Raw genomic sequence first — 57,671 nt, forward strand, 5'->3', positions numbered from 1 at the left:
TACTGATTTAATGTCATTGAACAAAAATGATTTATACAAACTTATAAATAGCAGATACCCAGTATATATTTCTATAGATAAAGATGTTTTAAGTGAGGATATTGTTAATACATCTTGGGATCAAGGTGATATGAATTTTGATTTTCTCAAAAGAATTCTTCATAGTATTATTCTAAAGTACGATATCATTGGTGTTGACGTGTGCGGAGATACGGACCCAAATAATATAGAAAATATAAGAAGTAATGATAAGGTTAATGAAAGATTACTAAAATTTTTGTTAGATGAAGATTATAATGAGTAGATTAGCAATCATTATAAAGAAGTTAGAATAGCATTTTATTAAAAAAGGAAGTTCGAATATGAACTTCCTTTAATTTTAGTTGTATAAATTAAAATAAATTTTAAACATTCTAATTTTCACATTATTTAGCTTTATAAGATTTTATCATCCAAAGAGCCTTTTCATATTCTCCTATAAATCCAGCCATTAAATCAATAGAACCTTGATCATTAGCATCTTCTGCTAAAGCTAGTATAGATCTTGATTGACCAAGCATACTTAAGAAGTCAGCTTCTAATATATTTATTGATTCTTCAGCAGATAAACCTTTGCTATCTAATTCTTGTATAGTAGCAAGATTTAAGTATTCTTTCATTGAAGCTGCGGGTCTATGACCCAAAATAAGAATTCTTTCAGCAACCTCATCTAATGATTTAGCCATTGCTTCATAATATCCTTCAAATACACTGTGTAATTGGAAGAAAGCATTACCTTCTATATTCCAATGTAAGTTGTGAATTTTAACATATAATAAATTAAGATTTGCAAGGTAGTCGTTAAGTGATTTTACTACTCCTTCAATTTTTTCATTTTCTAGACCTATATAATTTTTACTCATAAATATTACCTCCAACATTTTATATTAATTTCAAATTTGTAATGATTACAATATTATAATAACTCTAAATCCAAGGAATGTCAATACTATTTCCAAAATTTAATAAAAAAACATAGTTCACATATTAGTTAGATGTGAACTATGTTTTATATTACTTTTATAAAACTATTTAATTTGTATTTCTACATTTTTTACAGATACCCTTAAAATAAAGAGATTGTTCATGGATATCAAAGTCCTTTAAAGAATCTATATTTAGGCTATCTAAATCAATTTTTATATCGTAAAGAGTATGGCAGGACTCACATTTAAAGTGGCCATGTTTCTTTACATCCAATATTTGATACCTAAGTTCATTTTCATCAATTATAATAGCTTCTACAATTTTCTTTTCAATAAAAATGTTTAAAGTATTATATACAGTTGTTTTTGATAATGTTGGAATTTCATCTATTAAAACAGAATATATTTCATTCACACTTGGATGTTCTTTACTATTATATAAATTTTCAAAGATTCTTTTTCTTTGATAGGATGGACTGATTCCATGATCTCTTAGATATTTTTCAATATTATCAACGAGTGGCATAAGTATCCCTCCTGTAATTATTATTTTTTATTAATTATATAATTTTAGCATAGTTTAAAAAAGTAATCTATAAAAATATAATTAATACTATATTATATTATTGATTTTTTATAATATGGTGAAATTTTTAATTAAAGTGAAAGATAATGATATAATTAGTATAATAAAAAATAGAAGATATATTATTAAGCTATAATTAGTAAAAATAAAATTTATTGAAAGGTAACGTATATATAATGATAGGAACTATTACTAACACAGGAGCCATACTTGCAGGAAGTATTATAGGCTTTGTAGTGAAAAAAGGAATTAATGAAAAATATAAGGGAGCTCTATTTACGGCTATGGGATTAGCTGCAACTGGTCTTGGAATTAATTCAATTGTATCAAATATGCCAAATAGTAAGTATCCAGTATTGTTTATTTTAAGTCTTGCAATTGGAAGTTTGATAGGTACGATTATTAATCTTGAAGGAAGATTTAATAATTTATCTAGTAAGTACACTTCTAGCAATTTGGGACAAGGATTATCTACAGCAATTTTACTATTTTGTATTGGGACATTATCTATATTAGGACCTATGGAAAGTGCATTAAATGGAGATAATACATATTTATTTACAAATGCTACTTTAGATTTTGTAACATCTATAGTTTTAGCATCTACTTATGGAATTGGAATTGCAATTTCAGCAGTTGTACTATTTTTATGGCAGGGATTTATATATGTGTCTGCAGGATTATTATCTGGATTTTTAATCCCTGAACTTCTAACTGAAATATCAATTATAGGAGGATTTTTAATCGCAAGCTCAGGTTTATCCATACTAAATATTAAGGATTGTAAAACATTGAATATGCTTCCTTCATTACTTATTCCAGTTCTTTGGTTTATTATTAAAGGGATTTTTGGACTTTAAATTAAATAAGAAGTAATATCAAATCAAGGTGGATATATTAAAGTTAAATCTAGCACTAAAGGTTCTACTTTTTCTATATTTTTACCTAATAAATATTATTTAAAATAGAAGAGGGGTGTTAATATTAACAGTAAAGAAGTTAAAAATAATGTAGATAGTAATGATTTAGATCTTGATGTAATGATGGAAAAGTTAAAAGCGTTAGGTTCTGAATCAATTAAAAAAGTATTAATTAAACATGGAATACAAGAGCCATTCTTTGGCACTAAGATAGGTGATCTTAAAAAGCTAGTTAAGTATGTTAAGAAAAATGATGAGCTAGCAAAGGAATTATATAATACAGGTAACTATGATGCTATGTATTTAGCAGGCTTATCAATAAATCCTAAAAGTATGAGTAAAGATGAACTAAAGGGATGGTTAGATAAAGCATATTGTACATCTATTGCTACATCTATAGTTTCTAATATAGCAGCAGAAAGTGATTTTGCATTAGAGCTTGCAAGAGAGTGGATACAGCAAGATAACGAGATTGCTCAGTGCTGTGGATGGAGTGTAATTTCAAATTATATATCAATTACTGAAGATGAATTAATTGATATGGAAGAAATAAAAGAACTCTTAAACAGCATTGAAGCCAATATTCATAGTAATAAAAATATGGTTAGGTATAGTATGAATTCTTTTGTAATAAGTGTAGGAACATATATAAAGAAACTAAATGAAAGGGCCCTAGAAGTGGCTAAGAACATAGGAAAGGTTCAAGTTGAGTTAGCAACCAAGGGGTGTAAGGTTCCAGTAGCAGAGGAGTATATAGAAAAGATAATTTCTATGAATAGAGTAGGTAAGAAGAGAAAAACTTGTATTTGTTAATTAAATATAGATAGTTAATTATAATTTTTAAGGATAATTATTGTATGAAAATACAGTGATTGTCCTTATTTATTTTTCGGGAAATATATAAAACATGTATATTAAGTACCAAAATCTGTACATCATGCAAAGTATATTGTGGGAGGAAATTAAGGGATATATAATAAAATCAACCTAGGGATAAATAATAATGATAAGGGAATGAATAATTATGGAGGTTATTACAATGAAAAATAAAAGAACAAAATTACAAAGGGTTATAGACTTTATTTCAATGGTCATAGCAGTAGCTATTATTACAAGCACTATTTTAAGTTACAGTGAATTACCAGAGACTGTTCCTATTTATTTGAGACTAGATGGTAGTTTTGAGTCTTTTGTTGCAAATAAATATGCAATATTTGTTTATATTGGAATAGGGAGTGTAATGTTTTTAATTACATCAGTCCTATCAATGTATCCAAGAATTATAGTTGAGAAGCTTAAAATGACAAAAGTTGAAATTACAAATGAAAATAGAGATAGACAATATAGCCTAGCAAAAACTTTTATAAAGATATTAGGATTAGAATTTATAATTTTATTTGGATATATGCAATACTCTGTTACACAAGCAACTATAAATAATGTAAATACAATAGGGGCATCATATTTAGTAGGACTAGCTATAATAATTTTTTCTATTATAGGATATTCAATAAAAAGTACTAAGATGAAATAATAAATGGTTATGAAAACATTGTCATAAATTTGAGTGAATTATATAATATTCATGAACAATAATGATTATGGAGATAAGTAATGATTAAAATTGCAATTTGTGATGATGACAAAAATATAGTAGAGGACATAAGAAAATATATTGAAAGTTATAAAGGTGCTTCCTTTGAGATAAGTTTATTTCATAGTGGGGAAGCCCTTATAGAGAATAAAGAGAGATTTAATCTAATATTCCTTGATATTGAGATGAATGGAGTAGATGGAATAGAGGCAGCAAGAAAGATAAGAGAGTATGATAAGTTTGTTAAGATAATTTATGTTACAAGCTATACTGATTATTTAAATTTAGCATTTAGTGTCCATGCTTTTGGGTATTTAAATAAGCCAATAAGTGAAAAAGAAATACATAGTCAACTATCTGAGGTAATAAGTTATTTTAAGGAAGAAGAGATTGAGGAAAAGTTAGAATTTATAACTACTGATGGAGTAGTAAGATTAGCACCTAAGGAAATATATTATTTTGAGTATATTGATAGAAGGGTAGTTATAAAAACAAAGGATTGTAGTTACTCAATAAAAGGTAAGATAACAGAAATAGCAAGGGATATGAAAAATTATGATTTTATTATGCCCCATCAAAGCTTTACAGTGAATTTGTTTTATGTAAAGTCAATAAAAGGTTATGACATTTTTATGATGGATGGAAGTCTTATTCCATTATCTCAGAAAAAATCAACTGAATTTAGAGATGAATTTAATATATTCTTAGAAAAACGCATTTTAAGTTAAAGGAAGAGAGGGTTTAGGTTTGTATATCTTTCCTGAAACAATACTAATAGGTATGAGCTATTTACTTTCTTTTTTATCAAGTTATATAGTATTTGACTTTATGAGCAAGATAGATAGAAATAAGTTTTATAAAAGAAAAGTTTATATAGCATCTTATATTATCTTTACTTTGGCACTTATAATTCTTTATGGAATTACAGGAAGTGAAGTGCTTAATGTTATATTTAGTTTAATATTAACTGTTATTGTAGGACACTTTTTATATAATGACCAAAAGGTTTATATTTTATATTATAGTTTGCTTATAGTTGTATTAACTATATTTCAGATTGTTATAAGCTATATATTTAATTTGATTTATATTATGGGGATAATTAATTTTTATGATATAAATGCATTGTCATTAGCAATATCAATAGTAATACAATTTGCTAGTTTAATAGCTTCAAGGTTATTTGTTAATTGGTACAAGCAAAAGAGTATAACAAATTTTACAAAAGTACAGTTTTTCAATTTTTTAGTTCTACCAATATTCAGCATATTGTATATTGTTACTTTAATGATGTATATGGAGACTTTCGTTTCTACTACTGATAATCTATTATTAATATTTAATATAACCTCTATCATATTTCTAAATATATTTATTACAAATATTTTTCAAGAAATATCTAAGAAGAATGAAATGAAAAATAAGATTAATCTTTATGAAAATCAAGCCAATATGGAATATGAATATTACAATTCCCTTGAAGAAAAGTATAAGGAATCTAGGAAGGTTATTCATGATATAAAAAATCATATACAAACTATTGAGAACTTATATAAAGATAATGAATTCGATAAGGCTGAGCTATATAAGGGTGATTTATATAAAATGTTCAATAAATTGGAACAAAAGTATTATACCTATAATAAAGTTTTGAATATTATTTTAAATGATAAATGTGAAAAAGCTAAAAGATATGGAATTACTATCGATTGTAAAATAGGAGATGTAAACTTAGAAAAGATAAGAGATATTGATGTAACTACTATATTTTCAAATCTTTTAGATAATGCAATTGATGAAGTAAAAGAATTTAAGCAAGATAAAGAGATATTTGTTAAGGTAGATAAGTTCAATGAATTTATAGTTATCAATGTAACTAATAAGTTAAAGTCTAAAATTGTAAAGATAGATTCTGAGTTAAAAACTACAAAAAAGAATCATGAAGGCTTAGGATTACAAAATGTAAAAATGGCAATTGAAAAATATGAAGGAACTTTAAGAATTGATTTTGATGATAATCATTTTAAAGTTAATATAGTTATTCCAACTAACTAAGGGTGAGGAGGATTTATGAAGAATATTATTAGCATTTTATTAACATTAATTTGTGGATTATTTTTAATTGGCTGTGGACCAAAAACCTTAAGTGAGAATTATAATGAAGATGTGTTAAGAGAGGCCTCCCAAGTAATAATAGATCAGTTAAATAATGAAGAATATAATGAAATAGTTGATAATGCTGGAGAGACAATTAAAAATGATGAAAGTGCAGAAGTTATAGAAAATGCATATGACAGCATAAAAAAATCAGCAGGTGGATTTGATTCAATAGATAAAATGTCCTTCCAAGAAAAGAATGGATATGCAGTTGTTGTATCAATTGCAAAGTTTGAAAAAAGAGATGTTCAATTTATTTTTTCCTTTGATAAAGAAATTAAGTTAGTAGAGATATTTATGAAATAGAAACTAATAATTTATTTACTCCTTTATAAGTGGTAAAATAAGTAATAATAAATAAGGGGGGTAATAAATGATAGTAGATATTACTCAAGTAACTAAAATAGGTAAGGAATATAGAGGTGGTTCTGAACCTTTAAAGGTTAAGAAAGTAACTAGAGAAAGTAAAAGTGGTAGTTCATATATTACTACTAATTTTTCTTGTGATGTTCATAATATGGGAACCCATATAGATGTAATGTCAGCAGATGCCTATATAAGTGAAGATAGGCTAATAGCTGAAGGAATAAAGTTTGATGTATCTCATATAACAGATAGAGAAGTTACATTAGAAGACTTAGATTTATCTATAGTCAAGGAAGGAGTCTATGTTTTCTTCCAAACAAACTGGGATAAGTATTTAGAAGATGATGAAAAATATAATAATCATCCTGATATTTCTTTTAGTGTAATAGAATATTTATCTAGTAAAAAGGTTAATATGATAGGAATAGATGCTTTAGGCTTAGGAAAAGGAAGACTACATGGAGAAATAGATAGGTTTTTAGGAAAAGAAGGTAAGTACTCTATAGAGAATCTTACAAACCTAGATAAGATACCTGAGTCTAACTTTAAGGTGTATTGCTTGCCAATAAAAGTAGAAGGTATAGATGCATGGCCAGCAAGATTATTAGTAGAATTTTAATTCTTATATAAGTTGATTGTGTAATTACCTAACTGAAATAATCTACTTTTAAAGGAACTTAATAAAATGTAGTAACTTTATTATAACCTATATACTTAAATAGTAAGATAAAATTGGTATATAAAAATAATTGACAATATAGTAGTTCTTAGAATATATTAAAGAAGATAGATTTCAAAAAGAAGTGAGGGAAGTTTGTGAGTGTTTAGTATCAAATAGTTAACTTAATATTGATTCCAAAAAGACAGGGGTTTATAACCTTTATTTGTTGTGGAATTAATTGAACTATATTGATACAAGTCCGCGAATGAAATTACAAGGGGTATAGTATACCTTTCTTTATGATTGAATTTTTAGCTGTGGAAGTATCCGCAGCTTTTTATATTTTTAAGGGTTTTAAACTATGAAATCTATCTAGATTTCGTGACTTGTATGTATCTAATGCAAGAAAGGAAAATAAAAATGGATAAAACAACATTAGAAAAATTAAATTATTATGAGCTAAAAGAAATAGTCAAGGGATATTGTATAAGTGGTTTAGGAAAGTCATTGATAGATAAGCTTGAGCCAAGTAGTAATATAAAGATTGTAAATAAAAGATTAGATGAAACTTCAGAAGGAAGAAGGCTTTTAGAAGCTTCATATCATATACCTTTAAGTGGAATATTTAATATATCTCCTCATATTGAGAAAATAGAAAAAGGTTCATCCTTAGATCCTGAAGATTTAACTATGATATCTGATTTCTTAAGAGGATGTAATAAGATAAAAATATTTATGAAAGATAAGGAAGGTTATGCTCCTACATTAAGTAGTTATGGAGAGAGTATTACAGAATTAAGTTATATAGAAGAAGAAATAAATAGGTGTATAAGAGGTTCTGTAGTAGATTCAAATGCTAGTAAAGAGCTTAAAAAAGTAAGAAGACTTATAGATGAATGTGAAGGTAAAATAAGAGAAAGATTAGATAAATTTTTAAAAAATAGTGATAATAAAAAGTATATCCAAGAGTTCTTTATAAGTAAGAGAAATGGAAGATATACTATTCCAATAAAATCATCTTATAAAAATTATGTTAAGGGAGTAATTATAGAATCTTCATCTAAGGGGACTACAGTTTTTATGGAACCTGATGTAGTATCAAGATATACTTCTGAATTAGCTAATTTAAAAATAGAAGAAAGCATTGAAGAATATAAGATACTTGGAATGCTTACTGAAATGATTAATGAAAGAATAAGAGATTTAAAAATAAATATAGAAGTAATAGCTGAGTATGATATGATTTGGGCTAAGGCTAAGTATAGTAATGAGATATCAGGAATAAAGCCTAAGTTAAATGATCATGGATATATCAAAATAGTAAAAGGTAAATATCCACTGCTTAAGAATGCTGTACCTCTTGATTTTGAAATTGGAGAGGATTATAGAACATTAATTATTACTGGCCCGAATGCTGGGGGAAAGACTGTAGTATTAAAAACAGTAGGCATTATAACCTTAGCTGTACAATCAGGATTTCATATAGAAGCTAAAGAGGGAACTGAAATTTCAGTATTTAATAATCTTTTTGTGGATATAGGAGATAATCAAAGTATAGAAAATGCCCTAAGTACATTTTCTTCACATGTAAAGAACTTAGCAGAAATTATTAAACAAAGTACAAAATCGACTTTATTACTATTTGATGAAATAGGAAGTGGAACAGAGCCTAATGAAGGGGCAGCACTTGCTATAGCAATATTAGAAGAGTTATACCATAAGGGATGTATTACAATAGCAACTACTCATTATGGTGAAATTAAAAATTTCTCTGAGGGTCATCCTGATTTTGAAAATGCAGCTATGGAATTTAAAAAAGATACACTTGAGCCATTATATAAACTTCATATTGGTAAAACTGGCGATAGTAATGCCTTATATATTTCAAAGAAGATGGGAATTTCAGATTCCATAATAGAAAGAACAAGAAAATATATAGAAACTAAAGACTATAATTATGATCTAATTAGGTCTAGTAAAGTGATAAAGAAAAGAGAAGAAGATGTAGAAGCTGTTGAAGCAAGATATAACTATTCCGTTGGAGATAGGATTATTCTTTTAGACAAAAATGATAGTGCCATAGTATATAAAGAAATAGATGATTTAAATAATCTAGTTGTCTTTTACAAAAATGATTTTATTGAAGTTAATTATAAAAGAGTAAAATTAGATGTTAAAGCTAGTGAATTATATCCAGAAGGTTATGATTTAAATCAGCTATTTACAAGCTATAAGGAAAGAAAATTAGAGCATGATATAAGTCGTGGATCTAAAAAGGCATTAAAGAAAATAAGAAAAAATTCCATATAAAATAATATTAAAGAAGAGTACCCTTATAAATTAAGGATACTCTTTTTTATTTACCCACGAAGTGAAATGATTTAAGGGCTAGTATTTATGCCATCTTTTCTAGTAACTTAGTATTATGTCTAACCAACCTTTTGATGTGACCTTACAGATTGTATTGTAGAGGCTAAAACTATTGATATTAAGCATAAAGCTCCAATAATTATAAATGTAGGTTTGAATCCTCCAGTTAATGATCCTATAAATGATCCTGAGATTGCGCCTAAACCAAATCCTTGATATATAATTCCATAATTTTTAGTTTGATTTTTAGTACCAAAGAAGTCACCTACTATAGCAGGGAATACTGTAATGTTTCCTCCAAAGCAAAATGCAATTGAAGCAACAGAAGCAAAGAAGATTGCAAAATTTAAATGTACAAAGCTTAATGCAAATACTGAAATAGTTGTAACTGAAAGGGATAGAATTATAACTTTTAATCTACCCATTTTATCTGATAAAGCACCTAATACAATTCTTCCAGCAGTATTAAATATTGCTACCATGGCAACGGCATTTGCAGCTACTTCGGGGGTAAGTCCTACTAATTGAACTCCGATATCTTTAACTATTCCTATTAGATATAATCCACTCATACATGCTGAAAAGAATATTAAGAACAAAACATAAGCTTCTTTTGTTTTAAGCATTTCTTTTACAGAAAACTCATTTTCATCTTTATTACTAGAATAATTATTTACTAATGGAGCATCGTTTAATAATTGAGCACCTATCAAGATTGAAATCATAGCTAGTAATCCCCAGTATAAAAATGTTTTTGAGACTCCCACATTATTGATTAAGCTTCCATTTATATATTTAAAGATTAAACTTCCTGTTCCATAAGCACCTACTGAAATACCAGAAATAAGACCTTTTTTATCAGGAAACCATTTAATACAATTTGAAAGTGTTGTAATATAAGCAATACCATCTGCAGCTCCAACTATTACACCTGCTGTAATATAAAGCATAGGTAATGAAGAAACAAATGATGTTAATATTAAACCTATCCCTAATATTAAACCAGCAATTGAAGTAAGTTTTTTAATACCTAGCTTGTCTTGAAGTTTTCCAGCAGCCAAAGTAGATACTGCTAAAGCAAAACTAGTTATAGAGAAGGTAATTGCAACTTTATTTAATTCAAATCCAAATTCATTTACTAGGGGTTGATTAAATAAACTCCAAGTATAAATAGTTCCTAATCCTAACTGAGCAACTACTGTACCTAAAACTATTAACCAACGACTTTCTGATAATTTTTTCATTTCATTCACCTCTAACTTTATTTTCATAGATATAAGTTCTACATTTATAGTGTTTATAACTAATGTTTATGAGTTCATTATAATCCCACTAAAAATAAAGTTATTATTTTATGAATGAAATGTATGAATACTTAAATGAAATGCATTTATATGTTCATGAGTTGCTTGAATACTTTTACATTACTTCTACTTACAGGAACTTCATAATCGATATCCTGAAGTTTTAAATTATAGGTATTATTAAACCAAGGTATTATTTCTTTAATTTTATTAATATTTACTATGTAAGATCTATGGCATTTAAAAAATATATCATTTGGTAGCTTTTCATAAAAATCTGATATACACAGGTTTACTGAGTATTTTTCATCCTTAGTAAAAACATAAGTTATTCTTTCTTGTGCTACGCAATAATATATATCATTAATATCTACCACTATTATTTTTTCATTTTTCCATAGATTAATTTTATTCGATATAAAATTAATATGAGAATTATCTTTTTTATTATTATAAGTGTTTTCTAATTTTTTTAACATTGAAATAATCCTAGACTCTGAATAAGGCTTTAATATATAATCAAAGGCTTCTACTTCAAAGGCTTCAACTGCGTGTTCTTTATATGCTGTGATAAAAACTATATTAGGTTTTTTAGTAAATTTACTTATACTTTTAGCAAGTAAAACTCCATCTAATGAGGGAATGTTTATATCTAAAAATATAATATCAACATCATTATTTTGAATAAATTTAAGAACCTCTATTCCATCTGTAAATTCTGCAACTATATCTATTTTACTATAATTTTGAATAAAGTATTTAAGCTCTTCTCTTGCTAAGAATTCATCATCAACTATTATAGCTTTCATATATTTCACCTTCTTATATCTTTTTCTTTATATAAAATTCAATCATAGTTCCTTTATCTAATCTTTTTATAATGAGCCCTTCTCCATAAATAAGCTTAATTCTTGAATGGACATTATATAGTCCTATTTTCTTTTCTGGAACATCATCGTTATAGATTTTACTTATCATATCTTCACTTATTCCAACACCGCTATCTATTATAGATATTTTAACTTTTTCACTTTCATCCTTTAAGCTTATTTTAATTGTTCCATTATGGTTGTCCTTTAAGATACCATGAACTATAGCATTTTCAACTAATGGTTGTATTGTGAGACTTGGTATTTTAATATCTACATCATCTATATCGTAGATTACATTTAGTTTGTCTCCAAAGCGAGCTTTTTCTATTTCAATATAATCTTTTACTTGTTTCAACTCTTTCTTTACATCAATAAACTCACTATTTAACTCTAAATTAAACCTTAAGTAGCTTGATAGATTTATTATAAGATCTCTTGCAGTATTAGGATTTATCCTTATGGAAGAAGCTATTGCATTTAATGCATTAAATAAAAAGTGAGGGTTAATTTGAGTTTGAAGTGCTTTGAGCTCTGCTTTATTAGCCATTTCCTTCATTTCTTCTACCTTTGACACTTCCATAAGAGTTGAAATAATTTGAGAAAGTCCTACAGCAAGGGTTTTTACAGTATAAGTTATGTTATTAGAAGCCTTATAATATATTTTTAAAGCACCAGTAACTTCATTTTTATCCTTAAGAGGTATAATAATAGCTGATTTTAGAAGGGAGGTTTTTTCCTTAAAGCCAGTATTTTTTATAACTATTTTACCACTACTAATAGCTTCTTTTGTCTCAGCAGTTATAATTTCATGCCCAATATTATAATACTCTTTTCCAACGCCAATATAGGCCAATATATTTTTGGTATCAGTTATTGATACTGCATCAGCCTGAATATCTTCTTTAATAATAGTACATATTTTATTTAAAGATTCACTGTTTATTTTTCTAAAGTAAGGGAGAGTTTTATTTGCTATATCTAGAGCTAATTTTGCTTGCTTGGCAGCAATTCTTTCTTTGTCATCCTCTATCCCTTGAACTAATAAAACAATAAATCCTACACATATTTGCCCAATAATCATAGGAAGGGCTATTTTAGATACAATGTCATAGCCTAAGGAGTGAGGAGTACTTAATAGAAGGATAAGTAGCATTGTAATAGTCTCAGAAAACATTCCAGCTAATATTCCAGCTATCCACCTATAGTTTCTCCTTACTTTTCTATTAATATATCCGGAGATTATGCCTGCACAGATACTACTAATTAGACATGGAATAGAGGTTACCCCTCCAATATCTATTAGATATCTATGTATCCCAGATACTAAACCAGTTACTATTCCTACAATTGGACCAAATATTATTCCGCCAGAAACTATAGTGATAGTTCTAACATTTACTAAAGAGCCCTCTACATTAAGCCCTGTATAAGTAGATAATATGGCAAATATAGAAAATACCGTACATGCAATTAAATAGTCTTTTTTACTATATGTATCTGTTTGAAATATATTTCTAAAGCTTTGTAACCTTGTAATAGTAAATAAGCATACAAGAAGTAATACAGCTCTATCAACAAATTGAATTAATATACTAAATATATAATCCAAAATAACATTTCTCCTTTCTCTAATAAAATATATTGTTGTAATTTTATTTTATTATTTGTCAGTTAAATCAATAAAAGACTATATTTATAATTTAAAGATACTCCTTTGGTATCATTTAGTAAATAAGGGCTTTAACAAAAAACATAAAGAAGTGAATAGAAAATAATTAATATAACTTGTTAATAAAGTTATTATAAGGGCAAAGATAGGCATTATCACAACTTCAATAGTAAATTATTGAGGAGAAAAGAAAGAGATAAGTATACCATTGACAATATCACTAATTAGTGATAAATTTAATGTATGGATAATATAAAAGATTTACTTGAAGAAAATAAATTAACTTTATCTACTTTAGTTGTTTTTACAAGAGCAGAAAATGCAATTCATAAACGTGAATACGAAACAATTAAGGAAAGTGGATTAACTATATCACAATTTGGAGTTTTAGAAGCTCTATATAATAAAGGTAACTTAAGAATATGTGAGTTAATAGAAAAAATGTTAACTACATCAGGAAATATAACAGTAGTTATAAAGAATTTAGAAAAGGATGGATTTATAAAAAGAAATATAGACCCTGAAGATAAGAGATCTTGTATAATATCAATAACGGATAAAGGGAAAGACATAATAGAGGGTATATTACCAAATCACATTAATAATATTAAAAATATTTTTGATGTTTTAAGTGATGAGGAAAAAGTTACTTTAAAGAATATACTAAAAAAGTTTAAGAATATATAAGTTGTAATTAAGCTTCTACATCTTATTGAAGTAGTTTATATTTAAACTATTTAAGGTGATAAGTTATTTAAGCAGCTTATATAATATTTTTAAATAAATATCACTAATTAGTGATAAATTTAATTATTAATGAATTAAGAGAGGGATGTTTATAATGAAACAATATAGATCAATAGAAAATATATTTAGAGGACCAATGCCCCATATGGTTGGAGATGGCTTTAAGGTAGCACAGTACTTACCAGCAGGGGTAAGTAGACTGGATAGATTATCACCATTTTTCCTTCTAGATTATCATGCACCACATTACTATGAACCATCACCAGTTAGACGTGGAGTAGGAGCTCATCCTCATAGAGGTTTTGAAACTGTAACAATTGCTTATGAAGGAAAAGTTGAGCATCATGATAATAAGGGTAACCATGGTATTATAGGACCTGGAGATGTTCAATGGATGACAGCTGCATCTGGAATTATGCATAAGGAATATCATGAAGAAGAGTTTAGTAAGAATGGTGGAACTCTTCATATGATTCAACTTTGGGTTAACCTACCAGCTAATAAAAAAATGTCAGAACCTAAGTATCAACCTTTATTGAAAGAAAATATGGGAGCTATTAAGTTAGAAGATAATCAAGGAGAAATAAGCATTATTGCTGGAGAAGTTCAAGGCGTTAAGGGGCCAGCTAGCACATTTACTAATATAAATCTTTATAATGTAAACCTAAAAAATAAAGGAAAAATAACATTAAGTGAACCTAATAATTTTAATACTGGAATAATGGTATTAAAAGGAGATGTTAAGATAAACGGAGATAAGATAGCTAAGGAAAGAGACTTTGTTATATTCAATAATGAAGAAGGAGATATATTAGTTGAATCACTTACTGAAGATACATTATTTGTTGTATTAAGTGGTGAACCTATAAATGAACCAATTGAATCATATGGACCATTTGTAATGAACACAAGAGAAGAACTATATGAAGCTTATGATGATCTTAGAAATGGTAAATTTGGCACAACAGAATTTTAATTTAGATATTAGTTAATAACTAATATAGCTAGCTTTAAGGAATTATTATATTTGCTTATGGCTAGCTTTATTTTTTAAGATTACTTGACTTAGAGTTAACTTCAAGTGTTAAAGTTAATATAGAAAGATATAGGGTGAATAGATAGAGAGGAAAGTATTATGAATAAAAAAATTATATTTTTTGATGCAGATGGGACAATAGTTAAAGGAAGCAATATATCGCCACTAACTTTGGAAGCTTTCAAGAAGCTAAAAGAGAATGGACATATATTAGTATTAAGTACGGGAAGAGCTATACCTGCTATAGATGGTATTCTTAAAGATATGAACTTTGGAAATACAATATGCTCTGGTGGAGGAGTAGTTGTAATAGGAGATAAAATAGTGTATTCAAGGCCAATGTCTAAAGAAAGCCAAAAGGAGTTATTAGATTACTTTGATAAACATAATGTCTTATATAATTTAGAAGCTAATGACTATATTTATATTAAAAAAGGATATAAAGAAAAATATCTAAGATTATTTCAATTACCGGATAAAGAAACTGTAACTATAGAGGAGTATAACAAGCATAAAGCAATGCTAGAAAAGGTATCAAGTAGAACTAAGGAAGTTGACGATGCCATGGAAATAGATATTAATAAGTTACATTATTATGCTGCAGATATATTATATGATGGAGGGGGATGTCCTATTTCCTATGATGATTTGGAAAGAGATCTAGGTGAAAAATATAAATGTGTTCCACTTTCTTTAAGTAAATTATTTGCTGGTGGAGAGGTATGTGAAATAGGAGTTTCAAAAAAGGGTGGAATGGAAGTTATTCTAAAACATTATAAAGTTAATAAGGAAGATATATATGCTATTGGTGATGACTATAATGATATCGAGATGTTGGAGTACGCTACTACTAGCATAGCTATGGGTAATGCTCCTAAGCAGGTTAAAGATATGTGTGACTATGTAACAGATGATGTTGATAACGATGGGTTTTATCATGCAATGAAGCACTTTGGATTAATTTAAATTCAATCATATGACTTGTTCTCATTTTATAAAAATATTACTTAATGAACTAACTCTAAAAGCATCTAAATACAAGTATGCAACATAGTATGGAATAGGTTATTATATTATGAATTCTTGGATAGAGGTTGATTATGAGGGGATGTATGTTGGAATAATTTTAATAAGTATTTTGGGAATAATTATGTTTAAGGTAATAGATGTTATACAAAATAAAATATGTAAATGGAAGATAAAATAAGGGAGGACATAAAAGTCCTTCTTTTTTATTATTAAAGCTTCTTTATTTTTAATTAATAAAATAGATTTAATTCAATAGTGTCCCTTTTATTAGCAATGAATATCATACTATTAGAAAGGAAGTGATATAGTTGAACTATGACAGAGATGATAAGAATAATAACTTACAGGAGTTATTTGATGAATGTAAAAACTTAATGGACTACCATATTATTTTAGTAATGAAAGATGGTACTTCGTTTGATGGAGTTATTGACAAGGTAGATTCTAATGGTGTAATGATGATGGTTGGAGAGGATATATTATATGATGATGACGATGATCAAGGTCAATATAATACTCAAAGACAGTTTAATAGACCAAGGAAAATGAGAAGGCATAGACGTTTCAGACGAAGGGGCTTTCCTTTTAACTCGATTTTTAGGATATTCCCAATACCTTACCCATATCCATTCTACCCAATAGGTCCATTTTCTCCATTTTAGAAATACTTAATATATTTAAGAAGAGGAGTACTTAACCAATAATACTATAGAATTAGAAATCATTATAAAAAAATAACCCTTGTTACTTTAAAGAAATAAATTAAAAGAAAATATAGTATTTTAGCTAGTTGCAACTAATAGTTGACAAAAAGAAATGGCTAGTTGGTAGATTAAATTGCCCCACTTTTATATAATTTCTATAGGAGGTGGGGCAAATGAATTTATCAGCCAAATTACAATTGTTAAGAAAGAAAAATGGTTTATCCCAAGAAGAGTTGGCAGAGAGATTAGGTATATCTAGACAGGCAATTTCTAAGTGGGAATCTGGACAATCAACACCTGATTTAAATAAGCTTATTTTACTATCAGAAATTTATAATGTTACTATTGATAGTTTAGTTAAAGATAGTGATGAATATGATATTTTACAAGGCTCATTTAATAACAATAAAATTGACGATAGTGATAGAAAAAATACAAGTGATGATAGTAAGAATACTCAAATAGTAATTAATTTGGGTTCAAATAGAATTGAGTATGAATATAAGAGTAAAAGAACATTATTTGGATTACCTCTAGTTCATATAAATCTTGGAAGAGGAATTAAGAAGGCAAAGGGGATAATTGCCATAGGGAATATATCTTGTGGAGTAGTATCTGTGGGACTTTTATCTTTTGGTATTTTTAGTTTTGGGGTATTATCAATAGGTTTAGTTAGTATTGCTGCAATAGCCATAGGATTGCTACTTGGAGTAGGGGCTATTGCAATCGGAACTTTTTCAATAGGAGCTATATCTATAGGTGTTTTCTCAGCTGGAGCATTGGCTATTGGGAAGTATGCTGTAGGAGGTGGAGCAATAGCCGCTGATATAGCAATAGGTGATCATGCTAAAGCTAATATAGCTATAGGAAATAGAGTAGATGGATTAAGGACTTTATCATTAGACTCATCTAAGGAAGAAATTAAAAGAGTAATTAAAGAAGAATATCCTAATATAAAAAATTGGATTGTTGATTTAGTAAGTTACTTTGCTAGTAACTTTAATTAATAAAAGTATATAGAATTATAAAAAGCAAAAAATATCTCGTAATTAAAGTTGGAGAAGGAGTTAAAGCTTTTAAAGAGGGGAATATTAAACTATGTTATGAACATTTAAGAAAAATGAAAAGTATTTCTGAGGATGTTATTAAAGTAATTGATAAGATAAGCATATAGGGTATTTTATAAGGCAGGGTATTGGGTACACTGCCTTTGCTTATATATTTATAAAAACTTTATTAATCTAAATCCTTGCCTGTAAATCCTAAAGGTAAAAGTTCTTCTAGGGTATATTCTTTAAATTCATCCTTATTTTTTGCAAGATAAATTTTAAAGGTTTTAGGATCGCAGAACTCAGCAATTACTTGTCTGCAAACTCCGCAAGGAGCACAATAATCAGTTTCTTCAGCATCTGCTTTATTTCCTACTATTGCAATTGCAAGGAAATCCTTTTGACCTTCAGAGACAGCCTTAAAAAAAGCAGTTCTTTCAGCGCAATTAGTTGGAGTAAAAGCTGCATTCTCTATATTACAGCCTAGATATATCTTACCATTTGTACCAAGTAGTGCTGCACCAACATTAAAGTTAGAGTAAGGAGTATAAGAAAACTTTTGAGCTTCATAAGCTTTTTCAACTAATAGTTTTGCATCAATCATAAATTTCACCTGACACTTTCCTTAATAATAAAAATAATATTTACTTTAAATGTATATAACATTAAATGGATTTTAATTATAGCACTATTGAAATACCCTTACAAGGAATCTTTTTAAAGAAAACAACTTATCCTAAGGTAGAATATATAAATTCTAGTTACCAAATATTAAATCAGGGTTCTTACATAAATAATTTCCTATTTCATATTCAAAGTTACCTAATTCAATGTTAGGTTTATTTTTACCATGAAAATCTGTTCCACATGTAATTAACAACTTATTCTCTATAGCTTTATTATAGAAAAAGTCTATAGTTTCCTTTGAATGATATGAACTAAATACTTCAATACCATCAATTCCTTCTACAATTAAATCATTAATGATGTTTAAATTGTTTTTTAAATTGTTTCCAGGATGAGCTATAATTGCTATTCCACCATTATCTTTTATCATTTTAATAGCTTCTGATAAACTAATATATTCTATATGAACATAAGCTGGTTTTCCTTGAGAAAAGTAATCCCAATAAAAATTAACATAAGGCATATCACTTCTTTTTCCACCAGCTCTATATGGTTTTAGTATTTCTGAATCTTTATTTCTTTCATCTTCTAGCAATACTTCTGCAATTAACTCACCAGGTATTATTCCATTTGTAGCTTTATTTAATACATCTTGAGAATCTAAATATAAATTAGTAGCTTCTTTAATTTTTTCTATTCTCTTTATTCCTGCCTTTTGCTCTTCCTTGATTATGTTTTCTTCTAAATCAGCAAAGCAGCTTTTAGTAAAATCAAAATTATATCCTAAAAGATGTAGATTTAGTCCATTGTACTGGCAGTCAATTTCAATTCCAGGTATATATGAAATGTTTTTCCCTTTAATATATTCTAAAGCAACAGAATTAGCTTTTACAGAGTTATGATCTGTAATTGAAATAAGATTTAAACCATTTTCAATAGCTTTATCAATTATTACTTCAGGACTAAGCTCTCCATCATCACTGAAATATGAATGCATATGCAAATCTAATTTTTTCATAAAATATCTCCCCTATAATATTATTTGTAAGATTAGTATAACATCTTAATTGAAATTAATAATTTCATTAGTTGAAAGTTTGTAATTTATTTTGAAAAAAATAAAATACTTATTGACATTAACGCAACGTAAAGGATTATTATTAAGTTGTAAGGAGGAATGAAGATGGAATATACAATTAAAAAGCTAGCTGAGATGGCAGGTGTAAGCACTAGAACTCTTAGGTATTATGACGAAATTGGTTTATTAAAGCCTTGTAGAGTTAATTCTTCAGGATATAGAATCTATGGAGAAAAAGAAATAGATATACTGCAACAAATTTTACTTTATAGATCAATGGATATTAAACTTGAGGATATTCAAAATATAATTGCTAACCCTAACTTTAACATTTGCCAATCATTAATTGAACATCGAGAAAGCCTCATTTCTAGGAGAAATCAACTTGATCAATTGATTTTAACTGTAGAAAAAACTATTGAATATAAGAAAGGGGAAATAAGTATGTCTAATAAAGAAAAGTTTGAAGGCTTTAAAAAGGAAAAATTAAAAGATAATGAAGAAAAGTATGGAAAAGAAATTAGAGATAAATATGGTAAAGAGACAGTAGAAGCATCTAATAAAAAGTTCATGAATTTAAGTGAAGAAGATTTTAATGAAATGCAAAGGTTGGAAGCTGAAGTCTTCGAGAATCTATTAAAGGTATCTGATAGTGGAGATTTAGATTCTGAAGAAGCTAAGAAAGTATATGAAAATCATAAAAAATGGCTTTGTTTCTCATGGCCTAGCTACTCTAAAGAAGCTCACGCTGGATTAGCAGAAATGTATGTAGCAGATGAAAGATTTGCAAAGTATTATAATGATAAAGCTGGTAAAGAAGTAGTAGAAATCCTAAGAGATATAATTGTTAAATATGCAAGATAGTAATATAAAAATAAAATAAAAACCAAGAAAAAAAGATGGTCCTGTCGCACAATATAAAATTAAGAATAGATAATTAATTTTTAATTCTTAATTTGAGTTCATAATGCGACAACTCCATCTTTTCTATTTATCTTGAAGAATACAAATTCTTTTCTACATCTATAAATACTTCAGCAAGAACTCCATAAGTCTTTCCCCAAGCATCTATAATTTCATCTGTTGCAGCATCTCCTAAGACTTCTTTTATAGCATCTAATAAGTGTTTGCCAACTATAGGATAATGCTCTGGTTTAACATTAGAGTTACAATGTCTCTCAGCTATTTTATTTACCACTGGCATTATTGCAGGTAAGTTGTCTATGTTTTGAGCAGAAGCTAATATAGACATGGCTAGAGCTTTTGGCTGTTCTCCTGATGACTGTCTACCCATATCAAATAAAGGCTTAACTTCTGGGTTTTTTTCAAACATATTTTTATAAAATGTAGTTGTTATTTCCACTCCGTGAGTTTTTAAAACTGGAACTGTACTCTTAATTATATCTATTGTTTTTTGATCTAACATAATTTCTCCTTAAGAATTCAATATCAAATATTATATAATAATAAATATTATATAATAAATCTTAACACCATTAAGACTAAAACTCAACTTATTTAGAAGAGATATAGGAGCAAATTTATCCAAATAATAAAAATATCAACCACAGCTTGCCTTTTCCTATGAAGTCTAAAGTAGGCTGATTGCTCCATAAGTGTGATATTATTATTTAGGATTAATATTATTTTTAATTAATTTCATGAAAACATCTGGAGTTACAATTCTTACTTTATGATTCTTATTTAATTCAGTAACTACATTTTGGAGGATAGTCATATCATTACTCCATACATGAAGATAAACAAAGGTGTAGGCGGCTTCATTAGTTAGGTCTATATTATCTGTATTAGCTCTAGAATTTATATTTTCAATTAATTGATTTGAATCCTCTAAACCACCCCATAGTAAATCACGGCAAGAGACTACTGGCTTATTATTGGACCAAACTATTTCTCCATTATAATTATTATTTTTCTTATAATCTAAATAAAAAAGTCCATCTATATTGGAATTTTCAGTATATTTATCCCATAAGTTAGTTTTATAAAAGGCATCATCGTCAATAATCAATACATATTTTTGATCTACTTTTTTCATATATTCATTTAATCTTTTTGTATAGGTATTTAGTTTATTTTCTGGATACATGCTTGGATAGATATATCCATTACCTGAAGGAGAAACAAGATAGTAATCTGAATACTTCTCTGAGCTTGCACTCTCATAATATTTATTGAAAACAGTAGGTGCTAAATAATAAAGAGATGGGCTTAGTGACCAACCTAAATCAAAGTTACCTCTATTTTTAGAACCATACCATTTTTCTGAACTATAATTACTTCCAAGGAGCCATTGTTGATTGTCCCCATCAGACATAATAAAGGTTACATAATGAACATTACCTTCCTTAGGAGTTTCATTATTAGATTTTTGCACTTGTTTATCTGTAGGAAATGAACTTAATACAGATAAATTATAAGACCAATCTGCTGCAATCATATCTACTCCATACTTAGAGGATATACTTACATTGTTAAATTCATCTGGTCCCCATCCTAGGCAACGAGCTATTTTATCCATAGATTTAAATATATTTTCTCTTAGGGAAAAGTCTTTTACATCTTCCTCATAAAATATAAGAGACTTAGACATTATTGCATAATCTCTTAAAGCCATAGACTTTTCGGGAGATAATAGTATAGCTGTAGAATGGTTTAAGCCAGAATTCCATAAGTTTTTATATGCCCAGTATTTATCTGTATTTCTGCAATCTTTAATTAAGTTATTTATCCCAAGTTCATTAAGTTTTGGTTCAAGAGATTTCTCTATAGGTATTGAATTATTTAAACCTGCAAGGGAAAATGCATTATTGATAGAAGGTGGATTTTCATTACTATACAGTATGTACCCATTTAATGATGATTTAAATTTATCCAAGAGAATCCAAGGATCTGATATATTTTCATAAGTGATATTGTAATTAGATGTTAAATCATCAAGCCATATTTTATAATCAGGTTCATCATTACTTAGAATATAAATCTGTTCCTTATATTTTGTAGATATAATACCTTGAAGAGCAGAGATCATACTCTGCTCTTCCTTTGTCATATAACTATCAGAAATAACATAAAGATGTTTAGGAATATTAGAATTCTTAATATAACAATAATTAGAATTTAAATATTCAAAGGTTATTGATGATGTAGTTTTAGCTTTAACTTTATTATAAAAGCTATTTAAAAATTCAAAGCGTTTTCCAGTATAGAAGCTTTGCGCATTTTTTTCTTTAATTGTAGAAAGTAAAACTTGACGCTTTATAATATCATTTAAACTTACTTCTTTGTGATTTCTCATAATATCGTACATTATCATAAAGGTAGTAGTTCTTCCTATACCTTCCTTGCAGTGGAAGTGATACCAAGTATTTTCAGGAGTTTTATTAACAATATTAATAAAATAATCGACCATTTCATCACTTGGGAGAGAACCATCAGTTACGGGAATACGAATATATCCAATATTTTTATTAGATGTAAGAGTAAGTTCATCTTTAACGCAATCTGGTGTTACTGTAACTTTAGTATTATAAAAAGTTAATGGTGTATTTATTTTAATAGATTGTAATAAGTCTTTTTCAGTAGATAGAACTTCAGGTAAAGTTAATCCTTTATTAGCATTGTTTTTAGGGTTTTCAAAACTGACTCCTATTCCATTAATAAATCCATGAGATTCTTGTCTTAGATCAATATCAATAATAGTAAGGTTATTAGGGAGAGATTTTTTAATTAAATCAAGGCCAGTTTCTGAAAATTGCCCACTACCAGAAATATTTAATTTATCTAATCCAGATAAGTTAAGATCCTTATATTCTGATAATGATGTAATATTGGTAGTCATACGAAAGTGATTAGGAAGCTTATTGTCGTTAGGAGCATTTTCTAATAAATTAACATCAGCAAATGCTTTGGGGAAATAAATAATATTAAACACTAAGCAAATAGTGATCAAAAAGATACGAAAACTATAACTAATAATTTTTTTCATATATATACCTCACATTATAAATAGTAGTTTATATATATTAGGATTAGAAATTAGGACATAGTTTATTCAAATAATTTGATTTATTATTTTATTACCTATTGTTGTTGGATAATTTTTAAAAGTAAAGTTAAATATAATCTAAGTGCAACTTATAATATGAAAAACAATTAATTTTTTTAATTAATGAAAATAATACATATATCTAAAGGGGTATAATTTAATTAAAGGATATTAATAAATGAATTATATAGGGTGTATAACTATGTATGGAAATTTATACACTTTACTAGAGAGAGGGGAAAATATGAAGTTAATAGTAAATGCTGATGATTTTGGGTATAGCAGAGGTGCAAACTATGGAATAGTAGATGCTTTTAAAAATGGTATAATAAGAAGTACTACAATAATGGCTGGAATGCCAGGGTATGAACATGCGGTAGAATTATTAAAGAATTGTAATGGTTTAGGCTGTGGTGTTCACTTAACTTTATCTGCATACAAGCCATTATTAAAATCTCACAAGACAATAGTGGATGAAAATGGATATTTTTATAAAAAAATAACACCTGAAGTAGCTAAGAATATAGATATAGAAGAAGTATATAATGAGTTTTGTGCTCAAATTGAAAAGGTAAAAGCTAGTGGAATAGATATAACTCATCTAGATTCCCATCATCATGTTCATACATTTGAGGTGTTAAAGCCTGTTATGGAAAGAATAGTGGAGAAGTATCCTTATCCAATAAGGGGAGGGCTTGAGTATAAATTAGACTATGAGAAAATTATGCCTTATGAAGGGATATTTTATGAAGACACAGTAAGAATTGATACATTTAAAAACCTTAAAGATAAATTTGCTAACTATGATGTTTTAGAGACTATGTCTCATCCAGCATATTTAGATAGTTTTATTTTAGAGAATAGTTCATATAACTTAAAAAGAATAAAAGAGTTAGAAATACTTACTTCTAAAGAATTAAGAAACTTCCTTGAAGAAAATAATATAGAAGTGTGTAATTATAGAGATATATTTAAATAAGTATAAAATTGTTTAATATTGCAAAACTAATATAGAAATAGTTTTGCAATATTTTTTTATGGAAAAAATTAAATGAAAAAAATTTTAAATAAAATACTTGAACTAAAATAATTTTCATGATAATATGTAAATGTATTCAGAAGAAAATAATTTTTATAAGAAAAAAGTATTGAAAATGATTTTAATCAAATGAGGGAGGAATTATTTTGTTTAAGCAGCTACAAAAAATAGGTAAGTCCTTTATGTTACCAATAGCGATTTTACCAGCAGCAGGTTTATTACTAGGTATTGGAGGTGCATTATCAAACCCTAATACAGTACAAGCCTATCCATTCTTAGATATTGCATGGTTACAAGGCATATTCTCAATTATGTCTTCAGCAGGAAATGTTGTTTTTGCTAACTTAGCACTTATTATGTGTATAGGTCTTTCAGTAGGTTTAGCTAAGAAAGATAAGGGTACTGCAGGACTTGCAGGTGCAGTTTCATTCTTAGTTATGAATGCAGCAATTAGTGGAATGATTACAGCTTTTAACCCAGCAGTTGAATCAATAGATACAGGTGTTGTAGGAGCTATAGTAATTGGTTTAACAGTATCGTTCTTACATAATAAATATGGAAATATTCAATTACCAGCAGTTTTGGGATTCTTTGGTGGATCAAGATTTGTACCAATAGTATCATCTTTTGCAGCTATATTTATCGGAGGAGTATTCTTCTTAATATGGCCAACATTCCAAGGATGGTTAGTTTCAGCAGGTAATGCAATAGCAGGTTTAGGACCAATAGGAACATTCCTTTATGGATTCTTATTAAGATTAACAGGTGCAGTAGGATTACATCACATGATTTACCCATTATTCTGGTATACAGAATTAGGTGGAGTGGCAACTGTAGCAGGACAAACTATTACTGGCGCACAAAATATATTCTTTGCTCAATTAGCTGATCCAAATCACACTGGATTATTTACAGAAGGAACAAGATTCTTTGCTGGACGTTTTGCAACTATGATGTTTGGCCTACCAGCAGCATGTTTAGCTATGTATCACTGTGTTCCTAAGGCAAAAAGAAAATTAGTTGGTGGATTATTCTTAGGAGCAGCAATAACTTCATTTGTTACTGGTATTACAGAGCCAATTGAATTTATGTTCTTATTCGTAGCACCATGGTTATATGTAGTTCATGCACTATTTGATGGATTATCATTCTTCATTGCAGATATATTAAATATATCAATTGGTAATACATTCTCAGGTGGATTAATAGACTTTACATTATTCGGAGTTCTTCAAGGAAATGACAAAACTAACTGGATACTTGTATTAGTAGTTGGAGCAATCTGGTTTGCACTATACTACTTCACATTTAGATTCTTAATAACTAAGTTTAACGTTATGACTCCAGGAAGAGAAGTTGAAGGAGAAGAAGTTAAAGTTGTTACTAAGGATAGCTTAAATGAAGTTGCTGAAGAAATTTTAGCAGCACTTGGTGGAGCTGATAACTTAGATGATGTTGACGCTTGTATCACAAGACTTAGAGTAGCAGTTAAAGATGTAAGCAAAGTAGATAAAGCTAAGATTAAATCTTTAGGAGCTACAGCTGTATTAGAAGTTAAGGGAGGAATACAAGCTATATTTGGAGCTAAGGCAGACCCATTAAAGCAAAAAATAAATGAAATTATAGGGAGAGATTAATAAGAGTGAAAGAGATAAATAGAGGATTAATTGTATCATGTCAAGCACTAGAAAACGAACCACTTCATAGCTCTTATATAATGAGTAGAATGGCAGTAGCAGCCAAAGAAGGCGGTGCTATAGGGATAAGAGCAAATAGTACTGAGGACATAATTGCTATAAAAAAAGAAGTAGATCTACCTATAATAGGTATAATAAAAATAGATTATGAAAATATGAAGCCATATATTACTCCTACTATGAAGGAAGTAGATGCCTTAGTAGAAACAGGAGTAGATATAATTGCACTAGATGCAACTATAGATCAAGATGAAGAGTTCTTAAAGAGTATATTTAAGAAATACCCAAATCAAGCTTTTATGGCTGACATATCAACTATAGAAGAAGGATTAAGAGCTGGAGAGCTTGGATTCCATTATGTAGGTACTACTTTAGTTGGTTATACAGAGCATTCTAAAGGTGCTAATAACTTTGAGGTTTTAGAAGCTTTAATAAAAGATTGTAAGGCAAAAGTTATTGCAGAAGGAAACTTTGATACACCAGAAAAGGCAAAGCTTTCTCTAGAAAAGGGAGCATATGCAGTAGTAGTTGGTGGAGCAATAACAAGACCACAATTAATAACTAAAAAATTTAATGATGAAGTGTTAAAAGCACTGTAAAATAAGCTGCCGTAAAGGCAGCTTATTTTACAATGGATAATTAATAATTAATAATTGACCATTAAGGAGGTAATTCCTTTGAAATTACTAAAAAATTTAAATTTGAAAGCTCCGAAGGGAGTTTTTTTCTTTAATTAAACATTATGATTTATCAATTATTCATTATAATGAACTCTTTTAATTATTTTAGATTAGTGATATTCTAATTATAAGTATGTTTTAAATATGTTAATTCAGTTTTATAAAATTTGAAACAAAATAATTATTTAAGTAAAATATAAAAATTGAAACTATATTTTCAATTTATTTTCAGTTGTTTGGAGGGGTAAAGTGGATATCTTATGTGAGATACAAAAAATATATAATAGTTTTTCAGATAAAGAAAAAGACATAGCTAATTATATAATGCAGTATGGGGATAAAATTAAGAATATAAATATTACTGATTTAGCAAAAGAAATTGGAACGTCAGGGGCCACTATAACTAGATTTGCTAAGAAGATAGGCTGTGAAAGCTTTGTGGATATGAAAATTAAACTTAGCTCTAATAGGGTAGAAGTAGTAGACGAGAATGAGGATGAGATATTTTCTTATGCTTATCAATATTACAATGAGGTTATAGAGAGAACTAAGGCATTGATAGATAAGGAAGCTATATTTAAGGCTGTAAATGAGATTAAGAAGGCTAGAAATATATATATTCATGGTGTTGGGAGTTCAGGATTAACAGGGACAGAAATGATGCATAGGCTTTTAAGAATGGGATTTAATGTCCATAGCATTCCAGATTCACATATGATGATTATTAATAGCTCTATAGTAAAGAAAGATGATTTAGTTATAGGTATATCTATATCAGGAGAAACTGAAGAAGTAGTACATTCTCTTAGAAAAGCAAAGGAAAATGAGGCAACAACTATTTCTATTACTAGTTTTGAAGGAAGTAGTTTAAGCAAGCACTCAGATATAGAATTTATAGTTTATAATCCTAAGTTTGTTGATAGAAGTAAATTTATAAATAGCCAGTTTTCTGCTATGTATCTATTAGACTTAATATCTATGGTATTACTAAAAGATGAAGAGTTAAGAGAAAAGATGCAGATAACTATTAATGCTATAATAAGCAATTAAAGTTAGAATATATAGTGTAGGATATAATAATGAAAAATTAATCCTACACTTTTTTATACATAAACTAATTATATTTAAATTAAAAGATATATATATCTTTTAATTTAAAAAATTTACTAAAGAATTATTTTTAATTTATAATGATATAAAACTATAGATGTAGATTATTAATTGAAAAATATATATTAATAAAAAATTATAAAACCTTAAAAAATGTATATTGAGAGAGATAATCATTTTAAATAAGATAAAAAGGCTTAAAAAGGATGTTTTACATAAATTACAAACTGAAAAATAATGGTATAATTTAGTTATAAATATGCTTATGTAACGTGCTTAAATAGATATCAAGATTATATTAAGAGGTGAAGAAATGGAAAAATTAAATAAGTTTATAAGTTACTCAAAGGGTATCTTTAATAATGACAATCAAATAAAAGAAGAAAAGGCTGCAACTGGTGAAGTAAGAACACCTGAGGCTAAACATATAGCTGAAGTATGTAATGATAAGATTCAAAATCTACCAAAGGACTTTAAGGGTTACTTTATGATAGATGAAACTTACTATAATCATGGGGATAAGGTAACAGAATTACATCATTTATTTTTATATACAGTAAATGAAAATAATCAAGTTGTTTTAACTTCTTATGAGATGCCAAAGGAAATAGAATATAAGGATTTTATAAATTCTAATGATAAGTTAACTTTTGACTATAATAAGTTAGAGAAGAACAGTAAGTTTAATCCAATAGTATTTAAGGAAGAAGATGGAGCATTTATTGCAGAAAGTGAAGCTGAGTTTGCACCAGGAGTTATATTTACAGCAAAGCAAAAGAACTTAGATGGTAAGATGTATGTAACAGAAATTTTCAGAAAGAACGGAGAAATAGTTTCAGGATCTGAAGAACCAATAGTTTATCATAGAGTAAAATAAATTAATAATGATTTACCTTTAGGGGCTGTTTTTAAGCAGCCTCTTTTTTATTTACATATAAATTGGAGATAATTAATTTGTATATTAATGCTATATAAATCTTACTATATTACACAAAATATTTATTCTTTGAATAAAATAATATAGAAATCATTTTAAGGAGCATGTTATGGATACTATTTATATGCTTCCATTTTTTTTGAATAAGAACGGAAGTGACTTTATTTATGATTTAAAAATGTCTAATGACTTTTTTAAGAGTCTAGAAAATTGTGATTATAAATTAATACTTATTTATAATCAAGGATGTTTCACCAATGAGGAACTAGACTATTATTTATCTAACTATAATATTAAATTTAAGATTTTAGGAAATGGAATAAATGAAGGAATAACCTTCTCAAGGCACTCTATGATAAATTTTATTAAGGAGAATTATAATGATACTAAATATGTTGCTGAAGTTCATTTAGATATGATATTTACACCTAATTGGGATAAACCATTAATTTACTTTTTAGAAAAGACTAAAGAGCCTATAGTATCTCCTAGAATAGTTTACTATGAAGATAATGAATATAAAGCAACGGGCAAAAAGGAGAGTTTTACTTTCCCTGAAGGGTTAGATGATAAGGTGAAGTTTATGGAATCTATTTGTGAGAATAGAGTGGATTACGGATTTGTACATCCAGTGATTCATAGATTTAATGCTTTAAAGAAAATTAATGCCTATGATATAAACTTTTTAACAGGAAAGCAAGGTTATGAAGATGACAGTATAATATTGGGCTATAACTATTATATGGGTACTAAGGAAAACTGGGCACCGAAGATATACTATAAATCCTGTGTATATCATAAAACCATTGGGCAAAGAAATAAGCTTAAAGAGCTTAATGAAGATTTTGAGAAGAATTTAATCGGATTAAAAACTCAGTATGGAGCATATGGACAAAAGGAATTATCAAGGATTTATTCTAACAATGAGAGCTTTAAACTAAATTATGAAACTATGCTTGTAGATAGAGATGCGGCATTACGATTAGAAGATATAAAGATATATTCTGATGATGTAAATAATAATTATAAAAGTTTAGATAACTATGAATCTAGATATATACTAAGAACTGATAATATTATGTATAAATCCATATTTGATATCCCTAAGGAGTGGTGGAGTAGATTTTATGAATATGGCTGGGCATCAAACTTTGCAAAGGAAGAAGATGTAGTTTTAGATGCAGGGTGTGGTATTATTCATCCATTTAAATATTACTTAGCTAGTATTTGTAGTGAAGTTCATGCAGTAGATTTAGATAAAAGAATAACAAGTAAAGAAGAAGTATTATTGGAGCATAAAAGCTGCTTTGGAGAAGATAGCGAGTATTTAGTCATGGAATATTTAGATCAAATGACCTTAAAAAATGAAAATTTAGCATCTTTAAGTTATGATGATGAAACCTTTGATAAGATATTTTGTATATCTGTCCTCCATTTATTAAGTGAGGTTTCCTTATTATCAGTTCTAACAGAAATAAGGAGAGTTCTTAAGAATAAGGGCCTACTAGTTATAACTGTAGATGTGCCAACTATAGATATAGAAAAGTTAGTAGAATCAATATATGAAGCAGGGTTAGTAATAAAAAACAATTTATATCTTACAAGGTACAATAATAGTATTTATTCTGACTTATTTGATGGATTATACTGCTTTAGATTATTAGTTACAAAGTAATTTAGAGATGAGCTTAAAAAAAATATAGTTGTAAAGATTGTTGTCTTTGCAACTATATCGGTTTTATTGTATAATATAAATATATTATTATAAGAAGAGGAGGGTTATATGGTAGAATTAATGATTATTTGTGGATTAATTTTACTAATCTGCATTTCGTCGAGCAAGATATTATACAGATTCGGGGTTCCAATGTTACTAATATTTATAGTACTTGGAATGCTATTTGGATCTGATGGACTAGTAGGTATATATTTTGATAATTATGATTTAACTAGTACTATATGTTCCTTGGCGTTAGTATTTATTATGTTTTATGGTGGCTTCGGTACTAATTGGAATATAGCAAGGAAGTCAGCAGTGCCATCAATATTAATGTCTAGCTTTGGAGTTATAATAACAGCTGGACTTACCGGATTATTTTGTTATTTTGTGTTAGGAACTAGTCTTTTAGAAGGGCTTTTAATAGGTGCTGTCGTTGGATCAACAGATGCAGCTTCAGTATTCTCAATTTTACGTTCTCAAAAACTGAATTTAAAGGGAACATTAGCACCTCTACTAGAAATAGAAAGTGGAAGTAATGACCCAATAGCTTATATGCTTACCATTATCATATTGACTTTAATGTCTAATGCAGGAGCATCACTAATATTACCAATGCTTATTAAGCAAATAGTGTTTGGTATATTAGTTGGTAGTATTTTAGCTATACTTGCAGTGAAAATTATGAGAATGGTTAACTTTGAAGTAGAAGGTTTTTATACCATATATGTAACTGCTATAGCAATATTATCCTATGCTATTAGTGAGTATTTTGGTGGAAATGGATTCTTAAGTGTTTATATGGCAGGTATTATTATTGGAAATAGTAAAATACCACATAAAAAGAGTTTATATCACTTCTTTGATGGAGTATCTTGGATAATGCAAATAGCTCTATTCTTTATTTTAGGATTGCTATCATTCCCATCTAAACTACCTGAAGTTTTAGGAATATCTATAGTTATATCATTGTTTATGATGTTTGTTGCAAGACCATTAGCAACTTTTATAATATTAGATAGATTTGATTATTCAAATAAAGAAAAAGTATTTATATCATGGGTTGGATTAAGAGGCGCAGCATCAATTGCTTTTGCAATTTTTTCTGTAACATATGGAGTTAATATTGAAAATGATTTATTTCATATTATATTCTTTATAGCTCTATTCTCAGTAGGAATACAAGGTACATTAATTCCTATAGTTGCGAGAAAATTAGATTTAGTAGATGATAATACACCAGTATTAAGGACTTTTAATGACTATAAGGAAGATAAAAAGACTAAGATTTTAGAAGTTAATATAGAGTCAGATAATAAATGGGCTGGTAAAAGTATTATGGATGCGGATATACCAGAAGAAGTTTTAATAGTTATGATAAGGCGAGCTGAAGAAGTCATAGTGCCTAAGGGGTCAACTGTAATCAATATAGATGATACTTTAGTTTTAGCTGCTAATAATTTTGATAACTTATTAATGAGCTAATACTTTATAAAAGGTTAAATAATTTAAAAAAATTATTTAATTTTCAAGGGAATATTGATGAAATTATCAATTTAGTTATTAGCTTATTTTAATTATAATTGAAAGAAAAGGGAATAATGAATTTATATAAATTAAAAGAGTTGTATCGAGATTATCTTAATATCTTGATACAACCTTTTTTCTTATTAGTCGTCTAATAAATCAAATTCATCCTTAATGGCACCGCAAACAGGACAAACCCAATCATCTGGTAGGTCTTCAAAGGGAGTATCAGGATCTATTCCATTATCAGGATCACCGTACTCTGGATCATAAACATAAGTACAAGGAATACAAACAAATTTCTGCATAATAAAGCCTCCTAATTTTGTTATACAATTAAAATGTATTGGGTATACAATGAAAATATGATATAAATTATTATAAATAAGTATTATATATATGTTTCAATAAATAATCTAAATATTGAGTAATTACTTTATCTTTAGTGAAAAATATTTTTGAAAGTAAATTACATCAATTGAAAGCATATAGTTTTTAATTTCTATATAAGTTTTTTGTGTAATTGCCTAACTAAAATATTTTGAGTATAAAATATAACTAAATAGAATGCAAAAATTTTATTACAACTTATATACATATAAATTATTAAATTGAAAGAAGGTGAAAGGCTTGGGAAGAAAAACTAGTAAGAATAATGATTTACTTAGTAGTGTCAGAAAAGATACATCACCAAAGGTATATTCATTATTAGTAGACTTAGTTAATGATAATAGAGAAGATTTAGCAGAAATAGTAATTAAAATAGATTATTTATTAGAGTACACTAGTGCATGTATCCGTCAAAAGGACTTTAATGAAGCTAAGGAAACTATAAAGAGTGTAGAATCTAGGATGAATATTTTAGAAAAAGAAAACATTGATATGGAATATCTAAAACACTTATATGAAGGCATAAGGAAGAAATGCAAATAAAAAAAGCTGCCCTTGGGCAGCTTTTAAACTATCTTCTTTTCTTATTTCTATTTGCGACTTCTATATTAACTTTTCTCTTATTTAACTTAAGTCCCATACATTTATTTATAACCTTATCTTTAACATCTGGAGCTATATTTACAAAAGAGAAGTTTTCTAATATATCAATATCTCCGATTGATGAAGGTTTAACTCTTGCAGTATCCTTAATGAAATTTACTAAAGACTTAGGATTTATTCCATCTCTTCTACCTACTGATAAGAATAAACGTACATCTTCAGATTTTGGAGCTTCTAATACATCAGATGAATAAGTATCCATAAGATCGCTATTGAATTTGCTCTTAATTAAAGCTGCAATTATTTCAACAGAATCAAATTTCTCTGATAGCTCTTGAGCTACAGGAAGGAATTTATCGTAATCTGAATCATTAATAGTATCACTTACATCCTTTAATATAGTTTTTGATTTACTAGCGAATATATCATTAACAGTAGGGATAGGTCTTCTAGTTATATCACCCTTAGTTACTGTTTTAATTTGCTTAAGCATTGAATATTCTTTTGGAGAAACTAAAGAATATGCCGTTCCTTCTCTATTAGCTCTACCAGTTCTTCCTATTCTATGAACATAGCTTTCAACATCCTGAGGTAAATCATAGTTAATTACGTGAGTAATACCTTCTACGTCTATTCCTCTTGCAGCTACATCAGTTGCAACTAAGAAGTTTAAAGAACCTTCTTTAAATTTCTTTAAAGTTCTTAATCTATGAGCTTGAGACATGTCTCCATGCATTCCTTCTACTATGTAACCTCTTGATTGCATTCCTTCTACTAACTCATCAACACCTTTTTTAGTTCTACAGAATATGATTGCAGAAGAAGGAGTATCAAAGTCTAAAACTCTACAAAGAGCTTCAAATCTAGTTTTATGTGATACTTCATAGAAACTTTGACTGATTTTTGAAACAGTCATTGAAGTCTTCTTTATAGCAATATGCTTAGCATCATCTTTCATGTATCTCTTAGCAAGTCTTTTTATTTGATCTGGCATAGTTGCAGAGAATAGAAGTGTTTGCCTTTCACTTGGAAGTTTTTTAATAATATCTTCTAAATCATCTATAAAGCCCATGTTTAGCATTTCATCCGCTTCATCTAAAACTAAGAATTTAATCTTATCTAACTTTATAGTTCCTCTTTTAATATGGTCTAAAACTCTACCAGGAGTTCCAACTACTATATTAATATTTCTTTTTAAAGCTCTAATCTGATTAGTTATTGGATCTCCTCCGTAAATAGGTAATATTCCTAACTCATCATACTTAGCTAATCTTTTAAGTTCATCATTAACTTGTATAGCTAACTCTCTAGTTGGTGCTAATATTATTGCACTAAGTCCGTCTTTTTTTGATATATTATTAATTATTCCACATCCAAAAGCAGCAGTTTTTCCAGTTCCAGTTTGAGCTTGCCCTATAAGGTCATATCCTTCGATGGCAACAGGTATAGCCTCAGCCTGAATTTGTGATGGCTCTTCAAACCCTAAATCAGTTATTGATTTCAGTAAGGTTTCCTTAAGCCCTAAGTTACTAAATTTAATTTCGTTCATTCAAAATCCTCTTTCTATTTCCTAAATAATTTATAATTAAACATAAATGTTATTATATTTCTAAATATTATTATATTTTTATTCTTAACTAACTTAGTATACACTATAATTGAGAAATATGCTCGTATTATTTATTAGTAAATTAAGTTATTTTGCAAAAATTTATAAAAAGTTAATAAGTAAACCTTTAGGAGGAGGGAATTATGATTAATTTTAAAGAGATATTATACTATTCTAAATTAAATACTGAAATTATTGGAGAAATAATAATAGTAAAAAGTGATATGGGACTAAAAAGAATTGAAATAATTGAAGATTCCTTTAAAAAGTTTAAAAATAATTGTGATTTAAAAGAAATTACTTTAGTTGAAAGTATTAAAGAATGCAGCGATGTAGCTGAGCAAATTAATGAGTACTTTAATGGAGAGAGAAGTCAGTTCGATTTAAAAATAGATTTATCAGGAACAGAGTTTAGAAAAAGGGTTTGGGAAGAATTATTGAAAATACCTTATGGAGAATCAAGAAGCTATAGTGATATAGCAAAAGCCATAGGTAAAGATAAAGCAGTAAGAGCTATAGGTCAGGCAAATAAATCTAATCCAATTCCAATAATAATACCTTGCCATAGAGTTATAGGTAAGAATAAAAAGTTAATTGGATATGCAGGAAATCATACTGACATTCAAGAAAAGCTTCTTAATTTTGAAAAAAGTAACAAGGAATATATAAATAATAGGTGCTGTCGCACAATGAAAAATTAATTTGGGCTGTTTGCGTGACAGCCCTATATAAGATTAGTAATATTTCTTTATGATAATATATCAATTTTCAACATCAATTAAATTACTAATATATTCTGTCTTGCCAGTTAATACATCATCATAAAAAGATTGTTTATTATCAATAAAATCAATACATTCATTAAGTTCTTTAATTCTGTTTAATAAGGATTCCTTTGATTTGTTAAGCATCTCTTTTCTTTCTGGAATTGTAGAGGGACCTTCCATACAGTAATTCATATATAACTTCATATCTTTAATAGTCATTCCACATTTTCTTAGACATTGTAGTCCTTTTAGCCATGCGATATTTTTTTCATTAAATTTACGATAATTATTTTTATCCCTTTGGACATTAGGCACTAGACCTTCTTTGCAATAAAATTTCAACGTTTCATAAGATATTCCAACGAGTTCACATGCCTCTTTAGTTGTATACATGAAATTACCTCCTAATTTAAAAAATAAAAAACTCTTGCTAGGTAGTAACTACCTACTGGTAACATTATTATAAGATTAAAAATAATAAAAATAAAGGAGAAATTAAAATGGAATATGTAAGCTTAAATAATGGTGTGAAAATGCCATCAGTTGGATTTGGAGTTTTTCAAATCACAGATAAAGAAGAATGTGTTAGAGTTGTATTAGATGCTATTGATGTAGGTTACCGTTTAATTGATACAGCACAAGCTTATGGTAACGAAGAAGCTGTTGGAGAGGCTATCACTAAGTCATCAGTGCCGAGGGAAGAGCTATTTATAACAACTAAAGTATGGATTGGTAATAGTGGCTATGAAAAAGCCAAAGCATCTATTGAATCTTCTTTAAAGAAAATGAAATTAGATTATTTGGATTTAGTATTAATTCATCAACCAGTAAATGATTACTATGGAACGTATAGAGCTATGCAAGATTTATATAAAGAAGGAAAAATCAAAGCAATAGGAGTATCAAATTTTTATCCAGATCGTTTAGTTGATTTAGCTTTATTTAATGAGGTAAAACCAGCAGTAAATCAGATTGAGATTAATCCATTTCACCAACAATTAGATGCACAGACTTTTAATCAAAAATATAATGTGCAACTACAAGCATGGGCTCCTTTTGCTGAGGGGAAAAATGGAATGTTTGAAAATCAGGATTTAAAAACGATAGGAGATAAATATAATAAATCAGTTGCGCAAGTTATTTTAAGATGGTTACTTCAAAGAGGAATCGTTCCATTAGCTAAAACAGTTAATAAGGAAAGGATGCTACAGAATATAGATGTTTTTAATTTTGAGTTAAGTGAAGATGATATGAATAAAATATCTTCTTTAGATAAAAAAGAAAGTTCTTTCTTTAATCATCAAGAAGCATCAGCAGTAGAAATGTTAGCAAGTCTTGTTAGATAGGGGGAAGGGCTTATGAAAAAAACATTATACTTAATGAGACATGGACAAACACTTTTTAATTTTAGAAGAAAAGTTCAAGGATGGTGTGATTCTCCATTAACTAATTTAGGAATTAGACAAGCGGTCATTGCTGGTGAATATTTTAAAAGAAATAACATAACTTTTGATCATGCATATTCATCTACATCTGAAAGAGCTTGTGATACATTAGAATATGTTGCGAAGATTCCATATACAAGAGTAAAGGGACTTAAGGAATGGAATTTTGGAACCTTTGAAGGGGAAAGCGAAGACTTAAATCCACCATTACCCTACAGAGATTTTTTTGTTAAGTATGGTGGTGAAGATGAATTTGAATTGAGAAATAGAGTAGTAGAAACTCTTAGTTCAATTATGAAAAATGATGATCACCATACAGTTTTAGCTGTTTCTCATGGAGCTGCTTGTCGTCAATTTATGATGCATTGGGCTTATAATAGTGATATTAATCAAAAAGAAAGGCTAGATAACTGTTGTATATTAAAGTTTGAATTTGAGAATGAAGAGTTTAAATTACTAGAAATAATAAATCATGATTTTAGCAAATTATATTAAAAGGTATAAATTAATAAAAGTCGGCAAAATTGCCGACTTTTATTTTACAGTTTTATTATGAATTCATTTTAAGCTTTATGAAGTTGATTTTTAATAATTTCATAAACCTTCTTAGGTAATGCATCTTGTTCTTCCTTACTTAAGTCAGCAGTTTCTATAGCTGGATGTATATAAAGATTAACAGTTGCTGGTTTTAAAGTCCATTTTCGCTTATTAGTTTCCATAATTCTATAAGATCCATCCATAGTAACAGGAACTATAGGACATTTAGATTTAGTTGCAAGCTTAAAGCTTCCAGCTTTAAATTCTCCCATATTATTTCCCTTACTTCTAGTTCCTTCTGGAAAAATAACTAGTGAGTGACCAGACTTAAGAATCTTAATACCATGAACGATAGCTTCTCCAGCTTTTCTTATATTGCTTCTATCCATAAATACACAATACATGTATTCCATCCAAGTTCTTACACCAGGTATTTTCTTTACTTCTATTTTAGATACAAAACCTTTTAATCCAGGTATTTGACTCATATAAATTGGAATATCAAAATTTCCTTGGTGATTTCCTATATATAATACATTTTTATCCTTAGGTAAGTTTTCTACACCATGAACAATTACCTTAACTCCAGCTACTTTTAAAAGTGTTTTAGCCCACAGTGTAGTAACTTTGTAAACTAAAGCATCTCTTTTCTCTATTTCACCTTTTTTATCTAGCATTTTAGTTCTAATTAATGCAGGTATGGTTAAAATTATAGTTCCAAAGAACACAATATACCAAACTATAGATCTAAGCATTCAATCAAATCCTTTCAATCAATAAAAATAATTCCATAATTAAGTATATACCAAAATAATTACATATAAAAGTTTTTATTTGTTCATAATATTGACATGTAGAAAATGTTATTATACAATTTTATTGGTATATGTCTCCATAGTTCAATGGATAGAACAGTCCCCTCCTAAGGGACAGATACAGGTTCGATCCCTGTTGGGGATACCAGTAAAAGCTCACAAGCCAAGTTAATTCTAGGTTTGTGAGCTTTTCACTTATATATTTTTATATTTGTCTTCAATACCATTAGTTATTAATTCTAATCCAGCAGTGAAGCTTTTATCTATTGAAGTAGACATTTCAAATAACTTATTTTGTTCAAAATTTATAAATCCGTGAAGGTAGCTCCTTAAAGTTCTTATAATATGAATATTTTCTTCCTGAGAATAATTATATATAGAAATGACTTTAGAAATTATATTTATAATATCTGTAGAAAGCTTCTCAATATTAACATCAGTAAAAGTACTGACTAGCTGAGTTGATTCATATAAGGGAGGATAATCTCTAGAAAATTTTCTATATTCATTACTCATAGAAATTAATGCATCCTTGCCTGAGAGGCCAATAGTTGCCTCCATAAGGCATTCTTTAAGCTTATTTAGTCCATAATTAGCTAATATATTATAAAGATCATCTATCCCTTTTAAATGATTATATAATGATGGAGTTTTTATTTCTAAAGCATCAGCTATATCTTTTAAGGTGATATTTTTTAAGCCTTTTTCATTTGCTATAGAGATAGTAGTTTGAATAATTATATCTCTTGTAATTCTTTTTTTCATATACTACTGCCTCCTTTAAGATTTTTTTCAGCCCTCTTTATTGCATTAATTATTAATTCTTTTGGGCTTTCTATCACATCACCATGACCAGTAGCTAATAAATCAATTTCTAATTTGCTTAACTTTTTAGCACTTTCAATAGCAATTTCCTTACTCCAAGTTGCTAAAGCAGGGAAGGGAAAGAAAAGTCTTTTATCTCCAGAGACAGATAATCCACCCTTTACTTGAAAAGCATCACCTGTAATAAGTATTCGTAATTCTTCATTATAAAATGACATGGATCCAGGGGTATGGCCTGGTGTTGAAATAGCTTTTAATGAACCAATATAATCTCCGTCATTTAGAAGTACATCTGATTTTGTATTTACATCTATAAATCCTCCATTAATTTTTGATGAGGGCTCATTTTCTTCTAATGAAAAGTCTCCATTCATTAATAAAGAATCACGTTTTGATATATAGACAGTAGCATTTGGTAATTTTTCATTTAATTTATCTAAGCCTCCTATATGGTCAGAGTGGGGATGAGTAAGAATAATATTACTAATAGGCTTTCCTATTTTTTTACTTAGGTTAAGAACTGGTTCACAAAATGATTTTAAACCTATATCAATTAAGGTTAAATTTGAATCTTCTTCAACTAGATAACAATTTATAGGAAAGAGCATACTTAAAAAAGTTATTTGATAAATGTTTTTATAATTTCTAATTCTCATATTTATAACCTCCTATTTACAGAATCTATTTATACTAATCTATGCTAATGATGTTAGTTTAGTGACAAATATAATTAGTATTTTTAATAATGTAGTTAGTTATATTATTTATAGATATTTAAACTTTTAAACATCTATAAATAATGAAATAGATAAAAGGGTTTTAATGAAATTAAGTTAGAAGGTATTATCTTGACAAACTTCTTTTATTATAAGAAAATATCAAGAGTAATTATACGTAAGCAAAGAGCAGATGGGCGGCTTGACTACCCATTTGTTCTTTTTTCTTTGTAAAAATAGAATTTAATATTTAACCTAGGAGGAAGTCATGAGAAAAGTATTTAAAGATAAGGCTTTTATAACAACGATGCTTACACTGGCATTGCCAATAACATTGCAAAGCTTTATAACATCGTCATTAAACTTAGTAGATAACCTAATGATAGGAAAGTTAGGAGAAGAAGCAATTGCTGCAGTAGGACTAGCCAATCAATATTTCTTTATTTTTACGCTATGCCTTTCAGGAATAAATGCTGGGGCAAGCGTGTTTATGTCTCAGTATTGGGGAAAGAAAGATGTTAAAAGTATAAAGAAGGTATTAGGATTAGACTTAAGCATAGGATTTATAGCATCTATAGTATTTGGTGGAGCTGCACTTATTTTTGCTGAGTCAATAATGGGATTATTATCTAGGGATACAATGGTAATAGAACTTGGAAGTCAATACTTAAGAATAATAGGAATTACTTTTATATTTACTAATTTTACGCAGGGTTTTTCATCAGCATTAAGAAGTTCAGAACAGCCTAAGGTTCCAATGTATGCTAGTTTAATAGGAGTTATATGTAATGCCTTTTTAAACTGGGTATTTATATTTGGTAACTTAGGGGCAAAACCAATGGGAGTTGCTGGAGCTGCTTTAGCTACTTCTATAGCACGTGCCTTAGAGATAGCTTATATAATTTATATGATTTATGTAAAAATTAATATAGTAGCTTCAAAAATTAAAGAACTATTTGCCTTTGACTTTAGTTTTGTAAAGACTTATTTCAATACTTCAATATCTGTTATAGCAAATGAATTATTATGGTCACTAGGAATGACTGCATTTTCTATAGCATATGCTCAAATAGGGACAAGTGCAGTAGCTACTATGCAAATTGCAACTACATTAAATAATATGTTTATGGTGCTTTGTATAGGATTAGCTTCAGCAGCTGCTATTATGGTAGGTAATAAGGTAGGGGCTAATGAAGAAGAAGTAGCAGTAGATTATTCACATAAGATAGGGAAGGTTGCTCCAGCTTTAGGATTAATTATAGGTATAGCAGTATGGATATTAGCACCTGCTATAGTAAGGCCTTTTAATGTAGAAGCTGAGACTTTCAAAGCAACGGTATCTGTTTTAAGAATAATGGCATTAATATGTCCTATAAGATCTTATAACGTAGTTATGATAGTTGGAATATTTAGAGGGGGCGGAGATACTCTTTACTCTACATTAGTACAACTAGGAACAATTTGGTTTTATGCAGTACCTATGGCTTTTATAGGAGCAACAGTATTATCACTACCAGTTACAGCAGTATATTTCTTAATCTGTTCAGAAGAATTTATAAAAATAATCTTTGAAAGAAGTAGATTAAAATCAGGAAAGTGGATACGAAGTGTAGTATAGGATAGTAGGGAAAATTAGAAATTATCACACTAACCAATTAAAATTTTTATTAAAATTAATTTTTTGAATTTTTTATATGATATAATATAAAAATAAAATTATATAAAAATTAAAAGATATATAAGCTTTCAATTAATGAAATTTACTTTAAAAACTATTTTTTACTTAAAATAATATAAATCTTCAAAATGTAGATTATTTATTGAAACATATATATATAAAATTTAGGATGGTGAATTAATTTGGAGAGTTATACGTGGCAGATAATATTATTAGTAATATTATTAGTTATGTCAGGATTTTTCTCTATGTCAGAAACGGCCTTAATGGCACTAAGTAAAATTAGAATAAGACATATGGTAGATGAGGGAGTTAAGGGAGCTAAGTTAATAGAGAAGTTAACTGAAGATCCAAGTAGATTATTAGGAGCAATATTAATAGGTAATAACATAGTTAATATAGGTGCATCTGCACTTGCAACATCAATTGCAGTTAAAACTATTGGAGAAAGTGGAGTTGGGTTAGTTACTGTTATTATGACTATTTTAGTTTTAATATTTGGTGAAATTACTCCTAAGTCAATAGCTAAGCAGAATTCTGAAAAGGTTGCATTAAGAGTAAGTAAGATTATAAATATAGTGGTTAAGGTTTTCAGACCATTTATATTTATATTTACTGCTATATCTAGTTTGTTTATCAGGCTTTTAGGAGGAGACCCTAAGGCTACAGAACCATTTATTACAGAAGAAGAATTAAAAACAATGGTTGGTGTAAGTGAAGAAGAGGGCGTACTTGAAGATGTTGAAAAGGAAATGATTTTTAACGTTTTTGAATTTGCAGATTCTCAAGTAAAAGATGTAATGGTACAAAGAGTAGATGTAGTTGCAGTAGATATGAATGCTACTTATGATGAAGTAATAGATATAATAAAAACTGAGCAATTTTCAAGAATACCAGTTTATAATCAAACTATAGATGATGTTATTGGTATATTAAATGTAAAAGATTTAATAATAGCTTTTGAAAGTAAGGAAAACTTTAAGGTTTCAGATTATATGAGGGAGCCTTATTATACTTATGAATTTAAGAGAATTACTGAGTTATTTAATGAAATGAAAAATACAAGAAATCATATGGCAGTTGTATTAGATGAGTATGGTGGAAATGTTGGGATAGTTACTATTGAAGACTTAATAGAAGAAGTAGTTGGCGAGATTGAAGACGAATATGATGATGAAGTTGATGATGAAATTATAGTAGTTAAGGAAGATGAATATATTGTAGATGGAAGCGCAAGGCTTGATCATATTGCTGAATTAATAGGTGTAACTATGGAATCAGAAGAATTTGATTCAGTAGGTGGATTAGTTATTGGAGAACTTGGAAGGTTCCCAGAACAAAATGAAGAAGTGGAAATGAATAATATTAAGTTTATAGTAGAAGAAATAGATAAAAATAGAATTAAAAAGGTTAGAATATTTACTTAAATAGTTAGAGAAATATCATATTACTTATCTGTAGTTAAACTTCAGTTGTGGTGGTATGATATTTTTTATACATAGATAAAATTATATATAAAAATTTATTAATTAAATTTAGATCTACATCATTTCTACATATTTTTACTATATAATAATTTATGTAGTAAGAAATATAGATTATTTTATATTAAGGTGAAGATTGATATGGATTATATGAATATTGCAATAGAAGAGGCAACTAAAGCCTTTATTAAAGAGGAAGTGCCTGTTGGAGCAGTTATAGTTAAGAATGGAGAAATAATAGCTAGAAATCATAATTTAAAGGAAAGTTTAAACTTAACTATTGCTCATGCAGAGATACTAGCTATTGAAGAGGCCTCTAAAAAACTTAATAACTGGAGACTATCAGGATGTGAAATGTATGTAACATTAGAGCCATGCCCTATGTGTGCAGCTGCAATAGCTCAAAGTAGAATATCAAAACTATATATAGGAACCTTTAATAAAGATATGGGGGCATGTGGATCTACTGTAAATTTATTAGATTATGATATATTCAATTGGAAAGTTGATGTAAAATGGTGTTATAATGAAGAATGCAGTAATTTATTAACAAAGTTTTTTAAAAATAAAAGAAATATAAGGAGGGATTAGATGAATCCAATAGCATTTAATGTATTTGGTTTAGAAATAAGATGGTATGGAGTAATAATTTCTATGGGAGTTGTTGCTGCTATGCTATTAATATATATGCTGGCAAAAAAGAAAGATCTAAATTATGATACTATAATAGATGCATTTTTAGTTACTTTCCCAATATCAATAATAGGGGCAAGATTATACTATGTGGCCTTTGAATTTCAAAATTTTAACTCATTTAAGGATATGATAAATATTAGAAATGGTGGAATGGCTATTCATGGTGGAGTAATAGCAGCATTATTATCAGGATATTTCTTTGCTAAATATAAAAAGATTAATTTCTTAAAATATGTTGATGTAATAATGCCAGGGGTTATTTTAGCGCAAGCTATAGGTAGATGGGGAAATTTTATGAACCAAGAGGCTCATGGTGGACCTGTAACTCAAGAGTTTATAAGTAAATTCCCAGAATTTATTCAAAAAGGAATGCTGATTAAAGGTACTTATTATCATCCAACATTTTTATATGAATCCATATGGAATCTATTAGTTTGTGGTATTTTAGTGTACATCCTTCTAAAGAAAAAAGAAGGAAAAGATGGAGTTATCCTTGGTGGATATATGATTCTTTATTCTATAGGAAGATTCTTTATTGAAGGATTAAGAACTGATAGTTTAATGTTTATGGGATTAAGAACTGCACAAATAGTAAGCTTAATTGGAATAGTATTAGGAATAGGTCTTATTATTTGGGCTTATAAAAAGAATAAAAATCAAGCTAGATAAAAATTAAGTAGGTATTATTATACCTACTTTTTATTTTTATAATAAATTTTAATAATTAAAATTTTAATTTAGGTTAAAATAATTAAGTAAGATTTAAATCACATTATTAACTATTTAATTCTTAGTTGGATGTCTTTACAATAGTCGCCAGCTTTTTAAATCTTGCAATATTTATTGGTATATGATAATATATAGCAGTAGTTAAGTTAAATAGCTATATAGGCAATTCAAAATCAAAGATTTTGTAATTGAACAACTTATTATATTTAAGTTAATAGAGAGTTTTAATAATATGGAGAGATGTCCGAGTGGTCGAAGGAGCACGCCTGGAAAGCGTGTATAGGGGCAACTCTATCAGGGGTTCAAATCCCCTTCTCTCCGCCATGACTGTGCTAGATGGGGAGTTAGCGGTGCCCTATAACCTGCAATCCGCTATAGCAGGATTGAATTCCCAGTCTAGGCTTTAATCTGTAGAGCCTGCCTATGCAAGTGGTGTTGATGGCAAGGTCCCATACGACGTAAGTGCATGAACCTCGTCAGGTCCGGAAGGAAGCAGCGATAAGTGATTACTGCGTGTGATATGGATAAATCTTGTCAGAGCTAACTACATAGTAACGTCTATAGATTACTGTCGAAGCTGGGTGCACGGTTTTAATTTTTAGGCCTTTCTAAGAAGAAGGGTTTTTTTAATGCAAATATGTAATTATTAATGAAAATATATAATTAATAATTAATTATTTATAGGTTACTCTTCAATAGGATTAACATACAATAGGACAAGAAAACGAGGGCATTCCATAAGGAATACCCTCGTTTTCTATTTCCTTATTAAATTTATAAAATCAAAATTTAAATTATCTTTTTCATTAACTAAAATTTCAGATTTATAATCAGTTATCCAATCATTAAGACCGATACTTGGGAATTTTGTATCACCATCAAAATCTTTATAAACTCTAGTTAAGTATAACTTCTTTGTATTAGGTAAAAGAGTTCTATATATCTCTCCGCCGCCAATAACAAAGGCTTCTTCAGTAGAATTTTCAAATCTAGTAATAATAGAGTCTATATCATTAACTACTTCTACATCAGGTGAAGTAACTTTAAAGCTTTTATCTCTTGTAATTACAATATGATGTCTATTAGGTAAAACCTTAGGTAAAGATTCAAAAGTCTTTCTACCCATTATAATAGTATTACCTGATGTAATGGACTTAAATCTCTTTAAGTCTTCAGATATATGCCATAAAAGCTTGTTATCTCCGCCAATAACATTATTAGAAGCTTTGGCAACTATAATAGATAACATTACACACTTACCTCCATTTTAATTGGGTCATGGTGTTTATAATCTATTAATTTAACATCATCAGCTGTGAAGTCATAGAAATTCGTTATTTCCGGATTTATCCAAAGCTTTGGTGCATCAAAATCTTCATTTTCTCTAGTTAATTGAAGTTTCATTCCTTCAACTTGATTTTCATAAATATGTGCATTATTAATCACGTGAGTGAATAATCCAGGTTTAAGATTAGTTACTTGTGCTATTAAATGAACTAATACAGCATATTGGCTAGTATTAAATGGAACTCCCAATGGAATGTCCCCACTACGCTGGATTAACATGCAATTTAAGTAACCATCTGTTACGTCCCATAAAGTTTGATAGCAACAAGGTTGCAATGTCATTTCTGGTAGATCTTCTATATTCCACATAGACATAATCATTCTTCTGTCTTGAGGATTATTTTTTAAGGACTCAATAAGCTTATCTACTTGGTTAAACTTTGCTATTTGGTATCCATAAGCCTTACCTATTGTATTATTCTCATCTACCCATTCATCCCATATATGGACATTTTGTTCTTGAAGCTTAGTCACGTCATTTGATTGATCTCTATATATCCATAGCATTTCCTTTATAGCAGTTTTAAATGCAACTTTTTTAGTAGTTAGTATAGGGAATTCCTTTTGTAAATTAAACTGCATAATTTGATGTGGTAGCTTGTATGTAGGCATCCCAGTTCTGTTATTATCATAATAACCATTTTCAAAGATATCTTTAACTATAGATAAGTATTTCTTATCGTATAAACTCAAGTTTTATCACTCCTTACTATTATTTAAATTTATTGTACTATAAAATTTAATAAGTATAAATGATATTAGGATAAGTTTGAGTTTTTGAATATTGGTATATAGGGCTGAAGCATAGTATAAGAATAATAAACTAAATGATGAATAATATTATAAGTAATATATGTAATATTTAACAAATAGCAGTTAAATAAGCACTTGTAAATATTTATGAAATAATATATGCTTGAAATAGATTATTTTGGAAGAAAGGAGAAATAGACTATGAAGTTTCCTGTAAGAAAGATGAAATATGAAATTTTATCTAGTAGTTCACAGTCAAAAACATGCATGTTTTTTGAAAATTGGATTACTATGCCCTTTTTTAGGGGAAATTTGAGAAAATCTATTTCTTAAGTTGCAATATAGTAACTCCAATTAGGCCTAGATTAAGTATCTTAGGTCTTTTATTATGCTTAAAAATAATTATAGAAAATTGGAGTTGATTAAAATGAATAAAATAAAAAAGAATATAAGAAATGATTATTTATATAGATTTCTTTCATCCTTTGATATAACATCTGCTATTTGGGTATTGTATTTAGGGTATAAGGGAATGAATTTAGCAGAAATAGGTTTGCTTGAAGGAATATTTCATATTACTGGTTTTATTTCAGAAATACCAACTGGAGCATTAGCCGATTTATTTGGTAGAAGAAAAATAATGATAATTGGTAGAATAACATCATTAATATCAGCAATAATAATGCTATTTTCAAATTCCTTTCTTGGATTTGCCATTGGTTTTATATTATCAGCTTGGGGATATAATTTGAATTCAGGATCTGAGGAAGCTTTAATATACGATACACTTAAAACATTAAAAAGAGAAGATGAGTATTTAAAGATTAATGGTAGGTTAAATTTAATAATAGAAATTTCACAGGGGTTAGCAGTATTTATAGGTGGACTTTTATCTCAAATAGATTTTTCTATAAGTTATATTACTGCAATTGTTATTGGTGTATTTTCTTTAACTGTATCTTTTAATTTTACTGAAGTTGATATAAGGGAAACTCATGAAGAAAGAGTAACGGTGATAAATCATTTTAAAACCTCAATAAATATATTGAAAAATAATAGGAGACTTTTAAATATATTAATGTACTTTCCTTTAATTTATACTTTTTCAGCAATAATATATTTTTATGGGCAACAATTCTTAAGTGATTCAGGTTACTCAAGGGTAAGTATTTCAACAATATTTTTATTTAATGGAATACTTTCATCTTTAGGAGCAATTTTAAGTGATAAGATATATAAGAAGTTTAAATCAAAAGGATGGATTTCTATATCTATGTTAATTAGTTTGCTGATAGTATTGATGGGGTATTCAAGTAAAGAAACAACAATATTGATTTTTGTATCTATAGGATTTCTAACTTCTATACTTCAACCTATTAGTAGTAAATTAATAAATTCTAGTGTTGAATCCAGACAAAGAGCAACTATAATTTCAGTAGAGAGTATGTTTTACTCATTAATGATGATATTATTATTCCCTTTATGCGGATATATAGGAGATATTATTTCCTTGGAAATATCTTTTAAGCTAATTGGAGTTATAGGTTTAGCAATTACTATTGTTGAATTTTTAGTTATAAAGAAAAATAGCATAAAGTAATTTTGAAGAAACTCAAGTTATCTTGGGTTTCTTTTAAATTTATTAAGTTCTAACTTTTATTTCTTCATTAATTTTAATCTTTAGTCTATAATATAAATAAATGATAAAAATAAGGAATGATATTATGGGATATACAGCTTTATATAGAGAATGGAGACCACAAAACTTTTATGATATTGTTGGTCAAGAACATATAACAACAACTGTTAAGAATCAAATACTAAATGATAGAATAGCTCATGCTTATCTTTTCTGTGGTACTAGAGGAACTGGTAAAACAACTACAGCTAAGGTTTTCGCTAAGGCCTTAAACTGTCTTGATTTACATGATGGAGAACCTTGTAACAAGTGTGAGATGTGTAAGAAGATAGATGAAGGGCTAGCAATAGATGTTACAGAATTAGATGCAGCTTCTAATAATGGTATTGATAAGATCAGAGATATAATAGATGATGTTAAGTATCCACCTCAAGAAGGTAGATATAAAGTATATATAATGGACGAAGTTCACATGTTATCTACAGGTGCTGTTAATGCCTTCTTAAAAACATTAGAAGAACCACCTAAGAATGTAATATTTATATTAGCAACAACAGATCCACAAAAATTACCTATTACTATTCTTTCAAGATGTCAAAGATTTGACTTTAAAAGAATAAACAATAATGAAATAATAGGTAGACTAAGAAAGATAGTAGATGATCAAAATGCAATAGCAGATGACAAGAGTTTAAGCTTAATTGCAAGAGTTTCTGATGGGGCTATGAGAGATGCCTTAAGTATATTAGATCAAGCTATTTCAATGGGAAATGGTGCAGTAGAATATGATACTCTTATTAATATGCTGGGCCTTGTAACTAATGATCACTTATTTACATTAACTAATGCAGTTAATCAAAGAAATGTAGAAAAGTCTATAGGAATTATAGATGAAGTGGTTTATGCAGGTAAGGATATATATCTTTTTATAAAAGATCTTATAAGTCATTATAGAAATATTCTTATGGCTAAGGTTACTAACAATCCTGAAGATGTATTAGATATGTCTGAAGAAAACATAACTTTAATTAAGGAACAGGGCAGTAAGCTAAGAGCTGAAGAAGTTATGAGATATATAAGAATTCTTCAAGAAGCAGAAGGTAATGCAAAGATAAGTAAACAAGCAAGATTGTACTTAGAGCTTGCCATAATAAAAATGTGTAAAATAGAATATGATACATCTAATGAAGTTATTTTAAGTAGGTTAAATAAACTTGAAGCATCCTTAAAGAATGGAAGTATCAAAGTTCAAACTGAAGTTGTAGCAGATGGAAAAGTTAAAGCAGATGCAGCTGTTAAGGAAATAAAGAAGGAAGTAAGAAGAGAAGTTATTCACAATACTTCTGGTAATGATTCCTCTAAGGTATCTTTAAATGATATTCAAAAATCTTGGAAAGATATATTAGAAAGAATTAAAGCTAGAAGAGCGATGATTGTTTATGCATCTTTAATTACTGGAAAACCTATAGATTGTAGCAAAGGAATTCTAACTATAGAATATGAAGAACAATATAAGTTTAATAAGGATAGATTAGAAAAACCTGAATATAGAGCATTACTTCAAGAAATACTTGCAGAGATTTTCAGAGAAGATATTAAGATAGTATTTACAGTAGAAGAAGGAAGTAGTGATGAGAAATCTACTGCAGATATGCTTCTTGAAACTTTAGGTTCTGATATGGTAGATATACTGGATGAGTAAACCACATAAAGTGATTCTTAGAAGAACTAATCCAGACACGTAGCGGTGCTTAGCTCCTACTTATAGAAGTTAGGAGTGTTAGCAATGCTAGTAATCGGATAAAATAAGCTTTAATTAAGTATAATAAAAAAGATCGATGCTTTCAATTAATGTAATTTACTTTAAAATTATTTTTCACTTAAAATTCTATAAGATTGCAATATGCAAAATATTTATTGAAACATATATATTAATAATGTTATAAATATAGTAAAATAAATGAAAATACTATATAATTAAAAATAGATTTTTATGATAAGGAGGATGTTTTTATGGCAAGAGGAGGATTCCCAGGCGGATTTGGGGGAGGAAATATGAATAACCTAATGAAGCAAGCTCAAAAACTTCAAAAGGAAATGGAGCAAATGCAAAAGGACCTAGAAACTAAAGAATATGAGGTTTCAGTAGGTGGCGGAGCTGTAGTTGTAAAAGCAAATGGAAAGAAAGAATTACTTTCTATTAACATAAAGCCTGAAGTTGTAGATGCAGATGATGTAGAAATGTTAGAAGACTTAGTTCTTAGTGCAGTTAATGAAGCATTAAGAAAGTCTGAAGAAGAAAGTGCAGAGAAAATGGGTAAATTAACTGGTGGAATGAATATACCAGGATTATTCTAATTTTATATATTATGTTTAATATAGTCCAATAAAAGGGCTGTGGCACAAATAGTTCAAATTAAGAATTAAAAATTAAAAATTACTAAAATTAATTTCTTTTCAAAACTCCTTCGGGAGTTTTTTCATTAATTTTTCATTGTGCGATAGAACCTTTTATATATTCAATTGACAGAAAGGGTGATTATATGGATTTTTATCCAGTAGCTATAGAAAAACTTATTGAAGAGTTTGCAAAGTTGCCAAGTATTGGGCAAAAAACAGCTCAAAGGCTTGCTTTACATGTTTTAAATCTTCCAGCTGATGAGGTTAGAGAATTTGCAGATGCTTTAGTTAAAGCTAGGGGAACAATAAAATATTGTTCAATATGTGGGAACTTCACAGATTCAGATCCATGTGCAATATGTGCTAATCCTAATAGAGATAAGGATGTTATTTGTGTTGTAGAACAACCTAAGGACATAATGACTATGGAAAAAGTAAAAGAATTTAATGGTACATATCATGTGCTTCATGGTAACTTGTCGCCAATGCAAGGAAGAGGTCCACAAGATATAAGAATTAGAGAATTAGTTGCAAGAATGAGTGCAGATGTAAAAGAAGTTATTATTGCAACAAATCCTAATATTGAAGGTGAAGCTACAGCAATGTATATTTCAAGAATTTTAAAACCATTAGATATTAAGGTAACTAGAATAGCATCAGGAATTCCTGTTGGTGGAGACTTAGAGTATGCTGATGAAGTAACTTTATCTAAGGCCCTTGAGGGGAGAAAAGAGATTTAAGTAAAGGGTGAATATATGAGTAAATTATTAAAATTTCTATTTAGTAGAATGGTAATTGTAGGGTTACTAATACTTATTCAAGTAGGTATATTAGCTTTTACTATTTGGACTTTATCTGAATCCTTTGTTTATTTATATGTATTATTCACTACTCTTAGCATAGTGGTTGTAATATATATAATGAGCCAAAAAGATAATCCATCTTTTAAACTGGCATGGATAATACCTGTATCCTTAGTACCTGTTTTTGGAGGATTGTTTTATTTAATTTTTGGATTAAGGAGAACAACAAAAAGGTTTAGAGGAAGAATAAATAAGATTCATACAGAAGGAGCTAAATATTTAGAACAAGATCCTGAAGTATTTAAGGAAATTGAAAAGGAAGACAAATCAATTTCTAATCAAGTAAAATATTTAAATAAGTATGCAGCAGCGCCAATATACAAAAATACCCATACTAAATACTTGTCACCTGGAGAAGAATTTTTTGAAGAACTAAAAAAAGAGCTTAAGAAAGCTAAGAAGTATATATTTATGGAGTACTTTATAATTCGAGAAGGAAAGATGTGGGATAGCATTCTTGAAATTCTTGAAGAAAAAGTAAAGGAAGGGGTAGATGTTAGGCTTATATATGATGATATGGGATGCCTTAGAACATTACCTTATAAGTATTATGAAAAACTAAGGAAAATGGGTATTAAGTGCTTAGTATTTAACCCATTTGTACCATTTTTATCAGTTATAATGAATCATAGAGATCATAGAAAAATAACTGTGATAGATGGACATACAGCCTTTACTGGAGGTATAAATTTAGCTGATGAATATATAAATGAAGTAGTTAGATTTGGACATTGGAAGGATGCTTCTATTGTGTTAAAAGGTGAAGCGGTATGGAATCTTACTATGATGTTCTTGCATGCTTGGGAGTTTAACTGTGGAGAAAAAGAAGACTATAATAAATATAGGCCACATGTTAATTATGAAGGAGCTTTTGAGGATGATGGATATGTTCAGCCTTATGGAGATAGTCCATTAGATGATGAAACCGTAGGTGAATATGTTTATTTAAATATTATAAATAAGGCTAAAGATTATATTTATATAAATACTCCTTATTTAATAGTAGATAATGAACTAGTAACTGCATTAACTTTAGCAGCAAAAAGTGGAGTTGAGGTAATAATAGTTACTCCTCATATAGAAGATAAGTGGTATGTTCACTTAGTTACTAGAGCTTACTATGCTCAGTTAATTGAAGCAGGCATTAAGATATATGAATATACTCCTGGATTTATTCACTCAAAAACCTTTGTATCAGATGATAAGATAGGAGTAGTTGGTTCTATTAATATGGATTATAGAAGCCTTTATTTACATTTTGAATGTGGAGTGTTTTTATATAAGACTAAGTCAGTAATGGAAATAAAGAAAGACTTCTTAGAAACATTAGATCAGTGTCAATTAATGACCTTAGAAGATTGTTACAATGAAAAGTGGTATAAGAAATTATTAGCAGCAGTAATTAGGGTTTTTGCACCTTTGTTATAGATAGTATAAATTTATTAAATAGCATTAAATAAGTATATAATATTGGTTAAAAGTTTTTTCCTTCTGAATAATTATCCTAAAAGTGGATAGTACTTAAATATACAATATTTAGGAGGGAAAGCAATGAATAAAAATATAATTTTAGATTTATTACTAAGAAATACAGAGAAAAGTAAAAAAGAGCATAGTGAAGAGGATATAGCTCTATTAAATAATATTAAAGAAACTATTTCAGAAATGGAAGTAGCTAGAGCTTTATTTGATTATGTAAGTGATCCTAAATTAGTTGAATTAGCCATATATGCTGAAGATACAGCAAGAACAAGATATGATTATTTAATAAGTGTTGCAAAGCGTCGTGACTTAAGAATGATAGAATAATATGTTATACTGAAGAATAAGATAAACTGGAGGGGATGTTATGGATGTTAATTTAATAATATATGGATTGATAGGGCTGGTATTATTATATTTAGTTATTAAGCTTTTAAAATGGCCGTTAAAAATATTAATAAATGGTGTAATTGGAATAGTATTATTATACTTAGCTAATGTTCTAGGTTCATACTTTGGTTTTGCCATAGCAATAAATTGGGTTACTGCATTAATAGCAGGATTTTTAGGAGTACCAGGAGTGATTTTTCTGGTTATATTTCAAATGTTTCTATAGAGTATTAAGAGCTGTCTAAGGACAGCTCAATTAATAATTAACAATGAATAGTTATTTATGCACTTCCTTAGGAATTACTAAAACAATTTGGTTTTGAAAACTCCTAAGGGAGTTTTTTTTATCATATATAATAAAAACTGCCTAAATGATCAGTACTAGACTTTAAGATTTAAAGAATAAATCTAATTAGTAAAAAGAAAAAGCTGTTGTATAATGAATATTCATTTTCAACAGCATTAGTCTATATAGATGGGAGTTAGAAGTTTTATACCAAAAAGTGAAAAGCTTCTTATAGAAACACAATATGAGAAGAGATAAAAAATGGTTACTAATAATTAATTGAAATATGGTAAAATATTATTATTAAAGTAACATTATATTATGCAAAAGAAGGAGAAATATATTATGCCAGCTGGAAATGGAGTTAATTGCAAATATTGTCCTTATTATAAGAAAAGCTGTAATGGAGATGATAAAAGTTGTTTATGTTATAAGTGTCCAAGGCATCTAGGACAATGTATGTGTGTTAAATATTGCAGAGAGACAGAATCTATTTTAATTTTTGATGAAGAATATAAATAAGGAGGATTAGAAATGAAGGATAAAGGAAAAAAGTTTTTACAAGAGTTTAAAGAATTTGCTATGAAAGGAAATGTACTAGACTTAGCAATTGGGGTAGTTATGGGGGGAGCTTTCAATAAGATAGTTTCTTCATTAGTTGAGAATATAATAATGCCTTTAGTTGGATTATTAATAGGTGGAGTAAAATTTGAGGATTTAACTTATGTATTTAACATAGGGATAGGAGAAGCTGAGATAAAGTATGGAATATTTATTCAAAATGTAGTGGACTTCATAATTATAGCCTTTTCTATATTCGTATTTATTAAGGTTGTAGCTAAGTTAAATAGAAAGAAAGAAGAAGAGGAAGTAGAGGAAGAATCACCAGCTGAAGCTGAATTAACTGCTGAGCAAGTATTATTAACAGAGATAAGAGATATATTAAAAGATAGTAAAAAGCAAGATAATGTAGAAGTTTAGTTAGCATAACACAATAAAAAAATTATTTGGGGCTGTTAATTTGTACATTAATAGTGAAATATTTGTAGAATTTTGAATATTCTTTCAAAAAATTTAACAAAGTAGTTGTTAAATATATGGAAAAGTAGTAAAATTAACAATAAAATAAACAATCAATAAGCAATAAAAAAATATTAAATGGGGGAGAAACACAATGCACAAAAAGCTATTTATTCCGGGGCCTGTTGAAGTAAGACCTGATGTCTTAGAGCAACTATCAAGGCCTATGATAGGTCATAGAAGCAAGGATGCTTCAGCGCTTCAAAGAAGAATAAGTGATAACTTAAGAAAAGTCTTCTTTACTGAAAGCGAAATATTATTATCTACTACTTCAGGTAGTGGACTTATGGAGGGTGCTATTAGATCTTGCACAGCCAAAAAAGCAGCTGTATTTTCCGTTGGGGCATTCGGAAAAAGATGGTATGAAATGGCTATATCTAATAACGTTCCTGCAGATTTATTTGAAGTAGAGTTAGGACAAGCTATAACACCAGAAATGGTTGACAAAGAATTAGCAACAGGACAATATGACTTAGTTGCAGTAACTCATAATGAAACATCTACAGGAGTAATGAATCCTATTAAAGAAATAGGTGAAGTAGTTAAGAAATATCCTGAAATTGTATTTATAGTTGATACAGTAAGTTCGGCAGCAGGTACTAAGATTGAAGTAGACAATTGGGGAATTGATGTATGTATAACTTCATCACAAAAGGCACTAGGATTGCCTCCAGGACTTGCAGTATGTACTTTCTCTAATAAAGCAAAAGAAAGAGCTGAGAAAGTAAAAAATAGAGGATTCTATTTAGACTTACTATCTTTATATAATTTTATTCAAAAAAAGGACTACCAATATCCTTCAACACCATCTATTCCACATATGCATGCATTAGATTATCAACTAGACTATATTCTTAATAAGGAAGGTTTAGAAAATAGGTTTGCAAGACATATTGAATTAGCTGAAGTTGTAAGAGCTTGGGGTAGAAAGTACTTTGAATTATTACCAGAAGATAAATATTTATCAAATACTGTAACAACAATTAAGAATACTAGAAATATAGATGTTGCTGCATTAAATAAAGAATTAGGAGAAAGAGGTTTCCAAATTTCTAACGGATACGGTAGCTTAAAAGGAAAGACATTTAGAATTGCTCATATGGCTGACTGTCAAATGGAAGATATTCAAGAACTATTAAGCAATATTAATGATATTTTAGGCTTGGAATAGTATAGATAAAGTTTAGTATTACTACTAAAGGAAGTTTGGACAATGATATAAGGATAAGAGTTTAGGCTAAGGTCTAAACTCTTATTAGCATAGTAAATATAATTATTTTTAAAAAATAGGGGGCAAAAAAATGTATAGAATATTAGCAAGTGATGGCTTACAAGAAAAGGCCATTAATAATTTAATAGAGTTAGGTTTTGAAGTTGAAAATAAGCACTATGATAAAGAGGTTCTAGGAGAAGTTCTTAAAGATTTTGATGCTTTAGTAGTTAGATCAGCAACTAAGGTTACTAAGGAAGTTATTGAAGCTACTAAGGGTGGAAAGTTAAAGTTAGTAGTTAGAGCAGGTGTTGGTATAGATAATATTGATGTAGCTGCAGCTAAAGAAGCTGGAATAGAAGTAAGAAATACTCCAAATGCAAGTTCAGATTCAGTTGCAGAATTAGCGTTAGCTCATATGTTTGCAGTTGCAAGATTTGTAGGCACTTCTAACTACACTATGAGAAATGGTGAATGGAATAAAAAGAAATATGAAGGTATTGAAATCGGTGGAAAAACCCTTGGAATTATAGGAATGGGTAGAATAGGAAGAGCTTTAGCTAATAAGGCTACTGCTTTAGGAATGACTGTAGTTTACAATGATATGTTTGGAAAACAAGATGATTTAGCTTATGATTTCTTAGAGCTTAATGATTTATTAAAGATATCTGATTTTATTTCTCTGCATGTACCATATGATAAGAATGCCGGTGCGTTAATTGGAAAAGATCAATTAAACATAATGAAGGATGGATCATATATTATTAACTGTGCAAGAGGTAAGGTAGTAGATGAATCAGCTTTACTTGAAGCTTTAAATAGTGGAAAGATTGCAGGGGCAGGAATAGATGTATTTGAAGTTGAACCTAATACTAATGAAATTTTAGTAAATCATCCAAGAGTAAGTTGTACACCTCACATTGGGGCATCAACTCTTGAAGCGCAAGATAGAATTGGTGATGAAGTAGTTTCAGTAATAAAGAATTTTTTTAAGTAAGCTACAGATAAACGGGAGGAATATAGATGGCAACAATTAGACCTTTTAAAGGTATAAGACCAATTGAGGAATTAGCTTCAAAAATTGCAGCACTTCCTTATGACGTTATGAATAGTGAAGAAGCAAGGGAAATGGTAGAGGGTAATCCATATTCATTTCTTCATATAGATAGAGCAGAAATAGATCTAGATCCTTCTATAGATGTGCATGATAAAAAGGTATATGAGAAAGCTAGAGAAAATCTTGATAGAATGATTGAAGAAAAGCAATTTATTCAAGATGAGAAACCATGTTTATATATTTATAGACAAATAATGAATGGCAGAGCTCAAACTGGATTAGTATTTTGTGCATCAATAGATGATTATATAAATAATGCAATAAAGAAACATGAGTTTACAAGAGCGGATAAAGAACAAG

The 57,671-nt window shown here is 28.4% G+C and carries 59 protein-coding genes, 2 tRNA genes and 1 other RNA gene (2 of these 62 cut by a window edge); 45 read left to right on the plus strand and 17 right to left on the minus strand.

Translation table 11 applies throughout. The features are described from left to right. Positions 1–304, plus strand: the 3' end of a protein-coding gene (locus E5347_RS11705) for an arginase family protein (protein WP_136007414.1). The gene continues 443 nt to the left of window position 1, outside the view; 304 of the gene's 747 nt are visible here — the last part of the coding sequence; its start codon lies beyond the left edge, outside the window; it ends in the stop codon at positions 302–304. A 121-nt stretch (positions 305–425) separates the two neighbouring features. On the opposite strand, the gene E5347_RS11710 is transcribed toward E5347_RS11705, so the two are convergent. Next, a complete protein-coding gene (locus E5347_RS11710) occupies positions 426–902 on the minus strand; it encodes a Dps family protein (protein ID WP_168354958.1) in 477 nt (158 codons plus the stop codon). A gap of 169 nt (positions 903–1,071) precedes the next feature. Then, a complete protein-coding gene (locus E5347_RS11715; RefSeq protein ID WP_136007416.1) occupies positions 1,072–1,491 on the minus strand; it encodes a Fur family transcriptional regulator in 420 nt (139 codons plus the stop codon). Positions 1,492–1,727: 236 nt separating this feature from the next. Here E5347_RS11715 and E5347_RS11720 point away from each other — a divergent pair, with 236 nt between their 5' ends. From E5347_RS11720 to E5347_RS11755, 8 genes are all read left to right on the plus strand, one after another. After that, positions 1,728–2,411, plus strand: coding sequence for a DUF554 domain-containing protein (locus E5347_RS11720; RefSeq protein ID WP_136007484.1), 684 nt, complete (start codon positions 1,728–1,730; stop codon positions 2,409–2,411). A 183-nt stretch (positions 2,412–2,594) separates the two neighbouring features. Beyond that, positions 2,595–3,284, plus strand: a complete 690-nt coding sequence (locus E5347_RS11725; RefSeq protein ID WP_207670482.1) for a DNA alkylation repair protein — start codon at positions 2,595–2,597, stop codon at positions 3,282–3,284. A gap of 226 nt (positions 3,285–3,510) precedes the next feature. Next, positions 3,511–4,005, plus strand: coding sequence for a hypothetical protein (locus E5347_RS11730; protein ID WP_136007418.1), 495 nt, complete (start codon positions 3,511–3,513; stop codon positions 4,003–4,005). An 80-nt stretch (positions 4,006–4,085) separates the two neighbouring features. Further along, positions 4,086–4,793, plus strand: a complete 708-nt coding sequence (locus E5347_RS11735) for a LytR/AlgR family response regulator transcription factor (protein ID WP_136007419.1) — start codon at positions 4,086–4,088, stop codon at positions 4,791–4,793. Between the two features lie 19 nt (positions 4,794–4,812). Then, entirely contained in the window at positions 4,813–6,120 is a 1,308-nt protein-coding gene (locus E5347_RS11740; RefSeq protein WP_243109779.1) for a sensor histidine kinase, read from the plus strand. 15 nt (positions 6,121–6,135) lie between these two features. Further along, positions 6,136–6,528 (plus strand): DUF3887 domain-containing protein, encoded by a 393-nt coding sequence (locus E5347_RS11745; RefSeq protein ID WP_136007420.1) that lies wholly within the window; start codon positions 6,136–6,138, stop codon positions 6,526–6,528. Positions 6,529–6,595: 67 nt separating this feature from the next. After that, a complete protein-coding gene (locus E5347_RS11750; RefSeq protein WP_136007421.1) occupies positions 6,596–7,207 on the plus strand; it encodes a cyclase family protein in 612 nt (203 codons plus the stop codon). 462 nt (positions 7,208–7,669) lie between these two features. Beyond that, positions 7,670–9,559 carry an endonuclease MutS2 gene (locus tag E5347_RS11755; RefSeq protein WP_136007422.1) on the plus strand — a complete coding sequence of 630 codons (1,890 nt, stop codon included), beginning with the start codon at positions 7,670–7,672 and terminating at the stop codon, positions 9,557–9,559. A gap of 119 nt (positions 9,560–9,678) precedes the next feature. Here the strand turns inward: E5347_RS11755 and E5347_RS11760 are convergent, their stop codons facing one another. The 3 genes from E5347_RS11760 to E5347_RS11770 all read right to left on the minus strand — a co-directional run bounded on the left by E5347_RS11760 (position 9,679) and on the right by E5347_RS11770 (position 13,407). Further along, positions 9,679–10,863: an L-lactate MFS transporter gene (locus E5347_RS11760; RefSeq protein ID WP_136007423.1), complete on the minus strand. Its 1,185-nt coding sequence runs from the start codon at positions 10,861–10,863 to the stop codon at positions 9,679–9,681. Between the two features lie 146 nt (positions 10,864–11,009). Then, positions 11,010–11,732, minus strand: a complete 723-nt coding sequence (locus E5347_RS11765; protein WP_136007424.1) for a LytR/AlgR family response regulator transcription factor — start codon at positions 11,730–11,732, stop codon at positions 11,010–11,012. Positions 11,733–11,745: 13 nt separating this feature from the next. Continuing rightward, the gene (locus tag E5347_RS11770) at positions 11,746–13,407 is read right to left on the minus strand and encodes a LytS/YhcK type 5TM receptor domain-containing protein (protein ID WP_425350464.1); all 1,662 of its coding nucleotides are present in this window, start codon (positions 13,405–13,407) and stop codon (positions 11,746–11,748) included. A gap of 300 nt (positions 13,408–13,707) precedes the next feature. On the opposite strand from E5347_RS11770, the gene E5347_RS11775 reads away from it, so the two are divergent. The 5 genes from E5347_RS11775 to E5347_RS11800 all read left to right on the plus strand — a co-directional run bounded on the left by E5347_RS11775 (position 13,708) and on the right by E5347_RS11800 (position 17,987). Continuing rightward, positions 13,708–14,151, plus strand: a complete 444-nt coding sequence (locus E5347_RS11775) for a MarR family winged helix-turn-helix transcriptional regulator (RefSeq protein WP_136007426.1) — start codon at positions 13,708–13,710, stop codon at positions 14,149–14,151. Positions 14,152–14,305: 154 nt separating this feature from the next. Beyond that, complete coding sequence (locus E5347_RS11780) at positions 14,306–15,187, plus strand: pirin family protein (RefSeq protein ID WP_136007427.1); 882 nt, start codon at positions 14,306–14,308, stop codon at positions 15,185–15,187. 159 nt (positions 15,188–15,346) lie between these two features. Next, complete coding sequence (locus tag E5347_RS11785) at positions 15,347–16,213, plus strand: HAD family hydrolase (protein WP_136007428.1); 867 nt, start codon at positions 15,347–15,349, stop codon at positions 16,211–16,213. 371 nt (positions 16,214–16,584) lie between these two features. Next, the gene (locus E5347_RS11795; protein ID WP_136007429.1) at positions 16,585–16,938 is read left to right on the plus strand and encodes a hypothetical protein; all 354 of its coding nucleotides are present in this window, start codon (positions 16,585–16,587) and stop codon (positions 16,936–16,938) included. A gap of 215 nt (positions 16,939–17,153) precedes the next feature. Then, a complete protein-coding gene (locus E5347_RS11800; protein ID WP_136007430.1) occupies positions 17,154–17,987 on the plus strand; it encodes a helix-turn-helix domain-containing protein in 834 nt (277 codons plus the stop codon). Positions 17,988–18,216: 229 nt separating this feature from the next. Here the strand turns inward: E5347_RS11800 and cdd are convergent, their stop codons facing one another. After that, positions 18,217–18,633: a cytidine deaminase gene (gene cdd, locus E5347_RS11805; RefSeq protein ID WP_136007431.1), complete on the minus strand. Its 417-nt coding sequence runs from the start codon at positions 18,631–18,633 to the stop codon at positions 18,217–18,219. A gap of 153 nt (positions 18,634–18,786) precedes the next feature. Beyond that, entirely contained in the window at positions 18,787–19,674 is an 888-nt protein-coding gene (locus E5347_RS11810) for a PHP domain-containing protein (protein ID WP_136007432.1), read from the minus strand. Positions 19,675–19,839: 165 nt separating this feature from the next. On the opposite strand from E5347_RS11810, the gene E5347_RS11815 reads away from it, so the two are divergent. Further along, the gene (locus tag E5347_RS11815) at positions 19,840–20,598 is read left to right on the plus strand and encodes a MerR family transcriptional regulator (protein ID WP_136007433.1); all 759 of its coding nucleotides are present in this window, start codon (positions 19,840–19,842) and stop codon (positions 20,596–20,598) included. Positions 20,599–20,725: 127 nt separating this feature from the next. Here the strand turns inward: E5347_RS11815 and E5347_RS11820 are convergent, their stop codons facing one another. Together E5347_RS11820 and E5347_RS11825 are read right to left on the minus strand one after the other, a co-directional pair. Next, positions 20,726–21,160 (minus strand): globin domain-containing protein, encoded by a 435-nt coding sequence (locus E5347_RS11820; protein WP_136007434.1) that lies wholly within the window; start codon positions 21,158–21,160, stop codon positions 20,726–20,728. Between the two features lie 201 nt (positions 21,161–21,361). Then, positions 21,362–23,743, minus strand: coding sequence for a GxGYxYP domain-containing protein (locus tag E5347_RS11825; protein WP_136007435.1), 2,382 nt, complete (start codon positions 23,741–23,743; stop codon positions 21,362–21,364). A 304-nt stretch (positions 23,744–24,047) separates the two neighbouring features. Here E5347_RS11825 and chbG point away from each other — a divergent pair, with 304 nt between their 5' ends. The 7 genes from chbG to E5347_RS11860 all read left to right on the plus strand — a co-directional run bounded on the left by chbG (position 24,048) and on the right by E5347_RS11860 (position 32,468). Beyond that, positions 24,048–24,782 (plus strand): chitin disaccharide deacetylase, encoded by a 735-nt coding sequence (gene chbG / locus E5347_RS11830; RefSeq protein ID WP_136007436.1) that lies wholly within the window; start codon positions 24,048–24,050, stop codon positions 24,780–24,782. A 206-nt stretch (positions 24,783–24,988) separates the two neighbouring features. Beyond that, a complete protein-coding gene (locus E5347_RS11835) occupies positions 24,989–26,479 on the plus strand; it encodes a PTS transporter subunit EIIC (RefSeq protein WP_136007437.1) in 1,491 nt (496 codons plus the stop codon). Between the two features lie 5 nt (positions 26,480–26,484). Continuing rightward, a complete protein-coding gene (locus E5347_RS11840) occupies positions 26,485–27,138 on the plus strand; it encodes an N-acetylmannosamine-6-phosphate 2-epimerase (RefSeq protein ID WP_136007438.1) in 654 nt (217 codons plus the stop codon). A 330-nt stretch (positions 27,139–27,468) separates the two neighbouring features. Next, positions 27,469–28,269 carry a MurR/RpiR family transcriptional regulator gene (locus E5347_RS11845; RefSeq protein WP_136007439.1) on the plus strand — a complete coding sequence of 267 codons (801 nt, stop codon included), beginning with the start codon at positions 27,469–27,471 and terminating at the stop codon, positions 28,267–28,269. Between the two features lie 373 nt (positions 28,270–28,642). After that, on the plus strand, positions 28,643–29,206 hold the full coding sequence (locus E5347_RS11850) for a hypothetical protein (RefSeq protein WP_136007440.1): 564 nt from the start codon (positions 28,643–28,645) through the stop codon (positions 29,204–29,206). Positions 29,207–29,375: 169 nt separating this feature from the next. Next, on the plus strand, positions 29,376–30,941 hold the full coding sequence (locus E5347_RS11855) for a class I SAM-dependent methyltransferase (RefSeq protein WP_136007441.1): 1,566 nt from the start codon (positions 29,376–29,378) through the stop codon (positions 30,939–30,941). A 108-nt stretch (positions 30,942–31,049) separates the two neighbouring features. Further along, the gene (locus E5347_RS11860) at positions 31,050–32,468 is read left to right on the plus strand and encodes a potassium/proton antiporter (RefSeq protein WP_136007442.1); all 1,419 of its coding nucleotides are present in this window, start codon (positions 31,050–31,052) and stop codon (positions 32,466–32,468) included. A 185-nt stretch (positions 32,469–32,653) separates the two neighbouring features. On the opposite strand, the gene rd is transcribed toward E5347_RS11860, so the two are convergent. Next, positions 32,654–32,818, minus strand: coding sequence for a rubredoxin (gene rd / locus E5347_RS11865; protein WP_136007443.1), 165 nt, complete (start codon positions 32,816–32,818; stop codon positions 32,654–32,656). A gap of 322 nt (positions 32,819–33,140) precedes the next feature. Here rd and E5347_RS11870 point away from each other — a divergent pair, with 322 nt between their 5' ends. Continuing rightward, positions 33,141–33,443: a hypothetical protein gene (locus E5347_RS11870; RefSeq protein WP_136007444.1), complete on the plus strand. Its 303-nt coding sequence runs from the start codon at positions 33,141–33,143 to the stop codon at positions 33,441–33,443. A 28-nt stretch (positions 33,444–33,471) separates the two neighbouring features. Here E5347_RS11870 and E5347_RS11875 read toward each other — a convergent pair whose 3' ends face one another. Then, positions 33,472–35,052: a DEAD/DEAH box helicase gene (locus E5347_RS11875; RefSeq protein ID WP_136007445.1), complete on the minus strand. Its 1,581-nt coding sequence runs from the start codon at positions 35,050–35,052 to the stop codon at positions 33,472–33,474. A 203-nt stretch (positions 35,053–35,255) separates the two neighbouring features. Here E5347_RS11875 and E5347_RS11880 point away from each other — a divergent pair, with 203 nt between their 5' ends. Further along, positions 35,256–35,813 carry a methylated-DNA--[protein]-cysteine S-methyltransferase gene (locus E5347_RS11880; RefSeq protein ID WP_136007446.1) on the plus strand — a complete coding sequence of 186 codons (558 nt, stop codon included), beginning with the start codon at positions 35,256–35,258 and terminating at the stop codon, positions 35,811–35,813. A 60-nt stretch (positions 35,814–35,873) separates the two neighbouring features. On the opposite strand, the gene E5347_RS11885 is transcribed toward E5347_RS11880, so the two are convergent. Then, entirely contained in the window at positions 35,874–36,272 is a 399-nt protein-coding gene (locus tag E5347_RS11885) for a MerR family transcriptional regulator (protein ID WP_136007447.1), read from the minus strand. A 107-nt stretch (positions 36,273–36,379) separates the two neighbouring features. Here E5347_RS11885 and E5347_RS11890 point away from each other — a divergent pair, with 107 nt between their 5' ends. Both E5347_RS11890 and E5347_RS11895 read left to right on the plus strand, forming a co-directional pair. Further along, a complete protein-coding gene (locus E5347_RS11890; protein WP_136007448.1) occupies positions 36,380–37,225 on the plus strand; it encodes an aldo/keto reductase in 846 nt (281 codons plus the stop codon). Between the two features lie 12 nt (positions 37,226–37,237). Further along, positions 37,238–37,819, plus strand: coding sequence for a histidine phosphatase family protein (locus tag E5347_RS11895; protein ID WP_136007449.1), 582 nt, complete (start codon positions 37,238–37,240; stop codon positions 37,817–37,819). A gap of 68 nt (positions 37,820–37,887) precedes the next feature. Here E5347_RS11895 and E5347_RS11900 read toward each other — a convergent pair whose 3' ends face one another. Continuing rightward, positions 37,888–38,616: a lysophospholipid acyltransferase family protein gene (locus E5347_RS11900; protein WP_136007450.1), complete on the minus strand. Its 729-nt coding sequence runs from the start codon at positions 38,614–38,616 to the stop codon at positions 37,888–37,890. A gap of 133 nt (positions 38,617–38,749) precedes the next feature. On the opposite strand from E5347_RS11900, the gene E5347_RS11905 reads away from it, so the two are divergent. Beyond that, positions 38,750–38,824: transfer RNA gene (locus E5347_RS11905), tRNA-Arg, on the plus strand. 47 nt (positions 38,825–38,871) lie between these two features. Here the strand turns inward: E5347_RS11905 and E5347_RS11910 are convergent. Both E5347_RS11910 and E5347_RS11915 read right to left on the minus strand, forming a co-directional pair. Further along, complete coding sequence (locus E5347_RS11910; RefSeq protein ID WP_136007451.1) at positions 38,872–39,441, minus strand: TetR/AcrR family transcriptional regulator; 570 nt, start codon at positions 39,439–39,441, stop codon at positions 38,872–38,874. Beyond that, the gene (locus E5347_RS11915) at positions 39,438–40,157 is read right to left on the minus strand and encodes an MBL fold metallo-hydrolase (protein ID WP_136007452.1); all 720 of its coding nucleotides are present in this window, start codon (positions 40,155–40,157) and stop codon (positions 39,438–39,440) included. The genes E5347_RS11910 and E5347_RS11915 overlap by 4 nt, the downstream gene beginning before the upstream one ends. Before the next feature lie 328 nt (positions 40,158–40,485). On the opposite strand from E5347_RS11915, the gene E5347_RS11920 reads away from it, so the two are divergent. The 6 genes from E5347_RS11920 to ffs all read left to right on the plus strand — a co-directional run bounded on the left by E5347_RS11920 (position 40,486) and on the right by ffs (position 45,393). After that, the gene (locus E5347_RS11920; protein ID WP_136007453.1) at positions 40,486–41,835 is read left to right on the plus strand and encodes an MATE family efflux transporter; all 1,350 of its coding nucleotides are present in this window, start codon (positions 40,486–40,488) and stop codon (positions 41,833–41,835) included. Between the two features lie 242 nt (positions 41,836–42,077). Next, positions 42,078–43,322 (plus strand): HlyC/CorC family transporter, encoded by a 1,245-nt coding sequence (locus tag E5347_RS11925; protein WP_136007454.1) that lies wholly within the window; start codon positions 42,078–42,080, stop codon positions 43,320–43,322. A 198-nt stretch (positions 43,323–43,520) separates the two neighbouring features. Next, positions 43,521–43,970: a nucleoside deaminase gene (locus E5347_RS11930; protein ID WP_136007455.1), complete on the plus strand. Its 450-nt coding sequence runs from the start codon at positions 43,521–43,523 to the stop codon at positions 43,968–43,970. Next, positions 43,971–44,744, plus strand: coding sequence for a prolipoprotein diacylglyceryl transferase (gene lgt, locus E5347_RS11935; RefSeq protein WP_136007456.1), 774 nt, complete (start codon positions 43,971–43,973; stop codon positions 44,742–44,744). Between the two features lie 294 nt (positions 44,745–45,038). Then, positions 45,039–45,128 (plus strand) — tRNA-Ser (locus tag E5347_RS11940). Positions 45,129–45,131: 3 nt separating this feature from the next. Then, positions 45,132–45,393: signal recognition particle sRNA large type (ffs, locus tag E5347_RS11945), an RNA gene on the plus strand. Positions 45,394–45,561: 168 nt separating this feature from the next. Here the strand turns inward: ffs and E5347_RS11950 are convergent. Together E5347_RS11950 and E5347_RS11955 are read right to left on the minus strand one after the other, a co-directional pair. Further along, the gene (locus E5347_RS11950) at positions 45,562–46,053 is read right to left on the minus strand and encodes a dihydrofolate reductase (RefSeq protein ID WP_136007457.1); all 492 of its coding nucleotides are present in this window, start codon (positions 46,051–46,053) and stop codon (positions 45,562–45,564) included. Then, the gene (locus E5347_RS11955) at positions 46,053–46,844 is read right to left on the minus strand and encodes a thymidylate synthase (RefSeq protein WP_136007458.1); all 792 of its coding nucleotides are present in this window, start codon (positions 46,842–46,844) and stop codon (positions 46,053–46,055) included. Before E5347_RS11955 ends, E5347_RS11950 begins: the two co-directional genes overlap by 1 nt. Before the next feature lie 487 nt (positions 46,845–47,331). Here E5347_RS11955 and E5347_RS11960 point away from each other — a divergent pair, with 487 nt between their 5' ends. From E5347_RS11960 to E5347_RS12015, 12 genes are all read left to right on the plus strand, one after another. Then, a complete protein-coding gene (locus tag E5347_RS11960; RefSeq protein ID WP_168354959.1) occupies positions 47,332–48,504 on the plus strand; it encodes an MFS transporter in 1,173 nt (390 codons plus the stop codon). Positions 48,505–48,628: 124 nt separating this feature from the next. After that, a complete protein-coding gene (gene dnaX / locus E5347_RS11965; RefSeq protein WP_136007486.1) occupies positions 48,629–50,245 on the plus strand; it encodes a DNA polymerase III subunit gamma/tau in 1,617 nt (538 codons plus the stop codon). A gap of 311 nt (positions 50,246–50,556) precedes the next feature. Next, entirely contained in the window at positions 50,557–50,901 is a 345-nt protein-coding gene (locus E5347_RS11970; RefSeq protein WP_136007460.1) for a YbaB/EbfC family nucleoid-associated protein, read from the plus strand. A 185-nt stretch (positions 50,902–51,086) separates the two neighbouring features. Beyond that, on the plus strand, positions 51,087–51,683 hold the full coding sequence (recR, locus tag E5347_RS11975) for a recombination mediator RecR (RefSeq protein WP_136007461.1): 597 nt from the start codon (positions 51,087–51,089) through the stop codon (positions 51,681–51,683). Positions 51,684–51,698: 15 nt separating this feature from the next. Then, a complete protein-coding gene (gene cls / locus E5347_RS11980; RefSeq protein WP_136007462.1) occupies positions 51,699–53,234 on the plus strand; it encodes a cardiolipin synthase in 1,536 nt (511 codons plus the stop codon). 123 nt (positions 53,235–53,357) lie between these two features. Continuing rightward, positions 53,358–53,615, plus strand: a complete 258-nt coding sequence (locus tag E5347_RS11985; RefSeq protein ID WP_136007463.1) for a DUF2508 family protein — start codon at positions 53,358–53,360, stop codon at positions 53,613–53,615. Between the two features lie 40 nt (positions 53,616–53,655). After that, positions 53,656–53,904 carry a pro-sigmaK processing inhibitor BofA family protein gene (locus E5347_RS11990; protein ID WP_136007464.1) on the plus strand — a complete coding sequence of 83 codons (249 nt, stop codon included), beginning with the start codon at positions 53,656–53,658 and terminating at the stop codon, positions 53,902–53,904. A 405-nt stretch (positions 53,905–54,309) separates the two neighbouring features. Further along, a complete protein-coding gene (locus tag E5347_RS11995) occupies positions 54,310–54,486 on the plus strand; it encodes a hypothetical protein (RefSeq protein ID WP_168354960.1) in 177 nt (58 codons plus the stop codon). 12 nt (positions 54,487–54,498) lie between these two features. After that, the gene (mscL, locus tag E5347_RS12000) at positions 54,499–54,945 is read left to right on the plus strand and encodes a large-conductance mechanosensitive channel protein MscL (protein WP_136007466.1); all 447 of its coding nucleotides are present in this window, start codon (positions 54,499–54,501) and stop codon (positions 54,943–54,945) included. A gap of 193 nt (positions 54,946–55,138) precedes the next feature. Beyond that, on the plus strand, positions 55,139–56,215 hold the full coding sequence (locus tag E5347_RS12005) for a pyridoxal-phosphate-dependent aminotransferase family protein (protein ID WP_136007467.1): 1,077 nt from the start codon (positions 55,139–55,141) through the stop codon (positions 56,213–56,215). A 130-nt stretch (positions 56,216–56,345) separates the two neighbouring features. Further along, the gene (locus tag E5347_RS12010) at positions 56,346–57,251 is read left to right on the plus strand and encodes a D-2-hydroxyacid dehydrogenase (RefSeq protein WP_136007468.1); all 906 of its coding nucleotides are present in this window, start codon (positions 56,346–56,348) and stop codon (positions 57,249–57,251) included. Positions 57,252–57,277: 26 nt separating this feature from the next. Continuing rightward, positions 57,278–57,671: the 5' end (the start) of a DUF1015 domain-containing protein gene (locus E5347_RS12015; protein WP_136007469.1), read on the plus strand. It continues 857 nt past the right edge of the window; only the first 394 of its 1,251 coding nucleotides appear in the window; it begins with the start codon at positions 57,278–57,280; the stop codon falls past the right edge of the window.

Origin of the sequence: Clostridium sartagoforme, from assembly GCF_004794105.1 — a bacterium.
GTDB lineage: Bacteria > Bacillota > Clostridia > Clostridiales > Clostridiaceae > Clostridium > Clostridium sartagoforme_B.

What these genes read in the sequence shown, in the direction of transcription:
- E5347_RS11910 (WP_136007451.1), bottom strand. Translation starts at nt 39,441, where the DNA reads ATGAAAAAAAGAATTACAAGAGATATAATTATTCAAACTACTATCTCT.
- E5347_RS11890 (WP_136007448.1), top strand. Translation starts at nt 36,380, where the DNA reads ATGGAATATGTAAGCTTAAATAATGGTGTGAAAATGCCATCAGTTGGA.
- E5347_RS11725 (WP_207670482.1), top strand. Translation starts at nt 2,595, where the DNA reads ATGGAAAAGTTAAAAGCGTTAGGTTCTGAATCAATTAAAAAAGTATTA.
- mscL (WP_136007466.1), top strand. Translation starts at nt 54,499, where the DNA reads ATGAAGGATAAAGGAAAAAAGTTTTTACAAGAGTTTAAAGAATTTGCT.
- E5347_RS12005 (WP_136007467.1), top strand. Translation starts at nt 55,139, where the DNA reads ATGCACAAAAAGCTATTTATTCCGGGGCCTGTTGAAGTAAGACCTGAT.
- E5347_RS11895 (WP_136007449.1), top strand. Translation starts at nt 37,238, where the DNA reads ATGAAAAAAACATTATACTTAATGAGACATGGACAAACACTTTTTAAT.
- E5347_RS11825 (WP_136007435.1), bottom strand. Translation starts at nt 23,743, where the DNA reads ATGAAAAAAATTATTAGTTATAGTTTTCGTATCTTTTTGATCACTATT.
- E5347_RS11730 (WP_136007418.1), top strand. Translation starts at nt 3,511, where the DNA reads ATGAAAAATAAAAGAACAAAATTACAAAGGGTTATAGACTTTATTTCA.
- cls (WP_136007462.1), top strand. Translation starts at nt 51,699, where the DNA reads ATGAGTAAATTATTAAAATTTCTATTTAGTAGAATGGTAATTGTAGGG.
- E5347_RS11775 (WP_136007426.1), top strand. Translation starts at nt 13,708, where the DNA reads ATGGATAATATAAAAGATTTACTTGAAGAAAATAAATTAACTTTATCT.
- lgt (WP_136007456.1), top strand. Translation starts at nt 43,971, where the DNA reads ATGAATCCAATAGCATTTAATGTATTTGGTTTAGAAATAAGATGGTAT.
- E5347_RS11715 (WP_136007416.1), bottom strand. Translation starts at nt 1,491, where the DNA reads ATGCCACTCGTTGATAATATTGAAAAATATCTAAGAGATCATGGAATC.
- E5347_RS11745 (WP_136007420.1), top strand. Translation starts at nt 6,136, where the DNA reads ATGAAGAATATTATTAGCATTTTATTAACATTAATTTGTGGATTATTT.
- E5347_RS11930 (WP_136007455.1), top strand. Translation starts at nt 43,521, where the DNA reads ATGGATTATATGAATATTGCAATAGAAGAGGCAACTAAAGCCTTTATT.
- E5347_RS11785 (WP_136007428.1), top strand. Translation starts at nt 15,347, where the DNA reads ATGAATAAAAAAATTATATTTTTTGATGCAGATGGGACAATAGTTAAA.
- E5347_RS11815 (WP_136007433.1), top strand. Translation starts at nt 19,840, where the DNA reads ATGGAATATACAATTAAAAAGCTAGCTGAGATGGCAGGTGTAAGCACT.
- E5347_RS11970 (WP_136007460.1), top strand. Translation starts at nt 50,557, where the DNA reads ATGGCAAGAGGAGGATTCCCAGGCGGATTTGGGGGAGGAAATATGAAT.
- E5347_RS11985 (WP_136007463.1), top strand. Translation starts at nt 53,358, where the DNA reads ATGAATAAAAATATAATTTTAGATTTATTACTAAGAAATACAGAGAAA.
- E5347_RS11875 (WP_136007445.1), bottom strand. Translation starts at nt 35,052, where the DNA reads ATGAACGAAATTAAATTTAGTAACTTAGGGCTTAAGGAAACCTTACTG.
- E5347_RS11855 (WP_136007441.1), top strand. Translation starts at nt 29,376, where the DNA reads ATGGATACTATTTATATGCTTCCATTTTTTTTGAATAAGAACGGAAGT.
- E5347_RS11780 (WP_136007427.1), top strand. Translation starts at nt 14,306, where the DNA reads ATGAAACAATATAGATCAATAGAAAATATATTTAGAGGACCAATGCCC.
- E5347_RS11960 (WP_168354959.1), top strand. Translation starts at nt 47,332, where the DNA reads ATGAATAAAATAAAAAAGAATATAAGAAATGATTATTTATATAGATTT.
- E5347_RS11900 (WP_136007450.1), bottom strand. Translation starts at nt 38,616, where the DNA reads ATGCTTAGATCTATAGTTTGGTATATTGTGTTCTTTGGAACTATAATT.
- E5347_RS11765 (WP_136007424.1), bottom strand. Translation starts at nt 11,732, where the DNA reads ATGAAAGCTATAATAGTTGATGATGAATTCTTAGCAAGAGAAGAGCTT.
- rd (WP_136007443.1), bottom strand. Translation starts at nt 32,818, where the DNA reads ATGCAGAAATTTGTTTGTATTCCTTGTACTTATGTTTATGATCCAGAG.
- E5347_RS11920 (WP_136007453.1), top strand. Translation starts at nt 40,486, where the DNA reads ATGAGAAAAGTATTTAAAGATAAGGCTTTTATAACAACGATGCTTACA.
- E5347_RS11850 (WP_136007440.1), top strand. Translation starts at nt 28,643, where the DNA reads ATGGAAAAATTAAATAAGTTTATAAGTTACTCAAAGGGTATCTTTAAT.
- cdd (WP_136007431.1), bottom strand. Translation starts at nt 18,633, where the DNA reads ATGATTGATGCAAAACTATTAGTTGAAAAAGCTTATGAAGCTCAAAAG.
- E5347_RS11885 (WP_136007447.1), bottom strand. Translation starts at nt 36,272, where the DNA reads ATGTATACAACTAAAGAGGCATGTGAACTCGTTGGAATATCTTATGAA.
- E5347_RS11915 (WP_136007452.1), bottom strand. Translation starts at nt 40,157, where the DNA reads ATGAGAATTAGAAATTATAAAAACATTTATCAAATAACTTTTTTAAGT.
- E5347_RS11950 (WP_136007457.1), bottom strand. Translation starts at nt 46,053, where the DNA reads ATGTTATCTATTATAGTTGCCAAAGCTTCTAATAATGTTATTGGCGGA.
- E5347_RS11990 (WP_136007464.1), top strand. Translation starts at nt 53,656, where the DNA reads ATGGATGTTAATTTAATAATATATGGATTGATAGGGCTGGTATTATTA.
- E5347_RS11810 (WP_136007432.1), bottom strand. Translation starts at nt 19,674, where the DNA reads ATGAAAAAATTAGATTTGCATATGCATTCATATTTCAGTGATGATGGA.
- E5347_RS12010 (WP_136007468.1), top strand. Translation starts at nt 56,346, where the DNA reads ATGTATAGAATATTAGCAAGTGATGGCTTACAAGAAAAGGCCATTAAT.
- recR (WP_136007461.1), top strand. Translation starts at nt 51,087, where the DNA reads ATGGATTTTTATCCAGTAGCTATAGAAAAACTTATTGAAGAGTTTGCA.
- dnaX (WP_136007486.1), top strand. Translation starts at nt 48,629, where the DNA reads ATGGGATATACAGCTTTATATAGAGAATGGAGACCACAAAACTTTTAT.
- E5347_RS11820 (WP_136007434.1), bottom strand. Translation starts at nt 21,160, where the DNA reads ATGTTAGATCAAAAAACAATAGATATAATTAAGAGTACAGTTCCAGTT.
- E5347_RS11720 (WP_136007484.1), top strand. Translation starts at nt 1,728, where the DNA reads ATGATAGGAACTATTACTAACACAGGAGCCATACTTGCAGGAAGTATT.
- E5347_RS11860 (WP_136007442.1), top strand. Translation starts at nt 31,050, where the DNA reads ATGGTAGAATTAATGATTATTTGTGGATTAATTTTACTAATCTGCATT.
- E5347_RS11995 (WP_168354960.1), top strand. Translation starts at nt 54,310, where the DNA reads ATGCCAGCTGGAAATGGAGTTAATTGCAAATATTGTCCTTATTATAAG.
- E5347_RS11760 (WP_136007423.1), bottom strand. Translation starts at nt 10,863, where the DNA reads ATGAAAAAATTATCAGAAAGTCGTTGGTTAATAGTTTTAGGTACAGTA.
- E5347_RS11800 (WP_136007430.1), top strand. Translation starts at nt 17,154, where the DNA reads ATGAATTTATCAGCCAAATTACAATTGTTAAGAAAGAAAAATGGTTTA.
- E5347_RS11750 (WP_136007421.1), top strand. Translation starts at nt 6,596, where the DNA reads ATGATAGTAGATATTACTCAAGTAACTAAAATAGGTAAGGAATATAGA.
- E5347_RS11735 (WP_136007419.1), top strand. Translation starts at nt 4,086, where the DNA reads ATGATTAAAATTGCAATTTGTGATGATGACAAAAATATAGTAGAGGAC.
- E5347_RS11880 (WP_136007446.1), top strand. Translation starts at nt 35,256, where the DNA reads ATGATTAATTTTAAAGAGATATTATACTATTCTAAATTAAATACTGAA.
- chbG (WP_136007436.1), top strand. Translation starts at nt 24,048, where the DNA reads ATGAAGTTAATAGTAAATGCTGATGATTTTGGGTATAGCAGAGGTGCA.
- E5347_RS11710 (WP_168354958.1), bottom strand. Translation starts at nt 902, where the DNA reads ATGAGTAAAAATTATATAGGTCTAGAAAATGAAAAAATTGAAGGAGTA.
- E5347_RS11755 (WP_136007422.1), top strand. Translation starts at nt 7,670, where the DNA reads ATGGATAAAACAACATTAGAAAAATTAAATTATTATGAGCTAAAAGAA.